The sequence below is a fragment of the Dactylosporangium thailandense genome, from assembly GCF_059739745.1.
The window spans coordinates 3,801,391-3,856,366 of sequence record NZ_AP029195.1 but is presented as its reverse complement, the minus strand read 5'-3'; the positions used below and the strand labels follow the sequence as shown (position 1 = coordinate 3,856,366).

Here is a 54,976-nt window from a genome sequence, read left to right as displayed (position 1 = left end):
CGGCGAGACCGAGACGACGCCCGGGGACGCGTGGACGTACCGCAAGGAGTCGCACCGCCGCCACGGCGAGCTGTACATGTCCGTGAACGTCTGCATCGTGGCCTGCGTCTCGCTGACCATCACCAGCGAGGGCGGGGTGTTCGCCGGCGGCAGCGCGACGATGGTGCCCTCCTACGGCTCCTCGGTCGGGATCGGCTGGAACCCGCAGCCGATGGAGTCGATGCGGGATCAGGGCCTGGCGTACTGCGTCGGCGCCGCGTGGAGCGGCTGCGTCACGGTCGGCTTCGACAGCCAGACCGGCAAGCCGGTGTTCGGCGGCTCGACGTCGCTCGGCCTGGGCGTGAGCGGCGGCGTGACGAGCACCTACGGCCATCAGATCGGCCAGAACTGAGCGGAGACGACCGGCATCCCAGACACCGCGGCCGCCCATGACCCCCCTGGGCGGCCGCGGCCCGTGTTGCGCCGCTCATGCGTAGCCGGCCGCGCATCGGGGCATGCCGGGGAGATGGTCGATGATCAGCGTCCCGCCCCGCTCCTGCGCCCGCCCGAGCTGCGCGTCGAGGGGGAGCGCTCCGCGTCGCGGCTCGAGCTGTTCTTCGACCTCGCCTACCTGCTCGTGGTCGCCGAGCTCGCGAGCGGGCTGGCCGAGGACCTCAGCTGGCGGGGCGCGGCGGCGTTCGCCGGGCTGTTCGCGGTCACCTGGTGGTCGTGGGTGACCGTCACGCTGTACGCCAACCGCTTCGACACCAACGACGTCGTCTACCGGCTCGCCAAGCTCGGCAGCGCGGCCGTCGTCGTCGGCATGGCGGCGAGCGTCGGGGACGCGGTCACGTTCGTGGCCTGCTACCTCGGCACGCGGTTGCTGCTGTTCGCGCTGTACGCCCGCGCCTACCGGCACGTCGCCGAGGCCCGGGCCACCATCCGCCTCTACCTGGCCGGCGTCGGCGCGGGCGCGGTGCTCTGGGCGGTCTCCCTGCCCGTCGACGGCCCCGGCCGCGAGGTGCTCTGGACGCTCGGGCTCCTGGCCGAGGCGGCCGCGCCGGTGCTCGCCACCCGCTTCGGCGGCGGGGTGCCCGTGCACGTCGACCATCTGCCCGAGCGCTTCGGGCTCTTCGTCATGCTGGTGCTCGGCGAGTCCATCATGTCGGTGGCCACGGGCGTGCACGACACCCACTGGGAGACCGGCCCGCTCGCCGTGGCCGCGATCGCGTTCGTGGCCGTCGCCGCCGCCTGGTGGAACTACTTCGACCTCGGCGGCGCCGCGGGGAAGCGCCGGCTCGAGGCCGAGGGCGACGAGCCGGAGAGCTGGGTGCCCGACGCGTACATCTACGGCCACCTGCCGCTCACGCTCGGCCTGGCGCTGTTCGCGGTCGGCGTCGAGCAGCACATCGTGCACCCCGCGGACGACCTGCCCGGCGGCGCGGGCTGGGCGCTGCACGGCGGGATGGCGCTGTTCCTCGCCGGGACGGCGGGCGTGGTCGCCGGCACCTCGGGCCGCTGGCGCGCGGCCTGGCCGTGGCCGGGCGCGGCGATCCTGGCCGTCGCCGCGATCGGGCTCGCCGACGGGCTGGTCGAGGGGGTGACGCCGGCGGTGGCGATCGCGCTCACCGGGGGCGTCGTGGTGGTGACGGTGCTCGCCGGCATCCGCCGCCAGCGCCGCGGCCGCCTGCGGACCGCCGAGACGTAGCCGTGAACGTCCTGGTCGGAGCCGCGGGAGGGGGCAGGGACGCTAGCTGCGGCGGCCCCTGCGACGCCTACGCACCGTCACCACGGGCGGCGGCGAGGGACTCGACGCGGTCGAGCAGGGCCTGCACGATGCCGTCCAGGACCATGTCGTCGTCGATCTCGGCCAGGTACTCGGCCGCGGCCGCGATGTTCGGGTATCTCGCCGGGGGCAGGGCGCGGTACTCGTGCGACCACGCGGCCTCGTCGCCCTGGCGGCTCGACTCGTCCAGCGCGGCGTAGGCGCTGGACATCGCGGCGTACGAGAAGATGGTCTCCGAGTAGACCAGGTGCTGGAAGGCCGCCTGCTCGTCCGTCAGGCCCGCCTCGCGCAGGGCGCCCAGCACCGCCTCGACCGTGCGGAACTCGCCCGGGCGGCGGGTCGTGCGCAGGGCCACGATCGGGGCGATCGCCGGATAGTCGACGAACGTGCGCACCGTCTGCCGGGCCAGCCACTCGAGGCGCGGCCGCCATGCGAGATCGCTCGGCAGGGCCTCCACCGTCGCCGCGACGAGCCGGTCCGCGACCTCGAGGACGATCTCGTCCTTGTCGCGGAAGTGGCGATAGATCGCCGTCGGGTCGCAGCCGAGCTCTTTGCCGAGGCGGCGGACGGTGAGCGCATCGGCACCGGCCGTGGCGGCCAGGCGGCTGGCCGCGTCGATGATCAGCTCCGGCGTCAGCGCGGCGCGAGTTCGCAAATGGTGCTCCCGAACAGATTGAAAAGGCCGACAGCCAATCTTAGGGCCGAGTCGGAAAGTTCACTGCCAACTGTGTTGTCAACGCTGTTGACTACGACGCTGACAACGGTGATGATTGAGCACATGTCAATACCCGTCCATACCGCGCTCGCCGATGTCCAGCTCACCCCGTACTGGCTCGACGACCCCGGTCGGCCGAGCGCGCGGGCCCCGCTGACCGGCGAGCTCTCATGCGACCTGGCCGTGGTCGGCGGCGGCTACAGCGGGCTGTGGACCGCGCTCATCGCGAAGGAGCGCGACCCGGGCCTCGACGTCGTGCTGGTGGAGGGTGACCGGATCGGGCACGCCGCGTCCGGCCGCAACGGCGGGTTCTGCCAGGCGAGCCTCACCCACGGCCTCGGCAACGGGCTGCGGCGCTGGCCGGACGAGCTGGGTGAGCTGGAGCGGCTCGGGGCCGAGAACCTCGCGGCCATCGAGGCGGCGCTCACGCGGTACGACATCCGCTGTGACTTCGAACGGACCGGCGGGCTCGACGTGGCCACCGCGCCCCACCACGTGGCGCAGCTGCGCGGGCACGCCGAGGCGGCCCGCGCGCTCGGTGCCGACGTGGACTTCCTCGACGCCGGGGCCCTGCGCGCGGAGATCGACTCGCCGACCTTCCTCGCGGGCCTCTGGGATCGCGACGGTACCGCCCTGCTGCACCCGGCCCGCCTCGCGTGGGGCCTGGCCGAGGCGTGCGAGCGGCTCGGCGTGCGCGTGTTCGAGGGCACCCGGGTCACCCGCCTCACCCGCGACCGCGCCGGGATCGTGCTGCACACCGACGCGCTCGGCGGCCCCGCCCGGCTGCGGGCCGCGAAGGTGGCGCTGGGCACGAACGTGTTCCCGTCGCTGCTGCGCCGCACGCGCCCCTACGTGGTGCCGGTCTACGACTACGCGCTGGTCACCGAGCCGCTCACGGCCGAGCAGCGCGACGCGATCGGCTGGCACCGCCGGCAGGGCATGTCTGGTGCCGGTCACCAGTTCCACTACTTCCGCCAGACCCGCGACCACCGGATCCTCTGGGGCGGGTACGACGCCGTGTACCACTTCGGCGGCAAGGTCCGGGCCTCCTACGAGCACCGCCCGGCCACCTACAACAAGCTCGCCGCGCAGTTCTTCGAGGCGTTCCCGCAGCTGGACGGGCTGAAGTTCACGCACGCCTGGGGCGGCGCGATCGACACGTGCACGCGGTTCTCGGCGTTCTTCGGCACCGCGCACCGCGGGCGGGTCGCGTACGCGGCCGGGTTCACCGGGCTCGGGGTCGGCGCCACCCGCTTCGGGGCCGAGGTGATGCTCGACCTGCTGGCCGGGGACTCGACCGCGCGCACCCGCACCCGGATGGTGCGCGAGCGGCCGCTGCCGTTCCCGCCCGAGCCGGTGCGCTGGGCCGGGGTGCAGCTGACCCGGCAGGCGATGATCAACGCCGACGCCAACGGCGGTCGGCGCAACCTGTGGCTGCGCGCGATGGACCGCATCGGCTTCGGCTTCGACAGCTAAGCGGCCGCGAGCCGGGGCTGTTCGACGACTGAGAGCCAGTCGTCGAACGGGACGGGGATGCCGGTGCCGAAGCCCTGCGCGTAGTCGACCCCGATGGCGCGCAGGGCGTCGAGCACCGCCGTGTCCTCGACGAACTCGGCGATCGTGCGCAGGCCCATCTCGTGGCTGATCCGGTGCACGGCCTCGACCATCGCCCGGTCCACGCGGTCTTCGACGATGCCCCGCACGAAGTTGCCGTCGATCTTCACGAAGTCGGCCGGGAACTGCTTGAGGTACGTGAAGCCCGACAGGCCGCTGCCGAAGTCGTCGAGGGCGAAGCGGCAGCCGAGCGCCCGCAGCTCGGCGATGAACGCGACGGCCTGGCCGACGTCGCCGACCGCGACGGTCTCGGTGACCTCGAAGCAGATCGTGCGGGGCGGGACGCGGTGGTGCTCGAGCTGCTGGCGGATGTACGCCAGCAGCGTCGGGTCGCCGAGGGAGCTGCCGGAGAGGTTGATCGAGAACATCTCGCCGGCCGGGGCGCCGTTGCGGTACCGCTGCGCCAGGCGCTTGAGGGTGGCCCCGATGACCCAGCGGTCGATCGCGGTCATGAGGTTGTAGCGCTCGGCCGCGGGCAGGAACACGCCCGGCCCGATCAGCCCGCCGTCGTCGCCGCGCATGCGCACCAGCAGCTCGCCGAAGCTTCCCGCCTCCGGGCCGGGGCCGCCGACAGAGCCGCCGACAGGGACGATCGGCTGGTAGTGCAGGACCAGCGTGTCGTGGGTGATCGCGTTCATGAGCCGCTCGGCCCAGTGCGCCTGGCCGCGCCGGCGGTCGAGGTCGCCGTCGCCGGAGGCCACGACCTGGACCCGGTTGCGGCCGCGGTGCTTGGCCGCGTAGCAGGCGGCGTCGGCCGAGCGCACGGCGTCCTGCGGGTCGTCGCCCTCGAGCAGCGCCGCGACGCCGGCACTGACACCGACGGAGAAGACGCGGCCCTCGTACGGGAAGCGGTACCCGGCGACCGCCATGCGGATGCGCTCGGCCAGCGCCGCGGCGTGCCCGACGGCGCAGTTGCGCAGCAGCATCACGAACTCGTCGCCGCCGACCCGCGCCAGCTCGTCGTTCGGGTGCAGCTCGGCCCGCATCAGGTCGGTGACCTGGCACAGCAGCGTGTCACCCGCGGCGTGGCCGCAGCTGTCGTTGACGATCTTGAAGCGGTCGAGGTCGAGGAAGATCAGCGCATGGGTACCGGTGCCGGCGGCCGCCAGCTGCCGGTCGAACTCGCGCCGGTTCAGCGCCCCGGTCAGCGGGTCGTGCCCGGCCTCGTAGGCCAGCCGGGCCGCGATGCGCCGCTCGGCGTCCTGAGCCCGGTCGGCGAAGCTCCAGTTGACCACGGCCGCGGCCCCCGCGCCGGCGATGAACACGGCGTGGATGATCGCCCAGCGCACCGGGTGGTGCCAGGCGTCGGCGTGGCTGTACACCAGCTGCGGCGCGAGCACGCCCACCACCGCGTGCTCGGCGAGCACGAACCCGGCCGCGATCAGGAACGCCCGCCACTCCTGGTAGAACGTGATGACCACGAGCATGACGAAGAAGTGGAAGTGCATCTCGATCATGCCGTCGCCGAGCTGGACGAGCACCGCCGAGCTGCCCATCACCCCCAGCGTGGCCGCGGCGGCGCGCGCGCCGCGGGAGAACACCCGCTGGGCGGCCGCGGCCAGCGCGACGGCCAGCGGGATGACGGCGAGCGCGGCGTCGGCGACCGGGTGGTGCCGCAGCAGGGCGAAGCCGAAGAGCCCGGCGATGTGCACGCCGAGGATCCACAGGATGGCCGTGTGGCGCCGGTTCCAGTCGCGCTCGGGCAGCGGGCGGCCGCTCGGCAGCAGCCGCGCGAGCCGGCGCGCCCATCCCATCATGTCCGGCTCATCGTCGCGTCAGGCGCGCGGCTGAGCCCCCGACCGCGACGGCCACGCAATCCGCACCTGGATTGCAACCGCCAGGCCCACCGGCACCAGCTGCAGCAGCGGCACCAGCATCGGGGCGTGCCCGGCCAGCAGCGTCGCGGCGGCGGCCCCGGCGATGAGGGCCACCAGGATGCGGGCGCTCGCGGCGACCTGGCGGGGGTGGCGGCCCTGCGCGAGCGCGGCGACCACGCCGGTCAGCGTTCCCGTCATGTACGTGGTCGACAGGCCCGGCACGCCGAAGCGGAGGATCGCGCTGCTCTGGATGCCCAGGGCGATCGCGTCCGCGCCCAGGAGCAGCAGCTGGACGTTGCCGTGCGGGTGGCCGCCGCCGGCCCACCAGCCGGCCGCCACGGCGGCCAGGATCGCAAGCTCCGTCAGCAGGGCCCAGGTCACCGGCCGCGGCCAGGGCGCGTCGCCGTCGCGGGGCGGCCCGGCGATCCTCGCGCCGAGGTACGCGCCGGCCATGAACAGGACGATGGCCAGGCCGGACCGGGCGGCCAGGGCGGCGTCGGCCTGGGTCGCGGCGATGCCGAGCAGGATCATGTTGCCGGTCATGACGCTGGTGAACGCCCCGCCCAGGGCCACGAAGCCGATCGCGTCGATCGCGCCGCTGTTGAACGCGAGCAGGAGCAGCGCGACGTGCCGCCTCACGATGGCCCCCGATTTTCCCGGCCGGAGCGTGAACCGATCCGGGCACTCGATCCGATGATGCGCCGTCGCCGCGCTCGCCGCTGCCTACCGCCGGGCGCGGCGCAGCCCCCGGCCACGCGGCGGTGGCCGGCACCGGGCGGGCCGGCCCGCTGCGGGGTGAGTCTGCCCGGCGGGAGACGAGGTAGTCGCGGGTCTTCGGCGCGATTGTCCGTGGTTTCGGCGGCATTCCGCGGCAGCGGGCGCCGGGACAGGGCCGCGCCGCGAACCGAGAGGTCTGCTTGACGATGAACCCCACGTACGATTTCACCGGCCAGGTCGCGTTCGTCACCGGTGCCGCCTCCGGCCTGGGTCAGGCGACCGCCCGGGCGTTCGCCGAGGCCGGCGCCGCGGTCGCGCTCGCCGACATCGACGAAGCCGCGCTGCGGGCCGCTACCGGGACGCTCCGCGACGCCGGCCACCAGGTGCTGGGAGTGCCGTGCGACGTTGCCGACGAGGCGAGCGTGGCGGCGGCGATCCGGGCGACGGTCGATCAGTTCGGCCGGCTCGACATGGCGTTCAACAATGCCGGTGTCCAGGTGCCGCCCAGCGACGCCGCCGACGAGCCCGCCGAGGTCTTCGACCGGGTCAATGCCATCAACCTGCGCGGCGTGTGGGCCTGCATGAAGCACGAGCTCGCCCTGCCCGTCGACGGCGGCTACACCGCCCGCTGAAGCCCGGGCGGGCAACGTCTCGTCGTCACCGACGAGGAGTCCAACGCGGTCTGAACCCGCTCTCGGCCGGTGATGGTCAGCGCAGGCCGTTGACGATGAGGGTGCAGACGTCGGCGAAGGCGTCCTCGCGCCGGCTCCACTCGGCGGCCAGGGCCGGGTGGTGGAAGGCGGCGGAGGCCCAGAAGACCGTCCGGGCCGCGGCCGCCGCGTCGGTGCCGGTGAAGTCGCCCGACGCGAACCCGGCCGCGACCATCGACTCGAGCTGCTCGAGCAGCGCCGCGACGTGTTCGGACGCGACCGCGTTGTGCTCCTCGGCCAGCACCCGGTAGGTCGCGAACAGCTCCGGGTCCGAGGTCGCCAGGGCGCGCTTGGAGGCGAACATCTCCGACAGCCACGCCCGCAGGCGCTCCGGCGGGGCGAGGGCCTCGTCGCCGGCGATCGCGGCCAGGGCGGGCAGTGACCGTCCCACGAAGCGCCGGGTCACCGCCTCGCGCAGGGCGGCCTTCGACGGGAAGTGGCGGTACACCGCGGCGTGGCTGACGCCGAGCGCCCGGGCCACGTCGACGACGGTCGCCTTCGACGGGCCGTGGCGGCGCAGGACGTTCTCGGTGGCCCGCATGATCGTCTCGGCGTCCAGCACGCGAGGACCTTAGCGCTCGCTGTCCAGCATCGCCATGAGCGGCGCCGCGTAGCGGGTGCCGGAGACGGACCCGGGCGGCACCGCGGCCTCGATGGCGTCGAGCTGCGCACCGCCGAGCTCCAGGGCGGCCGCGGCCACGGCGGAGCCGACGCGGGACGGGCGGCTGGCGCCGACGAGGGCCACGATGGCGTCGCCGCGGGACAGCACCCATGCGACGGCCAGCTGCGCGATCGACACGCCGAGGTCGCCGGCGATCGGGCGCAGCCGCTCCACGAGGGCCAGGTTCGCGGGCAGGTTCTCGGCGCTGAACCACGGCAGGTGGCCGGTCTCGCCCGAGTCGCCGGAGTACGAGCCGGTCAGCAGCCCGTGGGCGAGCACGCCGTAGGCGGTGACGCCGATGCCGAGCTCGCGGCACGTGTCGAGGATGGCGCGCTCGGGGCCGCGGGCGAAGAGGGAGTACTCGATCTGGACGTCGGCGATCGGGTGCACCGCGTGGGCGCGGCGGATGGTCTCGGCGCCGACCTCGGACAGGCCGATGTGGCGGACCCAGCCGGCCTCGACCATCTCGGCGATCGCGCCCACCGTGTCCTCGATCGGCACCGAGGGGTCGAGCCGGGCCGGGCGGTAGATGTCGATGTGGTCGGTCCCGAGGCGCTGCAGCGAGTAGCCGAGCGCGCTCTTGACGTGCACCGGGCGCGCGTCCAGGCCGATGAACCGCCCGGCCGGGTCGCGCAGGCCGCCGAACTTGTCGCTGAGCACCACCCGCTCGCGGTCGCCGGCGCGCAGGGCCCGGCGCAGCAGGTCCTCGTTGTGGCCGTTGCCGTAGAAGTCGGCGGTGTCAATGAGCGCGATCCCCGCATCGATCGCCGCGCGGATGGTGGCCACGCTCGCGTCGTCGTCCGGCGTGCCCTGGGACATCGGGCCGCAGCCGAGGCCGATCGCCGGCACGAGGGGGCCGTGGGCACCGAGTCGTCGCATCCGCATGAGGCCCGACGGTACGCTCGCCGGTTACAGATTTCAAATTTTGTAATCGGAAAGGCGGGCGAGCGATCGGTACAAGACCCGGCGCCGCCCGCCGCGTGAGACTGCGGGGCATGACCGACACCTTCACGCCCGCGCTCGGGCGGCTCGGCCCGATCCGGTACTACGACCGCGTCGTGGCCCTGACCCGCGAACGCCTGTGGCGCGCGCTCGCCGCGGCCCATGCCGCACCCCGGGCCGGCGACGTGATCGTCGACGTCGGCTGCGGCACCGGCACGCTCGCGCTGCTCCTGGCGCGGGTCGAGCCGCGGGCCCGCATCATCGGCGTCGACCCCGATCCCGGCGTGCTCGCGGTGGCGCGGCGCAAGGCCGACGACGCGCGAGTGGACATCGAGTGGCGGCTCGGGCGGGGCGAGTCGGTCGGCGAGGGCTCGGCCGACACCGTCGTGTCGAGCCTCGTGCTGCACCAGTGCCCGATGCCGGTGAAGCGGGCCGTCCTCGCGTCCATGGCCGCGGCGCTGCGCCCCGGCGGGCGGGTGGTGATCGCGGACTACGGGCGGCAGCGGACCCGGCTCATGCGGCTCGCGTTCCGCACCGTGCAGCTCGCCGACGGGCGGGCCGACACCCAGCCCAACGCCGACGGGGTCCTGCCCGGGCTGATGACCGGGGCCGGGTTCGCGGACGTGCGCGAGGCCGAGGTGGTGCCCACCGCGACCGGCTCGATCTCCGTCTACGTGGGCCGGCGGGGCTGATCGCGCGGGGCCGGCAGCTCCGCCGCGGGCGGGAGGGGCCGGCGGGGCTGATCGCGCGGGGCCGGCAGCTCCGCCGGCGGTGTGACGGGCCGGTGGGGCTGAGAGCGCAGGGCCGGGAGCACCGCCGCGGGCGTGAGGCCGATCATCTCGCGCATGCGACGGGTGAGGTGGGCCTGGTCGGTGAAGCCGGCGGTCGCGGCGGCCTCGGCGAGCGCCTGACCCGCCCGCAGCGCCTCGGCGGCGCGGGCGAGCCCGGCCCAGACCCGCCAGCGCGGCAGGGGCAGGCCGAGCTGGTCGCGGGCCAGGGCGCGCAGGCGCTGCGGGGACAGCCCGACCGCCGCGGCCACCTCCGGCATCGTCCGGGTGCCGTGCCGCAGGAACTCCAGCGCGGCGAGCAGGCGCGGATCGAGCACGGCCGAGGGGCCGAGGTCGGGCCGGCGCGGCGCGGGGAGGTCCTCGGCGGGGGCGATGCCTTGGCCGTACCGCCGCCGCAAGTCGCAGGCGAAGGTGCTCTGCGGCTCGATGAACCAGGTGTGCAGCCGCGGCGCGGCGAGCATGCGGTGGCGCACCATCGGCGGGACGACCAGGGCGGCGGCCCGGTGCTCGACCCCGTCCGCGTCCACGAGCGCCACGTCACCCCGCACCGCGATCGCGATCTGGAAGGCGGCGTGGGCGTGCATCGCGCTGTCGGTTGCCGGGCCGCGGTACCGGGCGTACCCGGCGCCGACCGTGAACCCGCCCACGCCCCGATCCTGCCAGACCGGCTTTCGCGGCGTCAGGGCCCGGTCGTGAGGCCGAACGTGCGGATCTCGCCCATCACGTCCAGGACGACCTCGCCGGCGTCGACGCCGTACGACCACGGCGGCTCCACGGCCGTGGACCACAGCTTCTCGCCGTCGGTCGTCCACGCGGCCAGCTCCAGCTCGGCCGACATCAGGGCCACGCGCCCGTGCCGCCGCCACTGCCAGAAGCCGAGCGCGGCCTCGTCCTGCCACTGCCGCCGCCAGGCGCCGGAGCGCGCCTCGTACGCGAGCAGCCGCGTCCCGGCGCCGAGGAAGACCTGCCGCCGCTTCGGCACCAGCAGCACGCCGGGCGGGAAGCCGGGCCCGGCGGGGGAGTACCGCTGCGTGACCACGAGCCCGGGCCAGTCGTGCGTGCCGTCCCCGACCGCGGCGAAGGCGAACCCGTCCGCGTCGTCGCCGGGGAAGTCCTCGACGAGCTCGGCGTGGCGGCGGTACAGCCCCAGCATCGCCGGCGGTGCGGCCGCCACGGCCACGCGCAGGTCCCCGGACACGATCTCGACCAGTCCCTCGGATGCGGCGCTCACCGCCAGATCATGCCTGGTCGCGGCGCCCGGCGACGGCTGGTGAGAGCTGATCCACACCGCGGCTCCGGCGGTCAGGACGTCCGCGTGCCCGTGAGCGTTCCGGAGGCCAGGACGTGTCCCGCGACCGCCTGTGGCAGCTGCTTGACGCCGGCGACCTTCGCGAGGTCGATGCCGGTGTCGAGGGCGTAGAGGTGGAAGCGGTAGCGGTGCGGGCCGTGGCCGGGCAGCGGCCGGGGCCCGACGTACGTGGCGCGGCCGAGGTGCCTGAGGAACCGCACGGCCGGGCTGTCCGGTGTCAGGGCCCCCTCGGCCAGGCCGTCTCCGGCCGGTGCGAACGCGGCGACGGTGTGGATGCCGGGGGCGGCGGTCGGGGTGTCGAGGTCCTCGAACACGAGGAGCAGCTCCGCCGTGCCCGCGGGCAGGGCGTCCCAGGCGAGGGCGGGCGAGATGTTGGGCCCGATGAACGGCCCGCAGTGCTTGGCCGGAATGGTCTCGCCGTCGCGGAAGCTGGGCGAGGTGAGCGCGATGCGGTTGCCGGTCGCGAGCTCGGGGGCGTTGGCGATGCTCCGGGCCTCGTCCGGCCGCCGGTTGCGCAGCGCCCGGCCGAGGGGAAGGAGAAGGACTTCGACGGGGTGCATGGTGCTCCTGTTCACGAGTCGGCGATGCGCAGCAGGAGCGCGGCGACCCGGGCGATGTCGTCGCGTTCGGCGTCGGTGAGCTCGGCGAGCCGGCTGTTCAGCCAGTCCCGGCGGTGCTGCCGCGAGGCCGTGACCGCGGCCCGGCCCTGGTCGGTCAGGGTGAACAGGACCTTGCGCCGGTCCTGCGTGCCGCGGGACTTCGTCACGTAGGCGAGCTGCTCGAGCCGCCGGACCGTCTGGCTCATCGAGCCGAGCGTGACCTTCGCGGCCTCGGCGAGGTCGCTCAGGCTCATCCGGTCCTGCTTGTCGAGCACGATGAGCACGAGCAGCGCCGCGTCCGGGACCTCGCCCTCCATCCGTTCGGAACGGAACCGGCTGTAAAGGCGCACGACCGCGCGCCGCAGCTGTGCCCCGACGTCACCGGCCTCGCCACTGTCCCCGCCCACGCCGCACCTCCTGATGCTTAGTACACCATAGCAAATGCTGAGGAGTACTTAGCTTTCCAGGCGCGCGACCGTCTGCTCGCTCCACGCCCCGAGGACCGCGGCCTGCTCGGGCGTGAGGGCGTCGAAGAACTGGCGGCGGATGTTGCCGGCGTGCCCGTCGACGGCGGCCCGCGCGACCCGGCGGCCCTCCGCGGTCAGCCCGACGCCGGTCCGCCGCCCGGGCGCGCCGTCCTGCTCCCGGTCCACCAGGCCTCGGCCCTCCATCCGGGTCAGCATGTGCGCGACCCGGCTCTTCTCCCAGTCCAGGGTCTCGGCGAGCGCGCCGACGCGCATCCGGCGGGCCGCACCTGACCAGCCTGGACACCACCGCGGCCGACGTGGCGCTGGCCCGGGATCTCGGGCTGCGGGTGAGCGTGCACATCCACGGCGGCCGCGCGGTGGCCGAGATGCACGACCGGGGACTGCTCGACGAGCGCACCACGCTCGTGCACGGCAACCGCGTCTCCGACGACCAGCTCGCGATGCTGGCCGACGCCGGCTGCTCGGTCTCGATCAGCCCCGACGTCGAGCTGAAGATGGGCATCGGCGCGCCCGCCACGGGCCGCATGCTGGCCGCCGGCATCCGCCCCTCGCTGTCCATCGACGACTGCCCCTCGGTCGGCGGCGACATGTTCGCCGCCCTGCGCACCGCCTTCGCCGTGCAGCGCGGCCTCGACGGCGGTCTCACGGCGCACGACGTGGTCGAGTTCGCCACGGACCTGCCGGCCCTGCGCGGCCGGCTGCTGGAGTCCCGCGACCGGATCGCCGCCGCGGCCGGCGTCCCGCTCGACGGTTCGTGGGTGCCGGAGGTCCAGGACGGGGTCTAGGAGGCCGCGCACCAGTCGACGAGGACCAGGCCATCCGGGGGCGTGACAGCGGCCGGCCCGGTCAGGCCGAGCACCGTGACGCGGTCGTGCTCGACGGTGCCGTAGCACACGGCGTCGCCGAAGCCGAGCGCGAACGAGCCCGCGACCAGGCCGGGGGAGTCGCGGAAGCGGACGCCGGCGTACTCGTGGTCCGGCCGCCCCAGTTGCGCGCGCATCCGGGGCCAGGGCGGCGGATCGGCGATCGGGCCGATCTCGCGCACGTGGATGCGGTCGAAGCCCACGCCGCGGCGGTGGTCGGCGAGGATCTGGCGGATCGCGGCCCGCCCGGCGTCGATCGCCGGCCGCTGGCGGCATCGACGAACGTCGCGAGCACCGTGGCCATGGCCGTGACTGTACCGTCCGCTCAGGCCAGGTCGAGCCGCAGCCACTCCGCGAGGTCCGCGATCTCGGCCCGCACGGCGGCGGCGAGGCGCTTGGGGAACGGCTCGTCCTCGTGCACCGCGTCCACCCGCAGCACTCCGGCGCGGTGGTCGGCGGCCGCGTCGAGCTTGCCGACCAGCCGGTCGCCGTGCAGGATCGGCAGCGCCCAGTAGCCGAAGCGGCGCTTCGCGGCCGGCTTGAACATCTCCAGCTGGTAGTCGAACTCGAACAGCTCGGTCATGCGCTTGCGGTCGTAGACCAGGCGGTCCAGGGGCGAGAGCAGGGCGGTACGGCCGGAGAAGCGGGAATCCAGGAACGCCGGGTCCACGCGCCACTCGCCCCTGACCCCGTCGACGACGGCCGGCTCGCCCGCCGATCCGCCGCGGGCGATGCCCAGCGAGCGCAGCCGGCGCATGTCGCGCTCGTGCCGCGCCTGCTCCAGCGGCGGCGCCTCCGCGTCCGGGTACACCCGTTCCGCGAGGTCGTAGAGGCGCGGCCCGGCCACGGCCACCTCGCCGCGCTGGATGAGCGCGTCCAGCATCCGGTTCACGTTGCGGTTGTTGTTCCAGCCGGACGAGCGCCACCGCACGACGCAGGTGTCCGGCAGCTCACGCGCCTGCAGCGGGCCGTCGGCGCGCAGCCGGGCCAGGATGTCGAGCCGGCAGCCGGTGTTCGCCTCCACCCAGACGCTCAGCCCCTCCTGCCAGTCGTGCACCGGCCAGGCGTCCATCTCGGCGCGGAACAGGGCGACGTCCTCGGGCGCCAGGATCATGCCCTGCAGCTCGATGAGCGCCTGCTCCTCGAGCGCGTCGCGGAGCCGCTGCGGGTCGTAGGACGAGCCGAGGCGGCTCCACAGCACGAGGTCGGCGCTGCGGGCGACGTACGATGCCGGGTCGTTCTGCAGCTCCCACAGGGCGCGCACGGTATCGAAGAGTCCGGTGGGACGCTCGGCCCCGAGCAGCTGGGCGCGCACCGCGAGGCGGCGGGCGTCGGCGCGGGAGAGCGTGAGCACGGGCCTACGTTACGGTAGCCACGTGGAGATCCGCCTGCTCGGCCCGATCGCGCTCACGGCCGAGGGGCGGGCGATCGACCCCGGTCAGCCCCGGCAGCGGGCGCTGCTCGCGGCCCTGCTCGTCGACGCCGGCCGGGTGGTGCCCGCCGACACGCTGGTCGAGCGGGTCTGGGGCGACCGGCCGCCGGCGCGGGCCCGGCACGCGATCCAGGTGTACGTCTCCCAGCTGCGCCGCCTGCCCGTGCCGATCGGGCACCGGGCCGGCGGGTACGTCGCCGAGGTCGCCCCCGACGCCGTGGACCTGCACCGCTTCGCCGAGCTGACCCGCGCCGGCCGGCCCGGCGAGGCGCTCGCGCTGTGGCGCGGCCAGCCGCTCGAGGACGTGGCGGGGGAGTGGGCCGACTCGGTGCGCGCGGCCTGGCACCGCCGCCGCGTCGACGCCGCGGTCGCCTGGGCGCGCACCGGTGCCGACCTGGACGCCCTGGGCGCGCTCGCGGCCGAGTACCCGCTGGTCGAGCCGCTCGCCGCGGCGCTGCTGCGGACCCTGCACGCCGCGGGGCGGGGCGCGGAGGCGCTGGCCCACTACGGGGTCGTGCGGGACCGCCTCGCCGACGAGCTCGGGGTGGACCCGGGGCCGGAGCTGCAGGAGGTGTACCGCCGGCTGCTCCTGCCCACGCAGCAGCCCGCCCAGCTGCCCGCCGACGCGCGCCGGTTCGCCGGACGGGCCGACGTCCTCGCGCGGCTGGACGCGCTCGCGGCGGAGGACGGCGCCGTCGTGGCGCTCTCCGGCACCGCGGGCGTGGGCAAGACGACCCTCGCCGTGCACTGGGCGCACCGCGTCCGCGCCCGGTTCCCCGACGGGCAGCTGTACGTCAACCTCCGCGGCTTCCACCCCAGCGGCGCCCCACTGCCGGCCGAGGCCGCGCTCGACGGCTTCCTGACCGCGCTGGGCGTGCCGGCCGGTCGCGTGCCCGCCGGCCTCGACGCGCAGTCGGCGCTCTACCGCACCCTGCTCGCCGACCGCAGCATGCTCGTCCTGCTCGACAACGCCCGCGACGCCGAGCACGTGCGCCCGCTGCTGCCCAGCTCGCCGGGGTGCCTCGCGATCGTCACCAGCCGCCACGGCCTCGCCGGGCTCGTCGCCGTGGAGGGCGCGGACCTCGTGCACCTCGACCCGCTCGACGCCACCGAGGGCCGGGCGCTGCTGGCCCGCCGGCTCGGCGCCGACCGGGTCGAACGCGAGCGCGCCGCGGCCGACGTGATCGTGCGCCGCTGCGCCGGGCTGCCGCTCGCGCTGGCGGTCGTCGCGGCGCGGGCGGCCCGGTCCTCGCTGGCGGATCTCGCGGTGTCGCTCGGCGCCGAGGGGCTGGACGCGCTCACCGTCGGCGAGCCGACCGCGGACGTGCGCAACGTGTTCCGGTGGTCGTACGACCGGCTCGGCCCGGCCGCCGCCCGCCTGTTCCGGCTGCTCGGGCTCAACCCCGGGGCCGACATCGGCGCGGGCGCCGCCACGGCGCTGGCCGGACACCCGGCCGCGGCCGCGCTGCGGGAGCTCGTCGCGGCGAACCTGCTCGCGGAGGCGGTGCCGGGCCGGTACACCTTCCACGACCTCCTGCAGGCCTTCGCCGCCGAGCTCGTGCCCGCCGACGAGCGCGACCCGGCCCTGGACCGCCTGTTCGGCCACTACGTCGAGGCGGCCCGCACCGCGACCGCGGACCTGTTCGGCGCCGGCCGCGCCTGGCTCGACCTCGAACGCGCGAACCTCGTGGCGGTGGCCGCCGCGGGGCGCCCCGGGCCGGCGACCGCCCTGGCCGGGCTGCTGCAGCGGTACCTCGACCGGGACCACGCCGCCGACGCGCTCATCGTGCACACGGCGGCCCGGGACGCGGCCCGGGCCGCGGGCGACATCGCCGCCGAGGCCGCGGCGCTGGACAACGTCGGCGTGGCGCGCCGCCGGGCCGGGGAGTTCGAGGAGGCGGAGCGGCATCATCGGGAGGCGCTGCGGCTGTACCGCGCCGCCGGCGACCGCCGCGGCGAGGGCTGGGCGCAGAGCCGCCTCGGCGTCGTGGTGTGGCGGCTCGGCGACTACGTGGCCGCGCGGGAGCACCACCAGACCGCGCTGGACCTGTTCCGCGAGACGGGCGACCGCTACGGCGAGGCGGTCCAGCTCACCTACTTCGGCGTCGGGCACCGCATGGCCGGCGAGCTCGACGCCTCGGTCGCGGCCCACCTGGCCGCCCTGGAGCTCATGCGCGCCGAGGGCGACCCGAGCGGCGAGGCCGACGTGCTGAACAACCTCGGCATCAGCCACCAGCGGCTCGGCCGGCCCGACGAGTCCCTCGACTGCCACGAGCAGGCGCTGCGGCTGTACCGTTCGGTCGGCGAACGAGCCGGCGAGGCCGACGCGCTCAACAACCTGGGCCTGGCCCTGCGCGAGCTCGGACGGTTCGCCGAGGCCGTCGAGCACCACCGCCGCGCCCTCGCCGTGTGCCGCGCCATCGGCGAGCAGCCCCTGAGCATCGAGGTGCTCAACGGCCTGGGCGCCGCGGCCCGGGCCGCCGGCGACCCCGACACGGCCCGGGCGAGCCACGCCGAGGCCCTGGACCTTGCCCGCGGCCTCGGTGACCGGCACGAGCAAGCCGTCGCGCACGACGGCCTGGCCGCGCTGTCCTCGGCCGCGGGCGACCGCGACCAGGCCGTGCGCCATTGGCGGCACGCCCTGGCCATCTATAAGGACCTCGCACTGCCCGACGCCGAGCGAGTCGCCGCCGCCGTGCAGAACCTGACTTCCTGAACCGGCGTATGCGTGACGCCGGTTCCCCCGTTGCCGACGATCATCGCCGCCCGCCCCTAAGGCCCGCTCAAGAAACGCTCAATGCCGGGCTTGGCAACCGGAACCCGGTTCCGTATGGTTAACGGAACCGGGTTCCGTATGTTGTCGAGGGAGGCCGCCCGTGGTGAGCTTCGGGATCATGACCGCGCCCATGCAGGTCGAGTACGCCGACATCGTGCGCGTCTGGCGGGAGGCCGACGCGGTGGAGCAGATCGAGCACGCCTGGCTGTTCGACCACCTCATGCCGATCGGGGGCGATCCCGCCGGGCCGATCTTCGAGGGCTGGACGCTGCTCTCGGCGCTCGCCGCCCAGACCGGCCGGCTGCGCCTCGGGCTGCTCGTCACCAGCAACCGGTTCCGGCCGCCCGCGATGCTCGCGAAGATCGCCGCCACCGTCGACGTCGTGGCCGGCGGCCGGCTCGACTTCGGCATCGGGGTCGGGTCGCGGCCCGGGCATCCGCTCGCGCGGCGCGAGTACGACGGCAACGGGCTGCCGTACCTCGACGCCGCCGACGCCACCGAGCGGCTCGACGAGGCCTGCACGGTCATCCGGCGCCTGTGGACCGAGGACGAGCCGTTCGACTTCGCCGGGCGGCACGTCACGCTCACGGGCGCGTTCGGCAACCCCAAGCCCGTGCAGCGGCCGCATCCGCCGATCCTCGTCGGCGGCCGGGCGAGGGCGACGCTGCGGCAGGTCGCCCGGCACGCCGACATCTGGAACATCCCCGGCGGCGACCTCGGCGACTGCGTGCGGCGCAGCGCGATGCTCGACGGGTACTGCGCCGAGATCGGCCGCGACCCGGCCGAGATCACGCGCTCGATGCACCTGTCCGTCGAGTCCTACGAGCGGCCCGAGCCCACCCGCGAGGCGATCGCGGCGGCCGTCGCGGCCGGGTTCGGGCACATCATCCTCGGCCTGCCCGCGCCCTACCCGCCCGGCGTGGCCCGGTGGGTCGCCGACGAGCTCGTCACCGGCTCGACCGCGCGTCCCGCCGCGACTTGATCAGCGAGGCGACCGTGGTGACGGTCAGGGTGCCGATGATGACGCCGAGGGAGAGCGGGATGCCGATGTGCGGCGCCCACCGCACCGGGTGGCCGCCGTTGACGAACGGCAGGGAGTTGTCCGCGAGCGCCTCGAGGAAGAGTTTCACGCCGATGAAGCCCAGGACCACGGCCAGGCCCAGCGACAGGTAGACGAGGCGGTCGAGGAGGCCGCCGATCAGGAAGTACAGCTGCCGCAGCCCCATCAGCGCGAACACGTTGGCCGTGAAGACCAGGTAGGGCTCGGCGGTGAGCCCGAACACGGCCGGGATGGAGTCGAGCGCGAAGATCAGGTCGGTCGTGCCGATCGCGATGAGCACCACGAAGGACGGCCCGATGAGCCGGCGCGACCAGCGCACCAGCGGGTTCTCCTGGAACTCCTCGTCGTCGGGCTCACCCTGGGTGGCCATCTTCACCGCGGTGTAGACCAGGAACAGGCTGAAGATGTAGAACACCCACGAGAAGCGGCTGATCGCGGCCGCCCCGGCGGCGATGAACGCGCCGCGCAGCACGAGGGCGAGCACGATGCCGACCATGAGCACCCGCTGCTGCTGCGCCCGCGGCACCCGGAACCGGCCGAGGATGATCACGAAGACGATGAGGTTGTCGGCCGACAGGCTGTACTCCGTCAACCAGCCCGCGTAGAACGCCCCGCCCGCGTCGCGGCCCCACATCGACAGCACGAACAGGCCGAAGAGCAGGGCGAGCAGGACGTAGACGCTGACCCAGGCGGCGGACTCGCGCATCGACGGCTCATGGGGCCGCCGGCCGACGATGGCGAGATCGATCAGCAGCATCACGCCCACGCCGGCCAGCGTCGCGGCCCAGACCCAGGCGGAGACGGTCACGACCGACCACCTTACCGCGCGGGGTCTATCGAGGACGGTAAGCCTTCAGGAACACCTCGACGCCGCCGGTTGCGAGGCGCTCGATCTCGGCGTCGTCGGGCGCGACGGTCCCGTACCACGAGTGGTTGTGCACCCGCCCGGTCACCAGCACGCCGAGGAACTCCGCGGCCTCGGCGATCATGAGCCGGAGCAGGGCCGAGCGCTGCGGCGAACGGGCGACCTCGGTCGCGAACGCGCGCCCGAACGCGACGAGCGCCTCCTCGGGATCCTCCGCGGCGCCCTGATGCTGATCCCCCTCTACCCACCAGTCCGCGGTCTCCCGCACGCCCTTGGTGTAGCCGATGAAGGGCTCACGCCTCCCGGTACCGCATCCCGCACTAATGCAGATTGCCGTAGCAGGTGCGGAATCTCTGCTTGACGCCACTGGAACGGCGTTCCAGAATGGCCTTGGAACGACGTTCCAGCAGGAAGGAGCCTGCGATGGTGACGATCATCGGCGCGGGTCTGGGTGGACTCACGCTCGCCCGCGTGCTGCACGTCCACGGCATCCCGGCGACCGTCTACGAGGCCGAGGCCTCGCCGACCGCCCGCACCCAGGGCGGCATGCTCGACATCCACGAGCACAACGGGCAGGTCGCGCTGCGGGCGGCCGGGCTGACGGAGGAGTTCCGCGGCCTCGTGCTGGAGGGGCGCGAGGCCACGCGCATCCTGAGCCGGGACGGGACCGTCCTGCTCGACCAGCCCGACGACGGCACCGGCGGCCGGCCCGAGGTGCAGCGCGGCGAGCTGCGCCGGACGCTGCTCGACGCGCTCCCGGCCGGCACCGTGCGCTGGGGGCACAAGGTCACCGGCGTGCGGGCCCTCGGCGACGGGCGCCACGAGATCGCGTTCGCCGACGGCTCCACCGACGTCGCGACCCTGCTCGTCGGCGCGGACGGCGCCTGGTCGCGGGTGCGCCCGGTGCTGTCCGGCAGCACACCCGCCTACACCGGCCTGTCCTTCGTCGAGACGTACCTGTTCGACGCCGACGTCCGCCACCCGGCCACCGCGAAGACCGTCGGCGGCGGGTCGATGCTCGCCGTCGAGCCGGGCAAGGGCATCCAGGCGCACCGCGAGACCGGCGCGACCCTGCACACCTACGTGGCGCTGTCCAAGCCGCAGGAGTGGTTCGCCGCCATCGACTTCACCGACTCGGCCGCGGCCTCGGCGCGCGTCGCGCGGGAGTTCGAGGGCTGGGCCCCGGAGCTCACCGCGCTGATCACCGACGGCGAGACCCCGCCGGTCCTGCGCCCGATCAACGCGCTGCCGATCGGGCACCGGTGGGACCGGGTGCCCGGCGTGACCCTGCTCGGCGACGCCGCGCACCTGTCGCCGCCGAACGGCGAGGGCGCCAACCTGGCCATGCTCGACGGTGCGGAGCTCGGCGAGGCGATCGCCGCGCATCCGGGCGAACCCGAGGCCGCGCTCGCCGCCTACGAGCGGGACCTGTTCCCGCGCGGCCACGACGAGGGCGCCGAGGCCTGGCGCGACTTCGAGCTCATCTTCGGCGACAGCGCGCCCGGCGGCGTGCTCTCCCTCTTTCGCGGGGAATAGGGCATGATTCCACGCCGTGACTCCGGATCGCCTGTGGCGTTGGATCGGCCGCTCGTCGCACCGCCTGGCCCTGCGGCACAGCCGTAGCGCGTTCGAGGCACAGCTCGGCGGCCGCCCGGGCGGCACCGCGGCGTCGGCGCTGCTCACCGTCATGAGCCTGGTGCTGTACGCGCTGATCGCCGCGATTTTGGCCCTCGGCCTGTGGCTGAGCAGCCTGTCGTTCCCCGGCTTCGGCCTCGTGCCGGGCGTGGTCCTGATCGCCATGGCGGTGGAGCTGCGGCCGCGGTTCGGGCGGGTGCCGAAGTACGCGACCGAGGTCACCCCGGCCGCCGCCCCCGAGCTGCACCGGCTGGTCGGTCAGGTGGCGGCGGCGCTGGGCGCCCCGGTGCCCGCCGTCCACGTCGAGGAGGACGTGTTCAACGCGAGCGCCACCGCGGTCGGGCTGCGCCGCCGGCCCGTGCTGGTGCTCGGCCTGCCGCTGTGGAACGCGCTCTCGGCCCAGCAGCGGGTCGCCCTCCTCGGCCACGAGCTCGGGCACTTCGTCAACGGCGACCCGCGCCGCGGCCTGCTGGTGCAGCCGGCGGTCATCGCGCTGCAGCGGGTCGACGAGTGGCTCGTGCCGGTGCGCATGGGCACGGCCTCGATCGCCACGCGGATCGTGATGGCGCTCGTGACCGGCGTGCTGCGGGCCGCGATCCTGCCGTTCCGCCTCGGCATGGCGCTGCTCGCGGTGCGCGACGGGCAGCGGGCCGAGTACCGGGCCGACCGGCTCGCCGCGACCGTGGCCGGGCGGGTCGCGGCGGCCGAGCTGTTCGACGTGCTGCTGCTGAGCGACAGCGTCCTGATGCTCATCAAGCGCAACGCCCGCGCCGGGCGGCCCCTCGCGGAGTGGCCGGAGTCGATCGCCAAGCTCCTCGTCGAGGTCGGGCCCAACCTGCCGGCCCGTCGGGAGGCGTCGCTGGAGCGGGTCTCGCTGTTCGACTCGCACCCGCCGAACGGCCTGCGGTCGCGGGCCATGGAGGCGCTGGGCGGCGAGTCGGCCGCGGTCGTCGTGTCGTCGGCGCAGAACGAGCGCATCGACGCGGAGCTGGCCGAGTCCAGCGCACGCTCGGCCCGCACCCTCAAGCTGCTCTGACTCAGCCCCCGGGCCGCACCAGGCCGCATTCGTAGGCGAACACGACGGCCTGCACGCGGTCGCGGAGCCCGAGCTTGGCCAGCATCCGCGTGACGTGCGTCTTCACCGTGGGCTCGCTGAGGTACAGCTGCGCCCCGATCTCGGCGTTGGAGCGCCCCCGCGCGATCAGCCCGAGCACCTCCAGCTCGCGCGGGGTGAGCGTCTCGAGCCCGGCGGGCCGTGCGGCGCCCGGCCGCGGCCGACGGACGTACTCCTCGATCATCCGCCGCGTGATCTCGGGCGCCAGCAGCGCCTCGCCCGCCGCGACGGTCCGCACCGCCCCGGCCAACTCCCGCGGCGGTGCGCTCTTGAGCAGGAAACCGCTCGCCCCGGCCCGCAGCGCCTGGTACACGTACTCGTCCTCGTCGAACGTGGTGAGCATGAGCACCCGGGCCCGGCTGCGCCCGCCCGCGAGCAGGCGCCGGGTCGCCTCGATGCCGTCCAGCCGGGGCATGCGGATGTCCATCAGGATCACGTCGGGCGCCAGCGTGAGGGCCAGCGACACCGCCTCGGCCCCGTCGGCCGCCTCGCCGGCCACGTCGATGTCGTCCTGCCCGTCGAGGATCGAGCGGAAGCCGCCCCGCACGAGGGCCTGGTCGTCGGCGAGCAGCACGCGGATCACCGGGGTACCGCCGGCAGCGGCAGCCGCGCGCGGACCGTGAAACCGGCCCCGGGCTCGGCCGCCGTCTCCAGTGAGCCGCCGTAGAGCCCGACGCGCTCGCGCATGCCGATCAGCCCGTGCCCGACCCGGTTCTCGGGCGCCGAGCCGGTGCCGCCCGCGCGCCCGGCGTCGTGGACGCGCACCTGCACGCCCTGCTCGTCGTAGCGCAGCAGCACCCGGGCGGTGGTCGGCGCGGCGTGCTTGAGGGCGTTGGTGAGCGCCTCCTGCACGATGCGGTACACGGTCAGCTCCACCCCCGGCGGCAGCGCCCGCGGCTCGCCCTCCACCACGAGCTCGACCGGCAGCCCGATGCCCGCCATGTGCTCGACGAGCGCGGCCAGGTCGCCGGTGCCGGGCTGCGGCGCGAGCGCGAGGCGGGCCCGTTCGCCGCGCAGCAGCCCGAGCATCCGCCCGAGCTCGGCGACCGCCTCCTGCCCGGTCTCCTGCACCGACCGCAGCGGCGCCCGCGCGCGCTGCGGGTCGCGGTCGAGCAGGTCCTCCGCCGCGCCCGCCTGCACCACCATGACGCTCACGCAGTGGGCCACGATGTCGTGCAGCTCGCGGGCGATGCGGGCGCGCTCGTCGGCCACCGCGGCCGCGATCGCCGTGTCCCGCTCGGCCTCGAGCCGCAGCGCGCGGGCGCGGTCGTCGGAGTGGCTGCGCGCCCGGGCCCGCAGGACCCGCCCGGCGACCAGGCAGGCGGCCAGCGGGACCGCCACGAACGGAACGTTCCCCGCCGTCCCCGACTCCGGGTTGCGCACGAACACGACCACCAGCCCGGCGGCGATCGCGCCGCCGCCGGCGAGCGCCCGGACCCGGTCGGCGTGCCGGGCGACCGAGTAGGCCGCGATCAGGATCGGCAGGAAGTCGCCCCAGATCGTGACGGTCAGCGGCGCCGCGAGCATCGGGCCGCCGACCGCGACCGCGACGGTGACCGCGGTGCCCAGGGGCGCGATCCGCCGCAGCGCGAGCACCGCGGTGGCCACCAGGGTCACGGCGACGACGACCGGCCGCGGGCCGTACGGCGTCGAGTTGTCGAGCCCGAGCGCGAGGTCGATCTGGGCGAACGCCGTGACCACGAGCGCGAACAGCGCATCGAACAGCACACGGGCACCGTAACGGCGGCGGCGGCCCGCACACGTCATCCGGAGGTCGCAATTCCCGGCCGGGCTTCGCGACCCGGGGACGACGACGCCGGCGGCCGCCGGGCCCGACGCTGTGGGCCGGCCCGAAACCGCTGGAGGACACCATGACCCTGAACACGACCGTAGCCACGACCGCGAACACGACCCTGAACCTGAGGCGCCCGGCCGGCTGGGCGCTCATCGCCGGCCCGATCGTCGCCATGCTCGGCTACCTGGCCGCCAACCTGCTCGCGCCGGGCACTGGCGAGGAGGTGTACCGCTACCACCTCTGGCCCCTGTTCGAGGGGATCGCGCTCGTCGGCGACGTCGTGGTCGCGCTCGGGCTGCCGGTGCTGCTCACCTTCGCCGGCCGGGCGCCGCGGCTGCACCTCGCCGGCTACGTCGGCATCTTCGCGGCCCTGGTCATGCTCAACCTGGGGGAGGGCACGACGGAGGCGTTCGTGAAGCCGTACCTCGTCGCGCACGGCGGCCTGCCCGCGCAGGAGCCGGCCGGGTTCGCCGCGTTCGAGGGCATCGCCCTGCTGGCCCTCGTGGCCGGCTCGCTCTGCCTCGGCATCGCGATCCTGCGCGCCCGCGTCCTGCCCTGGTGGATCGGGGTGGCGGTGATCGTCTCGTGCGTGCTCGGCGCGCTGGGCCTGCCCGGCGCCTGGTTCCTGCTGCCCGACGGGCTCTTCTTCGCCGCCCTGTTCGCGATCGGCCTCTTCGCCGTGCGCGGCGGGCCTCGGGGCGATGGCGCGGCTGACGCCGTCGCGTAGGAGGGTGCGCTCATCGCCGTGCGCGGCGGCTCACGGGGCGATGGCGCGGCTGACGCTGTCGTGCAGGAGGCGCGCTCATCGTCGTGCGGGGCGGCTCAGGGGGCGATGGCGCGGCTGACGCTGTCGTGCAGGAGGGCGCGGCGGCGGTCGTGGTCCTCGGCCGGGTCCGAGGCGGCCGCGGTGAACACGCCGCTGGCCGGGGACCAGGCGCACGACAGCGCGATGACCATGACCAGCAGGTCGAACGGGTCGCCGGGGCGGATCCTCCCGGCGGCCTGGGCGGCGGCCACGGCGTCGACCTTGCGGCGGTGGTCGGCGTCGCTCAGCAGCGGGCCGGTGGGGCGGCGCTCGAGGCGGATCCAGGTGACGAGCCGCACGAGACCGGGGTGCTCGAGGTACTCGTCGTACATCCGCACGGCCCAGCCCGGCAGGTCCTCGGCGTCGAACGGCACCGCGTCGGTGATCCGGTCGACCGAGTCCGCGACGACCGCGTCGAAGAGGCCGTCCTTGCCGCCGAAGTAGGCGTAGAGCTGCGCCTTGTTCGTGCGCGCGGCCTGGATGATCCGGTCGACGCGCGCGCCCGCGATGCCGCGCTCGGCGAACTCCTCGGCCGCCGCGTCCAGGATGCGGCGGCTCGTCGCGGTCCCGCGCGCGGTCGAGGGCAGCTCCGGCATGCGGCCCAGCCTAGCAAACAGACTGGTTGGTCTGTTACGGTCGCGACAGACCGAACAGTCTGTTTGTTTAGGGAGCATCCATGCGTACGACCACGGCCTGGCAGAGCACCAACGGCTCCACGGCGCTGGAGCGGGTGCCGATCGAGCGCCGCGACCTGCGGCCCGACGACATCGCCGTGCGCGTCGACTTCTGCGGCGTCTGCCACAGCGACCTGCACGCCATCCACCGCGGCGGCGCGCCCCTGGTGCCGGGGCACGAGTTCACCGGTACCGTCGCCGAAACCGGCTCCGCGGTGACCCGCTTCGCGGCCGGGGACCGGGTCGCGGTCGGCACGATCGTCGACTCCTGCGGGCGGTGCCCGATGTGCCGGGCCGGCCAGGAGAACTACTGCCACGAGTTCCCGGCGCTCACCTACGGCGGGAAGGCGGGGGCGTTCGGCGGCTACAGCCGCGAGTACGTCCTGCGCGAGACCTTCGCCTACCCGCTGCCCGCCGGCCTCGACCCGGCCGCCGCCGCGCCGCTCATGTGCGCCGGGATCACGGTGTGGGAGCCGCTGCGCGCGGCCGGCGTCGGGCCCGGCAGCCGTGTCGCCGTCGCCGGGCTCGGCGGGCTCGGGCACCTCGCGGTCAAGCTCGCCGCCGCCCTCGGCGCCGAGGTCACCGTGCTCAGCCGCACCCCGGGCAAGGCCGCCGACGCCCGCGCCCTCGGGGCCGGGGACCTGCTGCTCACCACCGACGAGGAGGGGATGCGTGGCGCCCGCGACCGGTTCGACCTGGTGCTGGACACCATCTCCGCGCCGCACGAGCTGTCCCCGCTGCTGCGGCTCGTGGCGCTGGACGGGACGCTGAGCCTGCTGGGGTACCTCGCGCAGATCCCCGTCAACGCGATGGACCTGCTGATGGGGCGTAAGAAGCTGTCCTCGTCCGGCACCGGCGGCACCCGGGGCACGGCCGAGCTGCTCGAGTTCTGCGCCGCCCGCGGGATCACGGCCGACATCGAGCTGCTCCCGTCCGGCCGCGTCGCGGAGGCGCTCACGCGGCTGGAGCGGGGCGACGTGCGGTACCGCTTCGTCCTCGACCTGTCCGACTTGGACTGAGGGCGTGGACTGAAGACTTTGGACTGAGGGGCTACAGCCAGACCGTTGCGAGCCAGACGGCCACGCCCGCGGCGACCAGCAGCCCGATGTTGAGCCCGATCAGGCGGGCCTCGCCCTGGGACACGTGCGTCACGATGCCGCCGACCTGGATCAGCACCAGCCCGGCCGCCGCGGCGATCGCGAGCCCCGGTGCGATCCCGGTCAGCGGCGGCAGGATCAGCCCGAGCACGCCGGCGATCTCCAGCGCGCCGATGGTGCGCACGAGCGGCATCGGCATGGTGTCGACCCAGCCCATCATCGGCTGGAGCCGCTCCTTGCTCTGGACGGCCTTCTTGCCGCCGGCGTAGAGGTAGAACAGTGCGAGCAGTCCGGCGACGATCCAGTACGCGAGCTCCATGACGGCCTCCACCAGGATGGTTCCTGTTCGTAAGGAGCCCCATGATGCGTCACTATCGGAGGGCGTACAAAAGGCACACGCGTGTGCGTGAGGCACAAGGAGCTGTCGTGGACGAGTACTTCCACCCGTGCATGATCCGCGGCGACGGCGGCCGCGCGATCCGCGCCATCCTGGACCACATCTGCAACAAGTGGACGCTGCTCGTGGTGGCGACCCTCGACCGGAGCACGCTGCGCTTCACCGACCTGCACCAGCAGATCCCGGGCATCTCCCAGCGCATGCTGACCCTGACCCTGCGCCACCTGGAGCGCGACGGGCTGGTCACGCGCGTGGTGCACGCGGAGGTGCCGCCGCGGGTGGAGTACACCCTGACCGCCATGGGCCGAAGCCTGCTGCCGCCGGCCCTCGCGCTCGCGGGCTGGGCGATGGAGCACGTCCCGCACATCGAGGCCAGCCGAGCCGCCTACGAGAACCGGACCGGCTGATCGACCGGCTGACTGGGCCCGCTTCTACCCCAGCGCGGCGGTGAGGTCGACCTCGACCAGCTGCCCGCGGTAGCCGAGGGCGGCCACGCCCAGCAGCGTGCTCGCGGACGTGAAGGCCGGGCCCAGCGGCGATCCGGTCAGCCGCCGCCACACCGCCGCCAGGACCTCGCTGTCGTCGCTGACCACGTAGATGACGGAGCGCACCACGTCGGCGGGCGCGGCCCCGGCCGCGGCGAGCACCGTGAGGCAGTTCGCGATCACCTGGTCGGTCTGGGCGTCGACGTCGCCGGGCGCGCCGACCACCTCGCCGGCGAGGTCGAGCGGGCACTGCCCGGCGAGGTGCGCGAGCCGGCCCGCCTCGGAGATCGTGATGTGGCTGTAGCCGGCCGTGGCGTGCACGCCGGGTGGGTTCGAGCGCCGCATGCGCCGAGTATGCGTCACACCCCGTCGCGCGGTGTCCGTGTTTTCAGGGTCTTCAGGACGTCGTCACCGGTGCTGCGCACGTGCGCGCGGGCGATCCGCGCGGCCTCGGCCGCGTCCCGGCGGCGGATCGCGTCGACCAGGGCGGTGTGCTCGCGCAGCGACGAGACCGCCCGGTGCGGGGCGACCGTCGAGAAGTAGAAGCGGGCGCGCAGGCTCAGCACCCGCACGAAGCCGCTCATCAACTCGTTCTGCGAGCACTCGGCGACGAGCACGTGGAAGCGCGCGTTGATGCGGGCGAGCTCGACGGGATCGCCGGTCGCGGCCTGCTCGGCCAGCATCGCGTCGAGCGCGGCGAGCTGGGCCGGGCCGCGGCGCTCGGCGGCCAGCGCGGCGGACTGCGACTCCAGCAGCTGCCGCGTCTCGAACAGGTCGGCCAGCTCGTGCTCGCTGCGCTCGCGCACGAACGCGCCCGCGTGCGGGCGCTGCTCGATCCAGCCGTCGGCGGCCAGGGAGCGCAGGGCCTCGCGGACCGGGATGTGGCTCACGCCGAGCTGCTTGGCGAGGCTGTCGGCGTTGAGGTGCGCGCCGGGCGGCAGCACCGACTCCAGGATCGCCTCCTGCAGCACCTGCCGGACCCGGTCGCCGGTGTGGCCGGTGCGCCGGCCGTCGGGCAGCGGCGGCAGACCTTCGATCGTCACGGCGCAATCCTATACGAGCCCGATCAACGAAACCCGTTACGGCCGATTCACGTGCGTGAAACAACCGGGCGATCCTATAGGAACCGTGTACGGGACAACCCAAGTGGACGCCGCACCGGCGCTGCTCTCGGTGCGGGGCCTGACCTGCCGCTTCGGCGAGGTGCTGGCCAACGACGCGGTCGACTTCGACGTCGCCGCCGGTGAGGTGCACGCGGTGCTCGGGGAGAACGGCGCCGGCAAGAGCACCCTCATGAAGCTCATCTACGGTGTGTACCGGCCGCACGCGGGCGAGCTGTTCATCGACGGCGCCCCGGCCCGCATCGACTCCCCGGCCGCGGCGCGCACCGCCGGCATCGGCATGGTGTTCCAGGACCTGCGGCTCGTCCCGGCGTTCACGGTCGCCGAGAACATCGCCCTCGCCCTGCCCCTGCGCGGGATCCGGCTCGACCGGCGCCGCCTGGCCCGCCGCATCGAGGAGGCGGCCGAGCGGTACGGCCTGCCGGTCCGCCCCGATCGTCTCGTGCGCGACCTGTCGATCGGGGAGCGCCAGCGCGTCGAGATCCTCAAGGCGCTCATGACCGGCGCCCGCCTGCTCATCCTGGACGAGCCGACGAGCGTCCTGGCCCCGCAGGAGGTCGACGCGCTCTTCGCGGCCGTCGGCGCGCTGCGGGCGGGCGGGCTGTCGATCGTCATCATCACCCACAAGCTCGGCGAGGCCCGGGCCGTCGCCGACCGGGTCACCGTGCTGCGCGGCGGGAAGGTGGTGCTGCGCAACGCCGACCCGGCCGCGCACACCGACGCCGACCTGGTCGAGGCGATGGTCGGGCGATCGGTACCGCCCCTGCGCGAGCACCGCCCGCCCCCGCCCGGCGACGCCGAACCCGTCGTGGTGCTCGAGGGCGTGAGCGCGGGCGCGCTGCGTGAGGTCGTCCTCGCCGTCGCCGCGGGCGAGCTCGTCGGCGTGGCCGGGGTCGCCGGCAGCGGCCAGCGCGAGCTGTGTGAGGTGATCCTCGGCCAGCGCCCGGCAGCGGCCGGCACCGTCCGGCTCGGCGGGCGCGAGCTGCGCCGCGGCGACCCGCGCGAGGCCATCGCCGCGGGCGCGGCCGGGGTGCCGGAGGACCCGATCGCCGACGCGGTCGTGCCCGGCCTCAGCATCGACGAGCACCTGGCCCTGGCCGACCTGCGGGCCGTGCGGCGGCGGCTGGGCATCGACTGGAAGCGGGTCCGGGCCGAGTCCGCGCAACGGGACCGCGACGCCGGGCTGCGCATGGCCCCGGGCCATCGCGTGATGGCCGAGCTCTCCGGCGGCAACATCCAGCGGGTCGTGCTCACCCGCGCCCTGGCCCGGCCCGCGGCCGTGGTCGTGGCCGCCTACCCCAGCCGGGGCCTCGACGTCGCCACCACCCGCCGCACCCAGGAGCTGCTGCTCGAACAGCGGGACCGGGGGGCCGCGGTGCTGGTCGTGTCCGAGGACCTCGACGAGCTGATGGCCATCGCCGACCGCATCGCCGTGCTCCACGACGGGCGGCTGGCGGGCGTCGTGCGGCCGGCCGAGACCGACCGGCAGGCGATCGGCGCGCTCATGGTGGGCGGCCCGGCATGAACCGGGCCGTCACGAAGTGGCTCGTCGCCGTCGTGGCCGCGCCCGTCATCTTCGGCGCGTTCGTCGCGGCTCGCGGCGTCGAGCCCTTCTCGATGTACCGCGACATGCTCACCTCCCTCGTGGACCCCGCGCAGGCCGAGACCGTGCTGGTGCGCTTCGCCGTGCTGCTGCTCGCGGGCCTCGCGGTCGCGGTGCCGGCCCGGGCCGGGCTGCTCAACGTCGGCGGCGAGGGCCAGATCGTGGCCGGGGCCGTCGGCGCCGCCGGGATCGGGCTGCTCACCGACCGGCACCTGCCCGGCGGGGCCGTCCTCGCGCTCATGGTCCCCGCGGCGATGCTGGCCGGCGCCGCCTGGGCGGGGCTGGCCGCCCTGCTGCGCATCGGCGTGCAGGTCAACGAGGCGATCAGCACGCTGCTTCAACTTCGTCGCCGTCGACCTCATGCTCGGCCTGATCTACGCGCCGTGGAAGGACGCCTCCGGCTTCGGCCAGCCGTCGTCGCGCCCGCTGCCCGGCACCGCCCGGCTCCCGCTGCTGGCGAACACCACCGTCAACGCCGGCATCGTGCTCGCGCTCGCCGCGCTGGCCGCGGTCTGGTGGGCGCTCAACCGCACGGCGTGGGGCTTCCGGCTGCGGGTCGTCGGCGGCAACCCGGAGGCGGCGCGGCGGGCCGGGCTGCGCGTCGGGCCGCTGCTGCTCGGCGCGATGCTCGCCGGCGGGGCCCTCGCCGGCCTGGCCGGCCTGCTGCACTTCGCCGGCACCGAGTTCAAGCTGCGGCCCGGCATGACGACGGGCTTCGGCTACGTCGGCTTCCTCGCCTCCTGGCTGGCCCTGCACCGGCCGCTGCGGGTGGCCGCCGCGGCGCTGCTGCTGGCCGCGATCGCGATGGCGGGCGACAGCCTGCAGATCGACGCGGGCCTCCCGGCCGCCTCGGTGAACGTGTTGATGGCCGTGGTGCTCCTGGTCGCCCTCGGCACCAGGTGGAAGGCGAAGGAGACCGCAGCATGAGCCTCGTCATCGACGTCGCCACCGGGGCCGTCCGGGGCGGCACCTCCATCCTCTTCGTCGCGCTCGGCGAGACCATCGCCGAGCGGGCCGGGGTCGTCAACCTCGGCGCCGAGGGCAGCATGCTCACCGGCGCCCTCGCCGCCTACGCGGTCACCGCCGAGACCGGCGACCCGCTGCTCGGCGCCGCGGCCGGGGCGGCCGCCGGGGCCCTGCTCGCCCTCGTGCACGCCGTGCTCGTGCTGTCCCGCGGCGCCAACCAGCTCGCCAACGGCCTCGTGGTGCTCTTCCTCGGGCTCGGGCTCACGTCGCTGTTCGGCGCGGCGTACGTCGGCCGCTCCATCACCACCTTCGAGCCCTACGCCGTGCCGCTGCTGTCGGACATCCCGGTGCTCGGCCCGGTGCTCTTCGACCACGACCCGCTCACCTACGCCTCCTACCTCATCGCGCCGGCGATGTGGTGGCTGCTGTACCGCAGCCGCTGGGGCCTGGCCCTGCGCGCCGCCGGGGAGCGGCCCGAGGTGCTGCGGACCTACGGCCGCTCGCCCCTGCTCGTGCGCTACCTCGCGGTCGTGGCGGGCGGCCTGCTCGCCGGGGTCGGCGGCGCCCAGCTGTCCACCGCCTACGCCAACGCCTGGTTCGAGAACATGACGGCCGGGCGCGGGTTCATCGCGGTCTCGCTGGTCATCTTCGCCGCCTGGCACCCGCTGCGGGCGGTCGCCGGCGCGTACCTCTTCGGCGCCGCCCTCGCCCTCTCCCCGGCGCTGCAGGCCCGCGGCATCGGCCTCAACCAGTTCGTCCTCGACGCACTGCCCTACCTGGTCACCCTGATCGCGCTGGTCGTGCTCGGCCGGCGCCGCGGCAACACCGCACCCGAGTCCCTCGCGAAGGTCTTCGACATGACGGGAAGGTCCACATGAGACGGTTACTGATCCCGGCGGCCGCGCTGGCGCTGCTGGCCGCGTGCTCCACGAACACCGGCGCCACCCCGGCCGCGGCGGAGGGCTCCGCGCCCGGCGCCGGCAGCACCAAGATCGGCTTCATCTTCGTCGGGCCGAAGGACGACTACGGCTACAACCAGGCCGCCTACCAGGGCAGCCAGGCCGTGGCCAAGGCCTACCCGGGCCTCGAGGTGCTCACCGCCGAGAACGTGCCCGAGGACGACAACGCCACCCGCATCATGGAGGGCATGATCCGCAAGGGCGCGAAGATCATTTTCGCGACGTCGTACGGCCACAAGGACCCGGCCCTGAAGGTCGCCGCGGCCCACCCGGACGTCGTGGTGGTGCAGCAGGGCAACATCGTCGACGGCACCATGCCCGCGAACTTCGGCACCTACTTCGGCACCGTCTACGAGCCGGTGTACCTCGCCGGGATCGTGGCCGGGAAGACCACCAAGACCGGCAAGCTCGGCTACGTGTACGCCTTCCCGATCTCGCAGACCCTCGACAACATCAACGCCTTCGAGCTCGGCGCGAAGTCGGTGAACCCGCAGGCCAAGACCTACGTCGTGAACACCTCGAACTGGTGCGACCCGGCCAAGCAGGCCGAGGCGGCCAAGAGCCTGCTGGCCCAGGGCGTCGACGTGATCAGCCAGCACCAGGACTGCACCGCGACCGTCATCCGCGCGACCGAGGCCGCGGGCGCGTACTCGGTCGGCTACCACGCCGACGCCAGCGCCCTGGCCCCGAAGGGCTGGCTCACCGGCTCGCAGTGGAACTGGGACCCGCTGTACGTGAAGATCGTCAAGACCGCGCTCGACGGCCGGTTCAGCGGCAGCGAGTTCAACGCGAACTACCGCGTCGGCTACAAGACCGGCGACAACCCGTTCGTGCAGTCGCCCTACGGTCCCGCCGTCGGCGCCGAGACCAAGGCGCTCGTCGACGCGGCCAAGGCGAGGATCGGCAAGGACGGCTCGCCCTTCCTCGGCCCCGTCGCCGACCAGTCCGGCCAGGTGCGCATCGCCGCCGGCACCGTCCCCGACTACAAGACGATCGAGGCCATCGACTACTTCGTCGACGGCGTCGTCGGCAAGATCCCGGCGTCATGATCTGGATCAGCCGCCTGGACCCCGCCGAGGTCCGCGACCGGCAGCGGCTCGCCCCGAGCGGGCCGCTGCACGGGCTGACCTTCGCCGTCAAGGACAACATCGACGTCGAGGGCCTGCCCACGACCGCGGCCTGCCCGGCCCTGGCCGAGCACCCCGCGAAGCAGTCGGCCCCGGCGGTGCGCCGGCTCGAGCAGGCGGGCGCGGTACCGCTGGGCAAGACCAACATGGACCAGTTCGCCACCGGGCTCGTGGGGACCCGCAGCCCGTACGGCGCCTGCCACAGTGTGTTCAGCGCCGAGCACGTCAGCGGCGGCAGCAGCTCCGGCAGCGCGGTCGCGGTCGCGAGCGGCCTGGTGCCCCTCGCGCTCGGCACCGACACCGCCGGCTCGGGCCGCGTCCCGGCCGCGTTCAACGGCATCGTCGGGCTCAAGCCGACCCGCGGCCTGATCTCCACCGCCGGCGTGCTGCCCGCCTGCCGCTCCCTCGACTGCGTCACCACCTTCACCCGCACGGTCGCCGAGGCCCGGGCCGCGCTCGCCGTGCTCGCCGCGCCCGACCCCGCCGACCCCTGGTCGCGCCCGGCCCCGTCCCGGCTCCCGGCCCACGTCGCGGCCCGCCCGCGCCTCATCGGCGTGCCCGCCGGACCGCTCGACCTCGACCCCGAGCACGAGATCGCCTGGCGCGCGGCCCTCGGGCACGCGGCCACGCTCGGACGGCTCGTGCCCGTCGCGATCGAGGACTTCCTCGCCGCGGCGACGCTGCTGTACGGCGGGCCGTGGCTGGCCGAGCGCTGGAACGGCTTCGGCGCGCTGCTGGAGGCGGCCGGGGAGCACGCCGACCCGACCGTCCGCGCCGTGGTGACCCCGGGGCGGGACGTCACCGGCGCCGAGGTCTTCGCGGGCCTGGACCGGCTTGCCGCGTTCCGGCAGGCGACCGAGCCCACCTGGTTCGACGTCGACGCGCTCCTGCTGCCCACGACCCCGGGCCACCCGCGGCGGGCCGACGTGGCCGCCGAGCCGGTCGCGGTGAACGCGCGCCTCGGGACGTACACCAACTTCGTCAACCTGCTCGACCTGTGCGCCGTCGCCGTGCCGGGCCCGCCCCGCGCGGACGGGCTGCCGTTCGGCGTGCAGCTCATCGGCCCCGCCTTCGCCGACCGCCCGCTGCTGGACCTGGCGGCGCGCTGGACCGGCGAAGCGGAGCCGTCGCCCGCCCCGCCGCCGGGCACCACCCTGGTCGCGGTCGCCGGCGCGCACATGTCCGGCCTGCCGCTCAACGGGCAGCTCGCGGGGCTCGGCGCGACCCTCGAGCACCGCGCCCGCACCGGCCCCGGCTACCGCCTGTTCAAGCTGCCCGGCCCCGGCGTCGCGCGCCCCGGCCTCGTGCACACCGGCGACGGCCCGGCCGCCGGGATCGCGGTCGAGGTGTGGCGGCTGCCGCACCAGGCCGTCGGCGCGCTCCTCGACACCGTCCCGGCCCCGCTCGGCCTGGGCCGGGTCCGCCTCGACGACGGCGCCGAGGTGCTCGGCTTCCTGGCCGAGTCCCACGGGGTGCGCGACGCGACGGACGTGAGCGCCTCCGGCGGCTGGCGCCGGGCGTCCCTGGGGGAGCCGGCCGACGAGACCCGGTGGTGAACCGGGCTCGGGAGACGCCCCGCGGTCCCGCGCCCCGCAAGGGTGTATCAAACGCGCTCCTCGGCGATCCGTGAGTCCGGAGACGTCATCGAGGAGGTTCGCCCATGCAGACCGCACGGCTCGGGATCGACTTCGGCACCTCGCACACGGTCGCGGTGCTGTCGCGGCCCGGCGGGCGCGTCGACGCGCTGCTGTTCGAGGCGACGCCGCTGCTGCCGTCCGCGGTGTACCTCGGCGCGGACGGCGGGCTGCTCGTCGGCCGCGACGCCGAGCGCAGCGCGCGGATCGAGCCCAGCGCGTTCGAGCCGCACCCGAAGCGGCGCATCGACGAGGGCAGCGTGCTGCTCGGCGGGCGGGAGGTGCCCGTGCCGCGGCTGATCGAGGCGATCCTGCGCCGGGTCGCCGAGGAGGCCGCCCGGGTGCTGGGCGGGCCGCCGGGCGCCACCGTGCTCACCCACCCCGCCGGCTGGGGCGCGACCCGCCGGGCACTGCTCACCGACGCCGCCGCGGCCGCCGGGCTGCCCGCGGTGAGCCTCGTCGCCGAGCCGGTCGCGGCGGCCATGTACTTCACCCGCGTCCTCGGCCACCGCGTCCCCGACGGGCACGCCGTGGTGGTGTACGACTTCGGCGGTGGCACCTTCGACATCAGCGTCGTGCGCCGCGCCGGCGAGGACTGGCACGTCGCCGCCGCGGCCGGGCTCGACGACGTCGGCGGGATCGACCTCGACGCCGCGATCGTGGACCGGCTCCGGCTGACGATCGCCGCGCGCGGGCCGGAGCTGTGGCAGCGGCTCGACGCGCCGGCGACCGTCGCCGACCGGCGCCACCGCCGGGCGCTGTGGGAGGACGCCCGGTCGACGAAGGAGCTGCTGAGCCGGGCGCCGACGGCGGCGATGGCGGTGCCGCTGCTGGACGTGGACATGTACCTGACGCGGCCCGAGTTCGAGGCGCTGGCCCGGCCCTGGCTCGACCGCACGGTCACGCTGACCACGGCGACCCTGTTCGCCAGCGACGTCACCGCGGCGCGGCTGGCGGGCGTGTTCCTGGTCGGCGGGGGCAGCCGGGTGCCGCTCGTGTCGACGCTGCTGCACCAGGCCCTCGGCATCGCCCCGGTGATCCTGGAGCAGCCGGAGCTGGTCGTGGCCCACGGCAGCCTGCTGCCCGGGCCGCCGGTGCCTCCCGCCGCGGCCCCGGCGCCCCCGGAACCGGAACCCGAACCGGAACCGGAACCCGAACCCGAACCGGAACCCGAACCGGCGGCCCGTCGCGCGTCCTGGTGGGGGCCGGCCGCCTTCGCGGGCGTCGCCGCGATCGGCGCGGTCTCGCTGCTCGTCCGCGACGGTTACGACTCCGGCGCCCCGCCCTTCCTCGCCGGGCTGCTCACCCCGTTGCTGCCCGGGGCCGTGCTGGTCCTGCTGGCCATGGTGATCATCGCGGCCGCCGGCGGCCGGGACGAGGAGCCGTTCGGCCCGGCCGTGCTCGCCGCGGCCGGGGGCGCCGCCGGCGTGCTCGCGCTGGCGCCGGCCCGCGACGCCGCCGACGTGCCGGCGTGGACCTTCATCGGCGTCGCGGTCGTGGTCCTGCTCGACGGACTCCTCGGGATCGCCCGGCCGCCGGGCGCCGGTTCCCGCGCCCGGCTCGCGCGCTGGGCCGTGGCCGGGCTGCTGCTCGTGTTCGCGAGCGACGGCCCGGCCCGGCTGGCCTACCAGGCGTTCGACGGCGACTCCGCGGACACGGTGCAGCCGCTCGCCGGGTTCGTGCGCGCCGACGGCCGGGCCGGCTGGCTGGCCGCCTTCGGCTTCGGCCTGGCCCTGATGCTGGCCGCGGCCCTGTCGGCAGGCGTGGCCCTGCGCCCGGCGGTCGCCCGCCACCCGGCCGCGGGGCGCGTCGGGTCCGCCCTCGTCGCCGGGTGCGGCGCGGTGCTGCTGCTCGACGCGGCCTGGCGGCAGGGCGACGGGCGGATCGCGGCGATCCTGCACGACTGGTACTGGTCGACGTTCGTCCAGCTCGACCGGCACTCGAACGGTCACCCGTGGGTCTGGCTCGCCGTCGCCGTGGCCGCGCTCGCGGGCCTGGCGGTGCCGTCGCTGCTCCGCCGGGCCCGCGCCGAGCCCGGCCGGACGACGGGCTAGACCTGATCGTCGGCCATCATGCCGGCGGGGAGGCCGGCGACCTCGAGCCCGCGCCAGATCGAGCGCGCGCCCGGCCGCTCGTGGTGGCGCCGCAGCCCGGCGATGCCGGTGAGCCAACCGGCCCAGCCCGGGTAGGGCGGGTTGGTGGTGTCGAAGCCGCTGTGCGTCACGGTGAGCCGGGTCTTGCCCTCGGAGCCCTCCAGCTCCCAGGTCTCGGTCATCCCGTCGGCCCACCGCAGGACCGCCCCGCGGCCCGGCTCGAACTCGAGGAACCGGGCCCCGGCCTGGTCCAGCTCGAACCCGCCCATCGCGAACCGGCCGCCGACGTAGGGCTCGACGTCGACGTGGGCGCCGACCCACTGGCGGATCTGCTCCGGCTGGGTCATCGAGGCGAACACCGCGTCCGGCGCCGCGTCGATCACGACCGAGGCGCGCAGCTCGGCGGAGGTGAAGTCGCACCTGGGGGTCAGGTCGCGGCCGTCGAGGTAGTCGGCCAGGTTGGCGATGGCGAGGGTCCAGAAGGTCTGGATCGCGCCGCGGGCGCCGGCGGTGTCGGAGATGACCTCCTGGAAGCTCGGCAGGTCGGTCTGGCTCAGCGTGATCAGGGTGCCGCCGCCGTCTTCGTCCTCGGCGAGGTCGAACTGGGCGGTGGTCTCGACGCCGTCGACGGTCCACGCGAAGCGGATGGTGCTCTCGTCGGCGTGTAGCAGCCGCTGGTGCGGCTCGGCGCCGTCGGGGGTGGTGGGGCCCCAGAACTGGTAGGTGCCGCCGGGCAGGTCGACATTGGCGTGTTCGGTCAGCCAGATGCGTAGAGCGGCGGGATCGGTCAGGGCCTCGTGGGTGGATTTGGGCGGCGCTGCGAGAGCGGCGCGGATGCGCAAGTCAGGTTCGATCATCGGGAGCTTCCTTCGGGTAGCAGGCGACGGCGAGGCGGAAGGCGTCGCCGGTGGCGCCGCCGTGGCGGGTGAAGAGGTCCTGCAGGGTGCGCTGGAGGTCGTCGAGGAAGGCCTGGCGCCGGTCGGGAGCGACGCGGATGTCGCCGGAGATGGCGATGGAGGGCAGGTCGGGCCGGGTCAGGTCGAGCGCGGCGACGTCGGCCTGGACGTCTTCCATCAGGTCGACGAGGTAGCCGAGGCTGAGCTGGTCGCGGGTCTGGCGCAGCCCGATCCGGCCGACCAGGGCCGGGGATAGCCAGTAGGACCGGCCGGCGGCCTGGTAGATGCCCTCGTGGATGCCGCGGACCCGCCGTTCGGCGACCTGCCCGACGAGGCCGGCCTCCAGCAGGCGTTTGACGTGGTAGTAGACCCGCTGCGGGGTCTGGTCGAGCTCGGCCGCCACCTCGGTGCACGACCGGGGCTCGGCGAGCTGCCGCAGCACGTCGATCCGCTGCGGCTTGAGCAGGGCCTCGGCCTGCTCGATGTGCTCGAGGTACACGACGTTTCTCATGGCGAAAACGAGTCTTTACGTAAAAGAAAGTTTTGTCAATCACTCGCCAGCGGCTCGAGCAGCGCGATGGTCGCGTCCTGCGCGAAGTGCCGAGCCCAGTCGAGCGGGGTGGCGCCGAAGCGGCGGTCCCGCAGGTCCGGGTCGGCGCCGAGGTCGAGCAGCCGCCGGACGAGGCCGGCGTCGCCGTTGCCCGCGGCGTGGTGCAGCGCGGTCTCCCAGGCGCCCTCGGCCGGGGCGTCGCCGCGGCCGAACGCGTTGACGTCGAAGCCGAGCCCGGCCAGCAGCGCGACCGTCTCGCCCGGGGCCGATGCGGCGGACGAGCGGCCGGCGGCCCACACGAGCAGCCCGGGGCGGCGGCGCCGGGCCTCGGCCGGGGCGCCGGGGTGCTCGGCGGCGATGCGGTCCACGGCGGCGGCGTCGGCCCGGAACGCGGCGGCGATGAGGTCGTGCGCCGGATCGGGCGCGGGCCGGGGCACGCCCCGCTCGAGGAGGTACGCGGCGATCGCGGCGTCGCCGTAGAGCTCGGCCAGCTCGAGCGGGGTGCGGCCGTCGCCCGGGGCCCAGGGCGGCCCGTCGCCGGTGAACGGCGCCGTGAGGTCCACGCCGTGCTCCGCCAGGAGTCGTACGCGTCCCGCCTGGCGATGCTCGACGGCCCACCGCAGCTGCACGCGCAGCATCTCGGCCGGGGTCGGCAGGGTGTCGATCCGCGCCTTCCAGGGCCCGCCGTCGCCGGTGCCGAGGCCGTGCTCGAAGAGCAGCTCCAGGTGCGAGTCGTCGGGCTCGAACATGCGGTTGTAGAGCGTCTGGGCGTCGTTGGGGTCGGCGCCGGCGCGCAGCAGCAGCGTGCCCAGGGCCTTCCAGTGCGGGTGGGGCGGCTGCCGGACGCGGCCCAGCTCCCCGGCCCCGAAGACCCCGGTCAGGAGGGTGAACGGGGAGGGGAGGCCGTCGAAGAGGTACCCGTCGTCCGGGTCGGCCCCGGCGTCGAGCAGCAACCGGGCGACCGTCAGCACCCGCTCCGCCTCGACGCCGGGGTCGGCCCGGGAGTACACGAGGCAGAACAGCGGCCGCCAGCGCAGCGGCCCGCCGGGCGCCGACGCGAGGCCGGGCCGCTCGGCGAGCAGCCGGGCGACGTCGTCCGGGCGGGCGGCGGCGGCCGCGGCCCAGATGCTGCCGGCGGTGAGATCGGGGTGCCGGCGCAGCAACCCGCGCGCCTGTGCCCAGCGCTCGGGACCGTCCTCGCGCGAGTACGTCAGGCAGGCCAGCCGGCAGAACTCGTCGGCGGGGTCGGGCGCCGGCGCCGCGCCGAGCGCGGTGTCCCAGCCGTGCTCGGCGACGGTCCGGAGGTACCGGGTGAGGCGGGGCCAGCTCGCGAACCCGTATTCGCGGGCGATCACGAGCTGGGCCGCGCTCAGCGGCAGGGCCGGGCCGGCGGGCGGCGCGGGGTGGCCGCGGGCGATCCGCGCGACGGCGTCGGCCTTGCCCGCGCGCGCGGCCCGCTGCAGGGTGCGGGCCTGGCGGCGGAAGTGCTCCAGGTTGGGGCGTTCGGGCATGCCTCGGGTCGGCACGGCGGCCTCCTCTCGTGTGCCTGTGTCCGCTCGTCAGGCCGAAAGGAGAACGATGGTGACGCATGCCGCGCATCGCCAGGTGGGCTGAGCCCATTCCCGCGGACCGGCGGCGCCCTGGAAGCCGTCCGCCATGCTACCGGGCTTGACCCTATGTAGAGCGGCGATATAGTGACGTCCATGCGCATCACCGTGCCGACGGCGCGAGTGCTGGCGGCCCTGCTCGCCGCGCCCGAGGACGATCACTACGGCCTCGAGCTCATGCGGGCCGCGGGGCTGGCCAGCGGGACCCTCTACCCGATCCTCACCCGGCTCACCGAGGCCGGCTGGCTGGAGCGGCGCTGGGAGGGCATCGAGCCGGCCGCGGCCGGCCGTCCCGCGCGGCGGCTCTACCGGCTCACCGCGGAGGGCGTGGCGCAGGCCCGCCAGGCGCTCGCGGAGCTGCGCGCCCAGCTCGGCAACGCCGCCGGACCGGCGGCGTCGCCGAGGCCGGCGTGGTGACCCGCCGCCTCGCCGCGCTGCTGCTCGCGATCGCGGCCCCGCGCTGGCCGGACGAGCTGCGCGCGGAGATGCTCGCCGAGTGGTCCGCGGAGGTCCACGCGCTCGCGGCCGCCGGCCGGCGCGGGCGGGCGCTGACGTTCGCGGCGAGCCTGGCCGCGTCCCGGCCCCGCGTCCGCGCGTTCTCGGTCGTCCCGGCGGCCCGCGGCGTCTGGTCGGGCGTGCGCCTGCTCGTCGTGCTGCCGGCCCTCGCCGTGACCGGGGGCTACCTCGCGTACTGCCTCATGGTCGGGTTCATGCCCCTGGCGATCGCCGTCGCGGTCGCGATGGCGGTGCTGGGCGGGACGTACGTGCCGCGGCGGGTGCCGGTGGTGCTGCTGATCCCGGCCGTGACCCTGCCGGGCGGCGCGCTGTTCGCCGTCGTTGCCCCGCTGGTCGACCCGCGCTTCTCGGCCGACCGGCACACCCTCGAGGTCGCGGTGTTCTGCTGGCTGCTGATGGCGGCGCTGGCGGTGGCGGCCCTGCTCGTGCGGGGTGCGCGGCAGCGAGCGGGGTGGATCGCCGGCATCCTGGGCGCGTTCGTCGCCACGGACGCGGCCATCATGGTGCGCTACTGGGGCCAGTACGACCCCGCGGGCGCTGCGATGTGGATGGTGGCGGCCATGACCCACCACGCGTTCGGCCTGCCGCACCCGGACTCGGCCGAGCTCTGGGACATCGCGGACGACCTGAACTCCGATCCCGGGATGTTCCTGGTGCTGGCCGGCTTCGCGCTCGGCTGCGTCATGGCCGCGCGGATCCACGCCCCCAGTCGAACAGCACGCTGACGGCCGCCGCGATGTCCTCGGCGCCCTCGGACCCGTCGACCGTGACGACCGGGTAGCCGAGGTCGCGCGCCTGGTCGGCGAGGAGCCGCGCGAACGTCGCGTCGCGCTCCATCCACCGGTCGAACGCGCCTTCGGGGTCCGCGGTCCCGGCGACGAGCTCGAGGGCCCACGCCCGGCGACGGTACTGCCGCCGCTGGAACTCCTCGGCCGGCACGACGAACACGGCCCGGTCGCGGGGCACGTCGTGCGCGTCGAGCAGCTCCGGCAGCAGGGCCGCGCCCTCGGCGATCCCGGTCTCGGGCAGCTCGGCGAGGATGAGCGGGAACTCCTCCCGGCCGAGCCGGAAGACGTCCTCGACCTGCGCCTCGACGGGCTGGGCGAGCCGTTCCCCGGCGCTCATCGCCCGGACCTTGTCGAAGGTGGGGCCGCCGTGGCGCTCGAACGCGTCGTCGCACGAGTAGAGCGGCAGGCCCCGCGCGCCGGCGAGCAGCCCCGCGACGGTCGACTTGCCGGAGCACGGCGCCCCGCCGATCCACCAGATCACCCGACCATTCTGCATCGCGGCGGGCGGGACCGGTCAGGGGAGCTCGAGGTCGCCGACGCGCCGGCCGGGGTCGGTGAGCAGGGCGCCCAGCACCGCCGTGTAGCCCTCCAGCGTCTCCAGCATCGTCGCGCGCGGGTAGATCGTCGGGTTGTACCGCATCGACGCGCCGCGGCGGTCGTGGCGCACCACGAGCCCGGGTTCGCCGCGCTTGGCCCACAGCCGCGCCGCGTGCTCGTCGAGGACCGTCCCGGCCGGCTTGCGCGCGCGGGAGCGGACCTCGCGGCGGTCCGGCGGCGGGTCGTTCGCCGGGGCGGCGGACTGGAACCACGAGTGGTACAGCAGCAGGAACGGCCACGGGCGCATCGCGTCGAAGTCCGGGTTCACGGCGCGGGCGATCTCGGTGAAGGACGCGGTGTGCCGGACTGCCTCGTACATCGACGAGCGCACCAGGGCGATCGCGTCCAGCAGGGACGTGCCCGGGTCGATGGTGGTGGCGACGTACACGTTGTTGGTGAACTGCCCGACGAGGTCCTCGGCGCCCGGCTCGTCGCGGCCCGCGGTGGCGGTGCCGAGGACCAGCCGCGGCCGGCCCGTCCGCGCGCCCAGCAGGATCCGGTACGCGGCCAGGTACAGCAGGAACGGCGTGATCCGCTGCGCCCGGGCGAACGCGTGCAGCCGACCGGCGAGCCCGGCCTCCATGGGCAGGCCGAGCGTCGCCTCCGCGGTGACGTCCGGCGGGGCCGCGGACCGCTCGAACGGCCACGTGTCGGGCAGCGGGGTGAGCGTGCGCCGCCAGAACTCGTCCCGGCGGCGCCGATCCGCCGGGCCGAGGTCCGGGTCCGCCATGGCCGCCGCGTAGGACAGCTTCAGCGGGCGCAGCGCCGGGCCGGCGCCGGTGCGCGCCCGGTACGCGGCCCGCAGGTCGCGCAGGAGCACGCCGGTCGACCAGCCGTCGGCGATGAGGTGGAACAGGGTCACGGCGACGGTGTGCCGGTCCGGCGCCTCGCGCAGCAGCACGACGCTCCACAGTGGACCGGCGCTCAGGTCGAAGGCGCGGCCGCGCTCGACGCCGAGGATGCTGCCCCGCAGCAGCTCGCGCCGCGAGGCCGGCTCGGCGGTCAGGTCGGTGAACGCGACCGGCGGTTCGACGTCGTCGAGGACGCGTATTACGGGATCGATGGAAACCGACTCGAATACGATTCTCAGGGCATCGTGACGGGCCGCGACATCGGCGACGGCGTGCCGAAATACATTGACGTCAACCGATTCGAGCCATGTCGTTGTCTCGAACACGTTGTAGCCCAGCACGCCCGGATCGGACGGTGCGAAGCAGGACACGAACTCCCACAGCGCCTGCTGGCTACGCGCCAGGCGAGACGCCCCCCGACTCATGGTGCATGAGCTTCGCCGCGCCCGGAGCGAATTGTCAAGTCCCGGGGACACGCATTGATGTTTCGAAAAATATCGACTCGTAGGAAACCCTCGACGTCCCCCGGAAGGGTGAATTACCGTCGGCGGCGTGGCGATCGGGGGATGGCGCCTGCTGAGCAGTGCGTCCAGTGCGCGGACCGTGGTGGCGGTCGACTTCACCCTGGCCAAAGTGCGGGCCCAGGCCAACTTCGGCGACCTGGCCCGGCACCTGCCGCAGGACTGGGCCGTCTGGGGCAGCGACGAGACCGGCTGGCCGGCGGCGCCCGGCGACGCCCACGAGCACCTCGACGCGTGGCGCGAGCGGACCGCCGCGCTGGGAAACTTTCACGCCGCCCTCGGATTCTGCGCCGGGGCCGCCCTCGCCGGATTCCTCGCCCGGGACGCGCGCCTGGTGCTGTTCGACCCCGTGCTCGTGAGCGCCCGGACGATCGCCGAGCACTACGCCGGGGCCGTGCGCCGCCTGGGCGCCGAGCCCGGGTCCGAGCCGGACGACGACGCGGAGACGCTGGCCGGGCGCTACGCCGTCGTGGCCCGCAAGGCCCTCGGCGAGCAGGGCGTGCCCGACTCGATCGCCGCCGAGCTGTGCGGCCGGGTCGCGGCCAACCTGCGCTACCTGGACATGGCGCGCACGGCCGGCCTCGACGTGCTCGAACCGGACCTCGTGGTGCTCTCCCGCGACCACGAGCCGCCCGCCGCCCTCGCCCGCTTCCCCCGGCTGCGCCTGGACGTGCCGCAGGAGCGGCTGCTCGCCGACCCCGCCGCCGGGCGCGCGACGGCCGCCGGGTGCGCGGCGGGGGCCCGGCCGTGAGCGGGCTGAGCCGCAAGGAGGAGGCGTTATGGCTGTTCCAGCGCCTCGCCCCGGACGTCTCCGTCGACAACCAGCCGCTCGCGATCCGCACGACCGCGCCGCTCGACCCGGCCGCGCTGGCGTCCGCGGCCGCTGAGATCCTGCGGCGGTACCCCTCCCTGCGCACCCGATTCCCGCAGCGCGACGGGGTGCCGGTGCGGCACGTCGCCGACCCGGACGCCGAGACGGTCCCCGTCGCCGTGCTCACCGCGCCGGAGGCGAAGCTCGGCGCCGTGCTCACCGAGCTGGCCCTGCGCCCGTTCGACCTCGCCGCCGAGCTGCCCCTGCGCGTCTACGGCATCGCCCTGGACGAGGGCGGCAGCGTGCTCTGCCTGGTGTCGCACCACATCGTCTTCGACGGCGCGTCGGGCGGCATCGTGATGCCGGACCTGGCCACCACCTACCACCGCCGGGCCGGCGGCCGGACGGCCGAGCCACCCGCGACCGCCGCCGCCTTCGCGGAGCCGGCCCCGGGCAGCTCCCGCTACTGGCTGGACCGGCTTCGGGGCGTGGACCCCGCGCGGCTGCCGCTGGCCTCGGCCCGCCCCGAACCCGCGCGGCCCACGTTCGCCGGCGCCCAGCTCGAGCGCGACCTGCCCGTGGCCCCGCTGACGCGGCTACGCACCCGGCTGCGGGTCACGGACAACATGGCGCTGCTGGCCGTCTTCGCCACCCTGCTCGCCCGGCACGGCGCCGGGCCCGACCTCGTGGTCGGCATCCCGGTCAACCTGCGCCGCCCGGACAGCCGCGACGCCGTCGGCTACCACGTCAACACGCTGCCCCTGCGCCTCACCGTCGACCTGCGCGGCGGCTTCGCCGACCTCGCCGCGCAGGTCCGCGCCCGCGTGGCCGAGGCCCTCGAGCACGCCGACGTGTCGTTCGAACATTTGCTCGGCGAGCTGCCGAACGCGTCCGGCAGCTGGCGGTCGCCGCTGTTCCGGCACATGTTCAACTACCTGCCGCCGGCCCAGAACGCGGCGCCCGGCGAGCTGCCCGGCGCCGAGTGGGTCTCCGTCGACCCCGGCACGAGCCGCCACGACCTGCAGTTCGTCGTGGTGCCGCAGCCCGGCCGGGTGCGGCTGCAGGCGGTCTACAGCACCGAGGTGCACGACGAGGCGACCGTGTGCGCCCTCGCCGACCGGTTCGCGCTGCTGCTCGCGGCCGCGGCGGCCGACCCGCGGCGCCCGCTCGCCGAGCTGGCGATGTGGACCGACGCCGAACGCGCGCTCGTGGCACGGGCGAACGCGGGCGCCGACCGGGTGCGGCCGGCGCCGACCGTCGCGGCCCGCATCGCGCACCGGCACGCGCGGCAGCCGGACGGGCCCGCGCTCGTCGACCCCGACGGCACCGTGCACACCCGGCGGTCGCTGGCCCGCCGGGCCGCCGCCGTCCGCGCCCGGCTCGCCGCGCAGGGGATCGGCCGCGGGGACGTCGTCGCCGTGACGCTGCCCCGCGGCGCCGATCTCGCCGCCGCCGTGCTCGCCGTGTGGTCGCTCGGCGCCGCGTACCTGCCGGCCGACCCGGGCCAGCCCGCCGCCCGCCTGCGCGACCAGCTGGCGCGGGTCGGCGCGCGGTCCACGGTGGACACCCCGGAACCCGGCGAGGCCGACAGCGCCGCCCTCGACGCCGGGCTCGCCGCCGCGGCGCCGGACGACCTCGCGTACGTCATCTTCACCTCCGGCTCGACCGGGCGGCCCAAGGGCGTCGAGATCCCGCACCGGGCCCTGGCCAACCTCGTGCGTCACTTCGCCGCCGAGCTCGCCCTCGGCGAGCACGAGCGGGTGCTGTGGCTGACCACGTTCGGCTTCGACATCTCCGCGCTGGAGCTGTTCCTGCCGCTGGCCGACGGCGGCGGCGCGATCGTCGCGCCCGACGAGGCCCGGACGCGCCCGCCGCTCATGCTGGAGCTCGTCACCCGCCACGACGCCGCGGTGGTGCAGGCGACCCCGACCATCTGGCGCCTGGCCGCCGGCTCGGTCCGCGACGAGCTGCGCGGCCGCCGGGTGCTGTGCGGCGGGGAGCCGCTCAGCGCCGCCCTCGCCGAGCGGCTGCTGCGGACCGGGTGCCGGCTGTTCAACGTCTACGGCCCGACCGAGACCACGATCTGGTCGTCCAGCGCGCCGGTCGCGGCCGGGGTCGCCGACCCGGTGAGCATCGGCGCGCCGATCGCCGAGACCTCCTTCCACATCGTCGACGAGCACGGCCAGGACGCCCCGCCCGGGCTCGTCGGCGAGCTGTGCATCGGCGGCACCGGCCTCGCCCGCGGCTACGCCGGCGCTCCCGAGCTGACCGCGCGGCGGTTCCCCGACGATCCGGTCCGGGGCCGGCTGTACCGCACCGGCGACCTCGCCACCTGGCGCGGCGACGGCACCGTCACGCTGCTCGGCCGCGCCGACCGGCAGGTGAAGCTGCGCGGCCGCCGGATCGAGCCCGGCGAGGTGGAGGCCGCCCTCGAGCGCCACCCCGCGGTGCGCGCCGCCGCCGTCGTCCTGGCCGGCGACCCGCAGGGCGACGGGCGGCTCGTCGGCTACGTGCAGCCCGCGGCCGTCGACCTCGCGGACGTGCGCCGGCACGCGCGGGAGCTGCTGCCGTACTACCTCGTCCCCGCCGACCTGATCCCGCTGGACGCCCTGCCCCGCAACGCCAACGGCAAGGTCGACCACCGCGCCCTGCCCGCGCCACCGGCCCCGGCCGCCGAGGCCACGCCCGCGCCGGGCGACGCCGACCCGATCGTCGGGCTCTTCCGCGAGGTCCTGGGCCGCGACGACATCGGCCCGGACAGCAACTTCTTCGCCGGCGGCGGCCACTCGCTGCTCGCCGCGATCCTGGCCGCCCGCCTCGGCGACGCGCTCGGCCGTGAGGTCTCGCTCCTCGACGTGTTCGACGCGCCGACCCCGGCCGAGCTGGCGCGACGCCTGAAGGAGACCGCATGAGGACCGTGCCCGACCTGCTGCGGCGCAGCGCCCGGCTCGTTCCGGACCGGCCCGCCATCGTGCTCGACGGCGGCGGGACGCTCACCTTCGCCGAGCTCGAGGCCCGCTCGAACGCGTTCGCCCGCGGGCTGCGCGAGCGCGGCGTCGGCCACGGCGACCGGGTCGCGCTCGCGTTCGGCGGGGCCGCCTGGCCGCAGTACGCCATCGCCTACTTCGCCACCCTCAAGCTCGGCGCGGTCGCGCTGCTCGCCGGGGCCCGCTTCGGCGAGGACGAGCTCGCCCGGATCGCCGGGGGCTACCGGGTCGCCCGGATCGTGCGGCCCGGGGACGACCTCGGCGCCGGGCAGCCCGCCGAGCCGCTCGTGGCCGCCGTGGCGCCCGGCGACGCGGCCGAGGTCGTGTTCACCTCCGGCACCACGGACCGGCCCCGCGGGGTCGTGGCCACCCACGCCAACCTGCTGCGCGCCCAGGTCGCGTGGCCGAGCGCCCCGCGGGCCAACCAGCCCTGCGCGCATGCCCTGCCCGTCGGCTCCGTCGCCGCCCAGGCCGTGCTGCTCACCTGCGTCGGCGGCCAGCACACCCTGCTCGCCGCCGCCGCGTTCGCCGTGCCCGAGTTCACCGCGATGGTGGCCCGGGAGCGGGCCGTGACCGTCTGCCTGGTCCCCGCCATGGGCCACTGGCTGGTCCGGGCCGCACCGGGGGAGGCGACCCCGATGCCGTCGGTGAAGGGCGTCAGCTTCTCCGGGGCGCCGCTGCCGGTCCCGATCATGGCCGACCTCGCCCCCGTGTTCCCCAACGCGGCGTTCCACAACTTCTACACGTCGACGGAGACGTACCCGGCCCGCGTCGCCACCCGCTTCGATCCCGAGCGCCCCGAGGCCGTGGGCCGGCCCGTCGGCTCCAGCGCCGTGCGCGTCACCGGCCCCGGCGGCGAGACGCTGCCGCCCGGCGAGTCGGGGGAGGTGTGGCTGCGGGCCGGGGGAGCCCCGCCGCGGGCGCTGCTCGACTCCGAGCACCGCATCGACGTGGCCGACGGCTGGACCCGCACCGGCGACATCGGCCACCTCGACGCCGACGGCACCCTGTACCTCACCGGCCGCGCCTCCGACGTCGTCATCGTCGGCGGCTTCAACGTCTCCGCCGGCCGCGTCGAGCAGATCCTCACCCGGCACCCGGCCGTGGCCGAGGCCGCGGTGTGCGGCACCGAGCACCCGGTCCTCGGCGAGATCGTGGTCGCGTTCGTCGTGCTCAGGCCCGGCTCGCCGCACGCGGCCGGCACCACCGCCACCGACCTGCGCCGGTTCGCGGCCGAGCACCTGACCCGGCCCGAGGTGCCCGCCGTCGTCCGGCTGGTGGACGACCTGCCCCGCAACGAGGCCGGGAAGGTCGTCAAACGGGAGCTGCCGGCCGAGTTCCGCGAGCCGGGCACGGCACTGGAGCGCGACCTGGCCGCCGTGTGGGCCGAGGTGCTGCGGATCGACGCCGTCGGCGCGACCGACAACTTCTTCGAGATCGGCGGCGACTCGCTCGCCGCGACCCGCATCGCCGCGACCGCCCGCGAACGCCTCGGTGTCGACGTGGACACCATCGCCGTGCTGGAGGCGCCGAGCGTGGCCGAGCTGGCGCAGTACATCCTGGAAAGGAACGAGCCATGAGCGCACCGCTGTCCGGCCTGGACACCGCGGCGAAGACCCTGCGGGAGCACCCGGGCGTGACCGAGGCCGCCGCGCTGCTGGCGCCGGACGGCCGGCGGATCCTGGCCGTCGTGCCGGGCCTCGCCACCGCCCCGGTCGACCTGCGCGACCACCTGTGGGCGACCCTCGGCGCGGACGACCTGCCCGACGTGCTCGTCGCCGTCGACGCTCTGCCCGCCGACGCGGCCGGGCTGGACACCGAGGGCCCCGGCAGCCACACGTTCCGGGCGCCGTCCACGCCGACGGAGGAGGACCTGGCCGAGATCTGGGCCGAGACCCTGGGCCGGGAGCGGGTCGCCGCCGACGACAACTTCCTCGACCTCGGCGGCGACTCGATGACCGCCGCGCTCCTGCTCGACCTCACCAACGAGCGCCTGGAGACCGGCCTGACCCTCGGCGACCTGCTGTCCGCCCCGTCCCTCGCCGCGATCGCCGAGACCGTCGACCGGTCGCGCCCGGCGTCATGACCACGACCCAGGCCGTCTACGCCATCGTCGACGAGGTCCTCGCCCGGCCCGTGCGCCCCGAGGACGACCTCTACGACCTGGGGTTCGACTCGCTGCTCATCGCCCGCACCGCCGCCCGGGTCCGGGAGCGGCTCGGCGTCGAGCTGCCCCTGGCCGAGTACTTCAACGCGGGCACGGTCGCCGACCTCGCCGCCGCGGTGGAGTCCCGCGCATGAGCGGTACGGAGCGAAGCGGAGTGGCCGCTCATCAGCAGCACAGTTCCGGCTCATGCCGGCGCCGTAGCGAAGCGGAGGCGTCGGCATGAGGGCGCCGGTCACGCCGGGCCAGCAGCGCCTGTGGTTCCTCGCGCAGGTCGACCCGGACGCGCTGGACTGGCACATCCCGCTGGCCTACCGGCTGCGCGGCCCGCTCGACGCCGCCGCCCTGGCCGCGGCGCTCGGCGACGTCGTGGCCCGCCACGGCGCGCTGCGCACCCGGTTCCCGCTCGACGGCGCGGCCCCGGTGCAGGAGGTGCTGGACGACTGGCGCCCCGAGGTGCCGATCGTGGACGCGACCCCTGAGACGGCCGCGAGCGCCGTCGCCGCGCTGGCGAACACCCCGTTCGACCTGACCGCCGCGCCGCCCCTGCGGGCCGCGATCCTGCGCATCGCCCCGGACGAGCACGTCTTCGCGCTGGTCCTGCACCACATCCTCGCCGACGCGTGGTCGATCGGCGTGCTCCGCGACGAGCTGGCCAAGGCCTACGCCGGGCGGCCGGGCGAGCTGCCCGTCCTCGCGACGCAGTACGCCGACCTCGCCCGGCAGCCGCGCCCGGACGGCGCCGAGGCCCTTGCGTACTGGACCGGGCAGCTCGCGGGCGCGCCGGTGCTGGAGCTGCCCACGGACCGGCCACGCCCGGCCCGCCGCGGCACCGACGGCACCTTCGACGGCTTCGAGCTCGGCCCCGGCCGGGCCGCCGACCTGCGCACCCTCGGGCGGGCCGGCCGCACGACGCCGTTCATGACGCTGCTGGCCGCCTACCTCGCGCTGCTCGGCCTCGCCACCGGCCAGGACGACATCAGCGTCGGCACCCCGGTCAGCGGCCGCGACCGCACCGACGCCGAGCCGCTCATCGGCTACTTCCTCGACACCGTCGTCATCCGCGGCGACCTGTCCGGCGACCCGACCTTCCGCGAGCTGCTCGGCCGGGTGCGGGCGACGGCCCTGGAGGCGTACCAGCACCGCGACGTGCCCTTCGAGGAGCTGATCGCGCGCCTCGACGTGCGCCGCGACCCGGGCCGCACCCCGCTCTTCGACACCATGCTCATCGTCCACGGCGGGGCCGAGGAGCACGGGCTCGCACTGCCCGGGATCACGGCCGAGCACGTCGACCCGGGCCACCGCGCGGTGAAGTTCGACCTCACCCTGGAGTGCTTCGCGGGCGGCGGCGGCCTCAAGGTGGTGGCCCAGGCCCGGCGCGACCTGTTCGACCCGGCAAGCGTCGCCGCGCTGGTCGGACGGCTCGGCGAGCTGCTCCGGCTGGCCGCCCAGGACCCGGACGCGCGCCTGAGCACCCTCTTCGCCCGGCTGGCCGAGCCCTGGGCGTGCGCGCCGGCCGTCCCGCGCCAGCATCCGCTCGACCTCATCGACCTCACCTCGCACGCCCCGGCGATCGTGCACGGCGACGCCACGGTGTCCTACGCCGAGCTGGGCGCCCTCGCCGCGCGAGCGCAGGCCGGCGAGGGACTGGTGCCCGTGCGGCTCCCGCCCGGCGTCGACCTCGTCGCGGCCCTCCTCGGCGCCTGGCGGGCCGGCGCGGGCTACCTGCCGCTCGACCCCGAGGCCCCGCCGCGCCGCACGGCCGAGCTGATCCGCGACAGCGAGACCTGGACCGTGCCCGCCGGGGCGCTGGCCTACGCCATGTTCACGTCGGGCTCCACCGGGCGGCCCAAGGCCGTCGCCGTGCCGCCGACCGCGCTCGCCGTCCGGGTGCGCTGGATGCGCGAGCGCTACGGGCTCACCCCGCACGACCGGGTGCTGCAGTTCGCGTCGCCGTCCTTCGACACGTTCGGCGAGGAGGTGTACCCGTGCCTGGCCGCCGGCGCCACCCTCGTCATCCCCACCGGCGACCGGGCCGCGCTCCCGGACTTCCTCGCCACCCCGGCCGGCCGGAGCATCACCGTGCTCGACCTGCCCACGTCCTACTGGCACGAGCTGTGCGCCGACCCGGCCGCCGTCGCCTGGCCGCCCGGCCTGCGCCTGCTCGTCCTCGGCGGCGAGCAGGTCCGCCCGGACGCGCTCGCCCGCTGGTTCGCCCACGTCGGGGAGGGCGTCGAGGTGCTCAACACCTACGGCCCGACCGAGGCGACGATCATCGCCACCGCCGCCCGCCTCACACCGGCGGACACCCGCGGCCGCCCGCCGATCGGGCACCCCATCGGCGACACCTGCGTCCACGTCGTCGGCCTCGGCGGCGGACCCGTGCCCGACGGCGTGGCGGGCGAGCTGGTGATCGGCGGCCCCGGCGTCGCCGACGGGTACCTCGGCCGCCCCGACCTCACCGCGGAGCGGTTCGTGGCCGGGCACTACCGCACCGGGGACCGGGCCCGCCGCCGCGCCGACGGCGCCCTGGAGTTCCTGGGCCGGCTCGACGAGCAGCTCAAGGTCCGCGGCTACCGCATCGAGCCCGGCGAGGTGGAGGCCGCGCTGCTGACCCACCCGGCGATTGGCCACGCGGTCGTCACCGCCGACGGCGACGGGCGGCTCGTCGCCCACCTGGTGCCCGCCCCCGGCTCGGCGGTCCCCGGCCCCGGCGCGCTGCGGGCGCACCTGGGCGAGCTGCTGCCGCCGCACCTGCACCCGCGCGCCTACGCGACCCTCGACCGGCTGCCGATGACCCGCAACGGCAAGGTCGACCGCTCGGCGCTGCCGCCCGTGGCCGTCGCCGCGGGGGAGGGGCGTGCGCCGGACAGCGACGGCGAGCGGCTGGTCGCGGACGTCTGGCAGGAGGTGCTCGGGGTCACCGGCATCCGGGCCGACGACGACTTCTTCGACCTCGGCGGCCACTCGCTGCTGGCGGTGCGGGTCGCCGGGCGGCTGCGGGCGGGCGTCGGCGTGGAGGTACCGCTGCGGACGATCTTCCGCGAGACCACCGTCGCCGCGCTGGCCGCGGCCGTCGAGGACCTGCTCCTGGCCGAGATCGACGCGCTCGACGACGCCGAGGTCCAGCGCCTGCTGCGGGACCCGGCATGACCGCCGTCATCGACGCGGTCACCGGCGTGGAGCTGTCCGGCGACCGGCTGGCCGCCGCGATCGCGGCCGCGGCCGGGCGGCTGCCGGACACGGGCGTCGTGGTGTGCCCGCTGCGCCCCGAGATGGACGCGGTGCTGCGCTACCTCGGGGCGCTGAGCACGGGCCGGCCCGCGCTCGTGTGCGACCCGGACGCGGCCGGGGCGCTGACGGCCCGGTTCGGCTCCGCGGTGGACGTGCATCCGGACCTGGCGCTGATGCTGGCGACGTCCGGCTCGACCGGGCAGCCGCGGCTCGTGCGCCACCGCGCCGCCGCGGTCGCCGCGGCCGCCACCGCGATCGTCAAGGCGCTGCGCATCGGGGCCGAGGACGTCGCGGTGACCAGCCTGCCGCTGTTCCACACGCTCGGGCTCAGCGTCCTGCACAGCCACCTACTCGCGGGCGCCACCGTGGTCCTCGAGCCCCGCGGGGTCCTCGACGCCGGCTTCTGGGCGAGCGTCGAGCGGCACCGGGTCACCGCGATCACCGGGGTGCCGCACACGTTCGAGCTGCTCGCCCGGCTGCCGTGGGAGCCGGCCCGGACCCCGCACGTGCGCAGCCTCGCGGTGTCGGGCGGGCGGCTGCGCGACGCGCTCGTGCGGCGCTTCGCGGCCGTGCCCGGCGTCGCCTTCTACTCGATGTACGGCCAGACCGAGGCCGGCTCCCGGATCTGCGTCCTGCCGCCGGAGCACCTGCCCGCGAAAACCGGCTGCGTCGGGCCGCCCGTCGACGGGATGGAGCTGGCGATCGCGGCCGGCGGCGAGGTGGTGTGCCGCTCGGAGACGGTGATGCTCGGCTACGCGGACACCGCGGCCGACCTGGCCCGCGGGGACGACTGCGGCGGGGTGCTGCCCACCGGGGACCGCGGCCGCCTCGACGCCGACGGGCACCTGTGGCTGACGGGGCGGCTCGGGCGCGTCGGGAAGGCGTACGGCATCCGGGTCGACCTCGACGCCGTCGAGCACGTCGCCGGCGCGCTCGCCCCGGCCGCGGCCCTGGCCGGCGACGACCGGGTCCTCGTGTGGTGCGAGGGCCTGCCCGCCGCGCGGGCGCGCGAGGTGGCCGCGCTCGTCGGGCGCCAGCTCGGCATCCACCGCACCGCGGTGCTGGTGACCGCGATCGACCGGCTGCCGCGCCGGGCCAACGGGAAGGTGAACTACGATGCGCTCCCCGTATGAGGAGCTGGGGCTCGCGTTCGGCGACGCGACCGTGCCGTACCTCTACGGCACCGGCTGTACCCCCGCGCTCGCCGAGGCGATCGCCGACCGGCTCGGCGACGCCGACGCGATCCTGTTCGTCGCCGACGACGGGGTGCGCGGGCACGCGGACGCGGTCGTCGCCGGGCTCCGCCGCCGGGTGCGGGTCGAGCCGGTGACCGTCGAGGCGGCCGAGCGGCACAAGACCCTGCCGACCGTGCACCACCTGCTCGAGACGGCGGTGGCCCGCGGCCTGACCCGCCGCTCCGCCGTCGTCGCGATGGGCGGCGGCACCGTCGGCAACATCGCCGGGCTCGCGGCGGCGCTGCTGTTCCGCGGTACCCGCCTGGTGCACCTGCCGACCACGCCGGTCGCGGCCTTCGACGCCACCGTCTCGCTCAAGCAGGGCGTGAACCTCAGCGCCGGCAAGAACCTCGCCGGCACCTACTTCGTGCCCGCGCTCATCGCGTGCGACCTCGCGTGGCTGTCCACGGTGCCGCGGCACGACCTGCTCACCGGGCTCGCCGAGATGGTCAAGAACGTGCTCGTGGCCGCGCCCGGGCTGGAGCCCAGGCTCGTGCCGGCCCTCGAGGACCCGGGCGTGGCCCTGCCTTCGCTGCTGGAGATCGGCGTGGTGGCCAAGGCGCCGTTCGTCGCCGCCGATCCGCGGGAGCGGGGCGGGGCGCTCATCTTCGAGTACGGCCACACCGCCGGCCACGCCATCGAGTTCGTCAGCGGCGGCGAGATCCGCCACGGCGAGGCGGTCGCCTGGGGCATGCTCGTCGCGGCCGAGGTCGCCCGGCGCCGCCACGGCCTCGCCGCCGACGACGTCGCCGCCCACCACCGCCTCGTCGCCCGCCTCGACCTGCCCGACGCGGCCGCGCGCCTCGGCGGGCTCGACCGGGCCGCGATGCGCGCCGCGCTCGCCTCCGACAACAAGCGCGGCTACGGCCCGTGCGCCCCCGGCGAGGTGCTCATGGTGCTGCTCGACACCGTCGGCCGCGCGCTGCCGGGCCCGCCCGGCGGGCCGCCGCTCGTCCCCGTCCCGGTCGAGGCCGTCATGGAGGCCTTCGAGACCGTGGCCCTGAACGCCCTGGAGGCCGTGTGAGCGACCAAGGACTGTCCGTCGTCATCCCGGTCAAGGGCCGGGTGCCGCAGATGCGCCGGCTCCTGGAGAGCCTCCGCGCGTCGATCGAGGCGTGCGAGGAGCCGGTCGAGGTCCTCGTCGTCGACGACTCCGAGCCCGCCGACGCCCGGGCCCACCAGGAGCACTGCGCCGCCTTCGCCGCCCGCTACCTGCGCGGCCCCCGGCACGTGGGCGCCAAGCGCAACGACGGCGTGCGGGCCGCGGCCTACGACCTGATCCTGTTCATCGACTCCGACTGCCTCGCCACTCCGCAGCTGCTGCGGCGGCACGCGCAGACCCTGCGCGGCGCGGACGAGAGCGTCGGCGCGGTCGCCGGCCCGACGTTCGTGCAGGGCGTCGACAACGCGATGTTCCGGATCATGTCCCGCTCCCGGCTGCTGAACTCCGCGTTCGAGTGGCCGGCCCAGGCCCGCCAGGTCGGCTGGGCGACGACCTGCAACCTGGCCGTGCGCCGCGACGCGTTCGAGGCCGTCGGGGGCTTCGCCGAGCGGCCGCTGACCGTCGTCGGCGGCGAGGACGTCGACCTCGGC

55 protein-coding genes and 1 pseudogene (2 of these 56 running past the window's edge) are annotated in these 54,976 nt (G+C 75.4%); 31 read left to right on the top strand and 25 right to left on the bottom strand.

Annotated elements, in window-relative coordinates; genetic code table 11:
- Together AC6JBM_RS17370 and AC6JBM_RS17365 are read left to right on the top strand one after the other, a co-directional pair.
- Positions 1 to 391, top strand: the 3' portion of a protein-coding gene (locus tag AC6JBM_RS17370; RefSeq protein ID WP_497984623.1) for a hypothetical protein. 296 nt of this gene lie to the left of the window's left edge; only the last 391 of its 687 coding nucleotides appear in the window; its start codon lies off the left edge, out of view; the stop codon is at positions 389 to 391.
- Positions 392 to 505: 114 nt separating this feature from the next.
- A complete protein-coding gene (locus tag AC6JBM_RS17365) occupies positions 506 to 1,687 on the top strand; it encodes a low temperature requirement protein A (protein ID WP_497984622.1) in 1,182 nt (393 codons plus the stop codon).
- A gap of 67 nt (positions 1,688 to 1,754) precedes the next feature.
- Here the strand turns inward: AC6JBM_RS17365 and AC6JBM_RS17360 are convergent, their stop codons facing one another.
- On the bottom strand, positions 1,755 to 2,420 hold the full coding sequence (locus AC6JBM_RS17360; RefSeq protein ID WP_497984621.1) for a TetR/AcrR family transcriptional regulator: 666 nt from the start codon (positions 2,418 to 2,420) through the stop codon (positions 1,755 to 1,757).
- 123 nt (positions 2,421 to 2,543) lie between these two features.
- Between AC6JBM_RS17360 and AC6JBM_RS17355 the strand changes: the two genes are divergently transcribed.
- Positions 2,544 to 3,956 (top strand): NAD(P)/FAD-dependent oxidoreductase, encoded by a 1,413-nt coding sequence (locus tag AC6JBM_RS17355; protein WP_350617802.1) that lies wholly within the window; start codon positions 2,544 to 2,546, stop codon positions 3,954 to 3,956.
- On the opposite strand, the gene AC6JBM_RS17350 is transcribed toward AC6JBM_RS17355, so the two are convergent.
- Entirely contained in the window at positions 3,953 to 5,851 is a 1,899-nt protein-coding gene (locus AC6JBM_RS17350) for a putative bifunctional diguanylate cyclase/phosphodiesterase (RefSeq protein ID WP_497984620.1), read from the bottom strand. The genes AC6JBM_RS17355 and AC6JBM_RS17350 overlap by 4 nt on opposite strands.
- An 18-nt stretch (positions 5,852 to 5,869) precedes the next feature.
- The gene (locus tag AC6JBM_RS17345; protein WP_497984619.1) at positions 5,870 to 6,550 is read right to left on the bottom strand and encodes a YoaK family protein; all 681 of its coding nucleotides are present in this window, start codon (positions 6,548 to 6,550) and stop codon (positions 5,870 to 5,872) included.
- Between the two features lie 284 nt (positions 6,551 to 6,834).
- Here AC6JBM_RS17345 and AC6JBM_RS17340 point away from each other — a divergent pair, with 284 nt between their 5' ends.
- The gene (locus AC6JBM_RS17340) at positions 6,835 to 7,260 is read left to right on the top strand and encodes an SDR family oxidoreductase (protein WP_497984618.1); all 426 of its coding nucleotides are present in this window, start codon (positions 6,835 to 6,837) and stop codon (positions 7,258 to 7,260) included.
- 76 nt (positions 7,261 to 7,336) lie between these two features.
- Here AC6JBM_RS17340 and AC6JBM_RS17335 read toward each other — a convergent pair whose 3' ends face one another.
- Together AC6JBM_RS17335 and AC6JBM_RS17330 are read right to left on the bottom strand one after the other, a co-directional pair.
- The gene (locus AC6JBM_RS17335) at positions 7,337 to 7,900 is read right to left on the bottom strand and encodes a TetR/AcrR family transcriptional regulator (protein ID WP_497984617.1); all 564 of its coding nucleotides are present in this window, start codon (positions 7,898 to 7,900) and stop codon (positions 7,337 to 7,339) included.
- A 9-nt stretch (positions 7,901 to 7,909) separates the two neighbouring features.
- Entirely contained in the window at positions 7,910 to 8,884 is a 975-nt protein-coding gene (locus AC6JBM_RS17330; RefSeq protein ID WP_497984616.1) for an aldo/keto reductase, read from the bottom strand.
- A 110-nt stretch (positions 8,885 to 8,994) separates the two neighbouring features.
- Between AC6JBM_RS17330 and AC6JBM_RS17325 the strand changes: the two genes are divergently transcribed.
- The gene (locus AC6JBM_RS17325) at positions 8,995 to 9,633 is read left to right on the top strand and encodes a class I SAM-dependent methyltransferase (protein ID WP_497984615.1); all 639 of its coding nucleotides are present in this window, start codon (positions 8,995 to 8,997) and stop codon (positions 9,631 to 9,633) included.
- On the opposite strand, the gene AC6JBM_RS17320 is transcribed toward AC6JBM_RS17325, so the two are convergent.
- The 5 genes from AC6JBM_RS17320 to AC6JBM_RS17300 form a co-directional block, all read right to left on the bottom strand.
- The gene (locus tag AC6JBM_RS17320; protein WP_497984614.1) at positions 9,612 to 10,376 is read right to left on the bottom strand and encodes a helix-turn-helix domain-containing protein; all 765 of its coding nucleotides are present in this window, start codon (positions 10,374 to 10,376) and stop codon (positions 9,612 to 9,614) included. The genes AC6JBM_RS17325 and AC6JBM_RS17320 overlap by 22 nt on opposite strands.
- 32 nt (positions 10,377 to 10,408) lie before the next feature.
- The gene (locus AC6JBM_RS17315; protein ID WP_350617810.1) at positions 10,409 to 10,960 is read right to left on the bottom strand and encodes a hypothetical protein; all 552 of its coding nucleotides are present in this window, start codon (positions 10,958 to 10,960) and stop codon (positions 10,409 to 10,411) included.
- Between the two features lie 71 nt (positions 10,961 to 11,031).
- Positions 11,032 to 11,598 (bottom strand): YbhB/YbcL family Raf kinase inhibitor-like protein, encoded by a 567-nt coding sequence (locus tag AC6JBM_RS17310; protein ID WP_497984613.1) that lies wholly within the window; start codon positions 11,596 to 11,598, stop codon positions 11,032 to 11,034.
- 11 nt (positions 11,599 to 11,609) lie between these two features.
- On the bottom strand, positions 11,610 to 12,044 hold the full coding sequence (locus tag AC6JBM_RS17305) for a MarR family winged helix-turn-helix transcriptional regulator (RefSeq protein WP_497984612.1): 435 nt from the start codon (positions 12,042 to 12,044) through the stop codon (positions 11,610 to 11,612).
- Positions 12,045 to 12,092: 48 nt separating this feature from the next.
- A complete protein-coding gene (locus AC6JBM_RS17300; RefSeq protein ID WP_497984611.1) occupies positions 12,093 to 12,377 on the bottom strand; it encodes a MarR family winged helix-turn-helix transcriptional regulator in 285 nt (94 codons plus the stop codon).
- A 44-nt stretch (positions 12,378 to 12,421) separates the two neighbouring features.
- On the opposite strand from AC6JBM_RS17300, the gene AC6JBM_RS17295 reads away from it, so the two are divergent.
- On the top strand, positions 12,422 to 12,910 hold the full coding sequence (locus tag AC6JBM_RS17295) for a hypothetical protein (protein ID WP_497984610.1): 489 nt from the start codon (positions 12,422 to 12,424) through the stop codon (positions 12,908 to 12,910).
- Here AC6JBM_RS17295 and AC6JBM_RS17290 read toward each other — a convergent pair.
- Together AC6JBM_RS17290 and AC6JBM_RS17285 are read right to left on the bottom strand one after the other, a co-directional pair.
- The gene (locus AC6JBM_RS17290) at positions 12,907 to 13,191 is read right to left on the bottom strand and encodes a hypothetical protein (RefSeq protein ID WP_497984609.1); all 285 of its coding nucleotides are present in this window, start codon (positions 13,189 to 13,191) and stop codon (positions 12,907 to 12,909) included. The genes AC6JBM_RS17295 and AC6JBM_RS17290 overlap by 4 nt on opposite strands.
- A 122-nt stretch (positions 13,192 to 13,313) precedes the next feature.
- The gene (locus AC6JBM_RS17285) at positions 13,314 to 14,342 is read right to left on the bottom strand and encodes a DNA glycosylase AlkZ-like family protein (protein ID WP_497984608.1); all 1,029 of its coding nucleotides are present in this window, start codon (positions 14,340 to 14,342) and stop codon (positions 13,314 to 13,316) included.
- A 22-nt stretch (positions 14,343 to 14,364) separates the two neighbouring features.
- Here AC6JBM_RS17285 and AC6JBM_RS17280 point away from each other — a divergent pair, with 22 nt between their 5' ends.
- Together AC6JBM_RS17280 and AC6JBM_RS17275 are read left to right on the top strand one after the other, a co-directional pair.
- Positions 14,365 to 17,136 (top strand): AfsR/SARP family transcriptional regulator, encoded by a 2,772-nt coding sequence (locus AC6JBM_RS17280; protein ID WP_497984607.1) that lies wholly within the window; start codon positions 14,365 to 14,367, stop codon positions 17,134 to 17,136.
- A 160-nt stretch (positions 17,137 to 17,296) separates the two neighbouring features.
- Positions 17,297 to 18,178, top strand: coding sequence for an LLM class flavin-dependent oxidoreductase (locus AC6JBM_RS17275; protein WP_497984606.1), 882 nt, complete (start codon positions 17,297 to 17,299; stop codon positions 18,176 to 18,178).
- Here the strand turns inward: AC6JBM_RS17275 and AC6JBM_RS17270 are convergent.
- Positions 18,144 to 19,064, bottom strand: coding sequence for a TerC family protein (locus tag AC6JBM_RS17270; RefSeq protein WP_497984605.1), 921 nt, complete (start codon positions 19,062 to 19,064; stop codon positions 18,144 to 18,146). The genes AC6JBM_RS17275 and AC6JBM_RS17270 overlap by 35 nt on opposite strands.
- 25 nt (positions 19,065 to 19,089) lie before the next feature.
- On the bottom strand, positions 19,090 to 19,389 hold the full coding sequence (locus AC6JBM_RS17265; RefSeq protein WP_497984604.1) for a hypothetical protein: 300 nt from the start codon (positions 19,387 to 19,389) through the stop codon (positions 19,090 to 19,092).
- 155 nt (positions 19,390 to 19,544) lie between these two features.
- Here AC6JBM_RS17265 and AC6JBM_RS17260 point away from each other — a divergent pair, with 155 nt between their 5' ends.
- Positions 19,545 to 20,657 (top strand): FAD-dependent oxidoreductase, encoded by a 1,113-nt coding sequence (locus AC6JBM_RS17260; RefSeq protein WP_497984603.1) that lies wholly within the window; start codon positions 19,545 to 19,547, stop codon positions 20,655 to 20,657.
- Positions 20,658 to 20,673: 16 nt separating this feature from the next.
- The gene (locus AC6JBM_RS17255) at positions 20,674 to 21,792 is read left to right on the top strand and encodes a M48 family metalloprotease (protein WP_497984602.1); all 1,119 of its coding nucleotides are present in this window, start codon (positions 20,674 to 20,676) and stop codon (positions 21,790 to 21,792) included.
- A gap of 1 nt (position 21,793) precedes the next feature.
- On the opposite strand, the gene AC6JBM_RS17250 is transcribed toward AC6JBM_RS17255, so the two are convergent.
- Positions 21,794 to 22,453, bottom strand: coding sequence for a response regulator (locus tag AC6JBM_RS17250; RefSeq protein WP_497984601.1), 660 nt, complete (start codon positions 22,451 to 22,453; stop codon positions 21,794 to 21,796).
- Positions 22,450 to 23,598, bottom strand: coding sequence for a sensor histidine kinase (locus tag AC6JBM_RS17245; protein ID WP_497984600.1), 1,149 nt, complete (start codon positions 23,596 to 23,598; stop codon positions 22,450 to 22,452). Before AC6JBM_RS17245 ends, AC6JBM_RS17250 begins: the two co-directional genes overlap by 4 nt.
- A gap of 143 nt (positions 23,599 to 23,741) precedes the next feature.
- On the opposite strand from AC6JBM_RS17245, the gene AC6JBM_RS17240 reads away from it, so the two are divergent.
- Entirely contained in the window at positions 23,742 to 24,392 is a 651-nt protein-coding gene (locus AC6JBM_RS17240; protein WP_497984599.1) for a hypothetical protein, read from the top strand.
- 95 nt (positions 24,393 to 24,487) lie between these two features.
- Here AC6JBM_RS17240 and AC6JBM_RS17235 read toward each other — a convergent pair whose 3' ends face one another.
- The gene (locus AC6JBM_RS17235) at positions 24,488 to 25,066 is read right to left on the bottom strand and encodes a TetR/AcrR family transcriptional regulator (protein WP_497984598.1); all 579 of its coding nucleotides are present in this window, start codon (positions 25,064 to 25,066) and stop codon (positions 24,488 to 24,490) included.
- An 80-nt stretch (positions 25,067 to 25,146) separates the two neighbouring features.
- Here AC6JBM_RS17235 and AC6JBM_RS17230 point away from each other — a divergent pair, with 80 nt between their 5' ends.
- Complete coding sequence (locus AC6JBM_RS17230) at positions 25,147 to 26,163, top strand: NAD(P)-dependent alcohol dehydrogenase (protein ID WP_497984597.1); 1,017 nt, start codon at positions 25,147 to 25,149, stop codon at positions 26,161 to 26,163.
- A gap of 31 nt (positions 26,164 to 26,194) precedes the next feature.
- On the opposite strand, the gene AC6JBM_RS17225 is transcribed toward AC6JBM_RS17230, so the two are convergent.
- Positions 26,195 to 26,560, bottom strand: coding sequence for a DoxX family protein (locus tag AC6JBM_RS17225; protein ID WP_497984596.1), 366 nt, complete (start codon positions 26,558 to 26,560; stop codon positions 26,195 to 26,197).
- A 107-nt stretch (positions 26,561 to 26,667) separates the two neighbouring features.
- Between AC6JBM_RS17225 and AC6JBM_RS17220 the strand changes: the two genes are divergently transcribed.
- A complete protein-coding gene (locus tag AC6JBM_RS17220) occupies positions 26,668 to 27,045 on the top strand; it encodes a winged helix-turn-helix transcriptional regulator (protein ID WP_497984595.1) in 378 nt (125 codons plus the stop codon).
- A gap of 24 nt (positions 27,046 to 27,069) precedes the next feature.
- On the opposite strand, the gene AC6JBM_RS17215 is transcribed toward AC6JBM_RS17220, so the two are convergent.
- The gene (locus AC6JBM_RS17215; protein WP_497984594.1) at positions 27,070 to 27,468 is read right to left on the bottom strand and encodes a RidA family protein; all 399 of its coding nucleotides are present in this window, start codon (positions 27,466 to 27,468) and stop codon (positions 27,070 to 27,072) included.
- A 14-nt stretch (positions 27,469 to 27,482) separates the two neighbouring features.
- A complete protein-coding gene (locus tag AC6JBM_RS17210) occupies positions 27,483 to 28,166 on the bottom strand; it encodes a GntR family transcriptional regulator (RefSeq protein WP_497984593.1) in 684 nt (227 codons plus the stop codon).
- A gap of 103 nt (positions 28,167 to 28,269) precedes the next feature.
- Here AC6JBM_RS17210 and AC6JBM_RS17205 point away from each other — a divergent pair, with 103 nt between their 5' ends.
- The 7 genes and pseudogenes from AC6JBM_RS17205 (at position 28,270) to AC6JBM_RS17175 (ending at position 36,587) form a co-directional block, all read left to right on the top strand.
- Positions 28,270 to 29,769 carry an ABC transporter ATP-binding protein gene (locus AC6JBM_RS17205; RefSeq protein ID WP_497984592.1) on the top strand — a complete coding sequence of 500 codons (1,500 nt, stop codon included), beginning with the start codon at positions 28,270 to 28,272 and terminating at the stop codon, positions 29,767 to 29,769.
- Positions 29,766 to 30,125, top strand: a pseudogene (locus AC6JBM_RS17200) (ABC transporter permease); the annotation flags it as partial. The gene AC6JBM_RS17205 and the pseudogene AC6JBM_RS17200, both read left to right, overlap by 4 nt.
- 82 nt (positions 30,126 to 30,207) lie before the next feature.
- The gene (locus AC6JBM_RS17195; RefSeq protein ID WP_497986481.1) at positions 30,208 to 30,774 is read left to right on the top strand and encodes an ABC transporter permease subunit; all 567 of its coding nucleotides are present in this window, start codon (positions 30,208 to 30,210) and stop codon (positions 30,772 to 30,774) included.
- Entirely contained in the window at positions 30,771 to 31,691 is a 921-nt protein-coding gene (locus AC6JBM_RS17190; protein WP_497986480.1) for an ABC transporter permease, read from the top strand. Before AC6JBM_RS17195 ends, AC6JBM_RS17190 begins: the two co-directional genes overlap by 4 nt.
- The gene (locus tag AC6JBM_RS17185) at positions 31,688 to 32,821 is read left to right on the top strand and encodes a BMP family ABC transporter substrate-binding protein (protein WP_350617835.1); all 1,134 of its coding nucleotides are present in this window, start codon (positions 31,688 to 31,690) and stop codon (positions 32,819 to 32,821) included. Before AC6JBM_RS17190 ends, AC6JBM_RS17185 begins: the two co-directional genes overlap by 4 nt.
- Entirely contained in the window at positions 32,818 to 34,455 is a 1,638-nt protein-coding gene (gene atzF, locus AC6JBM_RS17180) for an allophanate hydrolase (protein WP_497984591.1), read from the top strand. Before AC6JBM_RS17185 ends, atzF begins: the two co-directional genes overlap by 4 nt.
- Positions 34,456 to 34,559: 104 nt before the next feature.
- Positions 34,560 to 36,587 carry an Hsp70 family protein gene (locus AC6JBM_RS17175; RefSeq protein ID WP_497984590.1) on the top strand — a complete coding sequence of 676 codons (2,028 nt, stop codon included), beginning with the start codon at positions 34,560 to 34,562 and terminating at the stop codon, positions 36,585 to 36,587.
- Here the strand turns inward: AC6JBM_RS17175 and AC6JBM_RS17170 are convergent.
- The 3 genes from AC6JBM_RS17170 to AC6JBM_RS17160 are packed head-to-tail and all read right to left on the bottom strand — an operon-like array spanning position 36,584 to position 39,598.
- On the bottom strand, positions 36,584 to 37,483 hold the full coding sequence (locus tag AC6JBM_RS17170; RefSeq protein WP_497984589.1) for an SRPBCC domain-containing protein: 900 nt from the start codon (positions 37,481 to 37,483) through the stop codon (positions 36,584 to 36,586). The two genes, AC6JBM_RS17175 and AC6JBM_RS17170, sit on opposite strands and share 4 nt — an antisense overlap.
- Positions 37,470 to 38,033 (bottom strand): ArsR/SmtB family transcription factor, encoded by a 564-nt coding sequence (locus AC6JBM_RS17165; protein WP_497984588.1) that lies wholly within the window; start codon positions 38,031 to 38,033, stop codon positions 37,470 to 37,472. Before AC6JBM_RS17165 ends, AC6JBM_RS17170 begins: the two co-directional genes overlap by 14 nt.
- Before the next feature lie 35 nt (positions 38,034 to 38,068).
- Complete coding sequence (locus tag AC6JBM_RS17160; protein ID WP_497984587.1) at positions 38,069 to 39,598, bottom strand: ankyrin repeat domain-containing protein; 1,530 nt, start codon at positions 39,596 to 39,598, stop codon at positions 38,069 to 38,071.
- 177 nt (positions 39,599 to 39,775) lie between these two features.
- On the opposite strand from AC6JBM_RS17160, the gene AC6JBM_RS17155 reads away from it, so the two are divergent.
- Entirely contained in the window at positions 39,776 to 40,096 is a 321-nt protein-coding gene (locus AC6JBM_RS17155; RefSeq protein ID WP_497984586.1) for a PadR family transcriptional regulator, read from the top strand.
- On the top strand, positions 40,090 to 40,920 hold the full coding sequence (locus tag AC6JBM_RS17150; RefSeq protein ID WP_497984585.1) for a hypothetical protein: 831 nt from the start codon (positions 40,090 to 40,092) through the stop codon (positions 40,918 to 40,920). The genes AC6JBM_RS17155 and AC6JBM_RS17150 overlap by 7 nt, the downstream gene beginning before the upstream one ends.
- Here the strand turns inward: AC6JBM_RS17150 and AC6JBM_RS17145 are convergent.
- Complete coding sequence (locus AC6JBM_RS17145; protein WP_497984584.1) at positions 40,877 to 41,464, bottom strand: hypothetical protein; 588 nt, start codon at positions 41,462 to 41,464, stop codon at positions 40,877 to 40,879. The genes AC6JBM_RS17150 and AC6JBM_RS17145 overlap by 44 nt on opposite strands.
- A gap of 33 nt (positions 41,465 to 41,497) precedes the next feature.
- A complete protein-coding gene (locus AC6JBM_RS17140) occupies positions 41,498 to 42,856 on the bottom strand; it encodes a condensation domain-containing protein (RefSeq protein WP_497984583.1) in 1,359 nt (452 codons plus the stop codon).
- A gap of 127 nt (positions 42,857 to 42,983) precedes the next feature.
- Between AC6JBM_RS17140 and AC6JBM_RS17135 the strand changes: the two genes are divergently transcribed.
- The 9 genes from AC6JBM_RS17135 to AC6JBM_RS17095 form a co-directional block, all read left to right on the top strand.
- Positions 42,984 to 43,703, top strand: a complete 720-nt coding sequence (locus tag AC6JBM_RS17135; RefSeq protein WP_497984582.1) for a hypothetical protein — start codon at positions 42,984 to 42,986, stop codon at positions 43,701 to 43,703.
- On the top strand, positions 43,700 to 46,675 hold the full coding sequence (locus AC6JBM_RS17130) for a non-ribosomal peptide synthetase (RefSeq protein ID WP_497984581.1): 2,976 nt from the start codon (positions 43,700 to 43,702) through the stop codon (positions 46,673 to 46,675). Before AC6JBM_RS17135 ends, AC6JBM_RS17130 begins: the two co-directional genes overlap by 4 nt.
- The gene (locus AC6JBM_RS17125; RefSeq protein WP_497984580.1) at positions 46,672 to 48,330 is read left to right on the top strand and encodes an AMP-binding protein; all 1,659 of its coding nucleotides are present in this window, start codon (positions 46,672 to 46,674) and stop codon (positions 48,328 to 48,330) included. The genes AC6JBM_RS17130 and AC6JBM_RS17125 overlap by 4 nt, the downstream gene beginning before the upstream one ends.
- A complete protein-coding gene (locus AC6JBM_RS17120; protein ID WP_350617848.1) occupies positions 48,327 to 48,836 on the top strand; it encodes a phosphopantetheine-binding protein in 510 nt (169 codons plus the stop codon). Before AC6JBM_RS17125 ends, AC6JBM_RS17120 begins: the two co-directional genes overlap by 4 nt.
- On the top strand, positions 48,833 to 49,051 hold the full coding sequence (locus AC6JBM_RS17115) for an acyl carrier protein (protein ID WP_497984579.1): 219 nt from the start codon (positions 48,833 to 48,835) through the stop codon (positions 49,049 to 49,051). The genes AC6JBM_RS17120 and AC6JBM_RS17115 overlap by 4 nt, the downstream gene beginning before the upstream one ends.
- Before the next feature lie 85 nt (positions 49,052 to 49,136).
- Complete coding sequence (locus tag AC6JBM_RS17110) at positions 49,137 to 52,067, top strand: condensation domain-containing protein (RefSeq protein ID WP_497984578.1); 2,931 nt, start codon at positions 49,137 to 49,139, stop codon at positions 52,065 to 52,067.
- Positions 52,064 to 53,281 (top strand): AMP-binding protein, encoded by a 1,218-nt coding sequence (locus tag AC6JBM_RS17105; protein WP_497984577.1) that lies wholly within the window; start codon positions 52,064 to 52,066, stop codon positions 53,279 to 53,281. The genes AC6JBM_RS17110 and AC6JBM_RS17105 overlap by 4 nt, the downstream gene beginning before the upstream one ends.
- Positions 53,265 to 54,407 carry a 3-dehydroquinate synthase family protein gene (locus AC6JBM_RS17100; RefSeq protein ID WP_497984576.1) on the top strand — a complete coding sequence of 381 codons (1,143 nt, stop codon included), beginning with the start codon at positions 53,265 to 53,267 and terminating at the stop codon, positions 54,405 to 54,407. Before AC6JBM_RS17105 ends, AC6JBM_RS17100 begins: the two co-directional genes overlap by 17 nt.
- On the top strand, positions 54,404 to 54,976 hold the 5' portion of the coding sequence (locus AC6JBM_RS17095) for a glycosyltransferase family 2 protein (RefSeq protein ID WP_497984575.1). The gene runs 465 nt beyond the window's last position; the window shows 573 of its 1,038 coding nt (coding positions 1-573); the start codon lies at positions 54,404 to 54,406; the stop codon falls past the right edge of the window. Before AC6JBM_RS17100 ends, AC6JBM_RS17095 begins: the two co-directional genes overlap by 4 nt.

What these genes read in the sequence shown, in the direction of transcription:
- AC6JBM_RS17365 (WP_497984622.1), top strand. Translation starts at nt 506, where the DNA reads ATGGTCGATGATCAGCGTCCCGCCCCGCTCCTGCGCCCGCCCGAGCTG.
- AC6JBM_RS17355 (WP_350617802.1), top strand. Translation starts at nt 2,544, where the DNA reads ATGTCAATACCCGTCCATACCGCGCTCGCCGATGTCCAGCTCACCCCG.
- AC6JBM_RS17350 (WP_497984620.1), bottom strand. Translation starts at nt 5,851, where the DNA reads ATGATGGGATGGGCGCGCCGGCTCGCGCGGCTGCTGCCGAGCGGCCGC.
- AC6JBM_RS17340 (WP_497984618.1), top strand. Translation starts at nt 6,835, where the DNA reads ATGAACCCCACGTACGATTTCACCGGCCAGGTCGCGTTCGTCACCGGT.
- AC6JBM_RS17330 (WP_497984616.1), bottom strand. Translation starts at nt 8,884, where the DNA reads ATGCGGATGCGACGACTCGGTGCCCACGGCCCCCTCGTGCCGGCGATC.
- AC6JBM_RS17325 (WP_497984615.1), top strand. Translation starts at nt 8,995, where the DNA reads ATGACCGACACCTTCACGCCCGCGCTCGGGCGGCTCGGCCCGATCCGG.
- AC6JBM_RS17310 (WP_497984613.1), bottom strand. Translation starts at nt 11,598, where the DNA reads ATGCACCCCGTCGAAGTCCTTCTCCTTCCCCTCGGCCGGGCGCTGCGC.
- AC6JBM_RS17300 (WP_497984611.1), bottom strand. Translation starts at nt 12,377, where the DNA reads ATGCGCGTCGGCGCGCTCGCCGAGACCCTGGACTGGGAGAAGAGCCGG.
- AC6JBM_RS17260 (WP_497984603.1), top strand. Translation starts at nt 19,545, where the DNA reads ATGGTGACGATCATCGGCGCGGGTCTGGGTGGACTCACGCTCGCCCGC.
- AC6JBM_RS17240 (WP_497984599.1), top strand. Translation starts at nt 23,742, where the DNA reads ATGACCCTGAACACGACCGTAGCCACGACCGCGAACACGACCCTGAAC.
- AC6JBM_RS17235 (WP_497984598.1), bottom strand. Translation starts at nt 25,066, where the DNA reads ATGCCGGAGCTGCCCTCGACCGCGCGCGGGACCGCGACGAGCCGCCGC.
- AC6JBM_RS17230 (WP_497984597.1), top strand. Translation starts at nt 25,147, where the DNA reads ATGCGTACGACCACGGCCTGGCAGAGCACCAACGGCTCCACGGCGCTG.
- AC6JBM_RS17225 (WP_497984596.1), bottom strand. Translation starts at nt 26,560, where the DNA reads ATGGAGCTCGCGTACTGGATCGTCGCCGGACTGCTCGCACTGTTCTAC.
- AC6JBM_RS17215 (WP_497984594.1), bottom strand. Translation starts at nt 27,468, where the DNA reads ATGCGGCGCTCGAACCCACCCGGCGTGCACGCCACGGCCGGCTACAGC.
- AC6JBM_RS17195 (WP_497986481.1), top strand. Translation starts at nt 30,208, where the DNA reads ATGCTCGGCCTGATCTACGCGCCGTGGAAGGACGCCTCCGGCTTCGGC.
- AC6JBM_RS17190 (WP_497986480.1), top strand. Translation starts at nt 30,771, where the DNA reads ATGAGCCTCGTCATCGACGTCGCCACCGGGGCCGTCCGGGGCGGCACC.
- AC6JBM_RS17185 (WP_350617835.1), top strand. Translation starts at nt 31,688, where the DNA reads ATGAGACGGTTACTGATCCCGGCGGCCGCGCTGGCGCTGCTGGCCGCG.
- atzF (WP_497984591.1), top strand. Translation starts at nt 32,818, where the DNA reads ATGATCTGGATCAGCCGCCTGGACCCCGCCGAGGTCCGCGACCGGCAG.
- AC6JBM_RS17175 (WP_497984590.1), top strand. Translation starts at nt 34,560, where the DNA reads ATGCAGACCGCACGGCTCGGGATCGACTTCGGCACCTCGCACACGGTC.
- AC6JBM_RS17170 (WP_497984589.1), bottom strand. Translation starts at nt 37,483, where the DNA reads ATGATCGAACCTGACTTGCGCATCCGCGCCGCTCTCGCAGCGCCGCCC.
- AC6JBM_RS17165 (WP_497984588.1), bottom strand. Translation starts at nt 38,033, where the DNA reads ATGAGAAACGTCGTGTACCTCGAGCACATCGAGCAGGCCGAGGCCCTG.
- AC6JBM_RS17155 (WP_497984586.1), top strand. Translation starts at nt 39,776, where the DNA reads ATGCGCATCACCGTGCCGACGGCGCGAGTGCTGGCGGCCCTGCTCGCC.
- AC6JBM_RS17140 (WP_497984583.1), bottom strand. Translation starts at nt 42,856, where the DNA reads ATGAGTCGGGGGGCGTCTCGCCTGGCGCGTAGCCAGCAGGCGCTGTGG.
- AC6JBM_RS17125 (WP_497984580.1), top strand. Translation starts at nt 46,672, where the DNA reads ATGAGGACCGTGCCCGACCTGCTGCGGCGCAGCGCCCGGCTCGTTCCG.
- AC6JBM_RS17120 (WP_350617848.1), top strand. Translation starts at nt 48,327, where the DNA reads ATGAGCGCACCGCTGTCCGGCCTGGACACCGCGGCGAAGACCCTGCGG.
- AC6JBM_RS17115 (WP_497984579.1), top strand. Translation starts at nt 48,833, where the DNA reads ATGACCACGACCCAGGCCGTCTACGCCATCGTCGACGAGGTCCTCGCC.
- AC6JBM_RS17110 (WP_497984578.1), top strand. Translation starts at nt 49,137, where the DNA reads ATGAGGGCGCCGGTCACGCCGGGCCAGCAGCGCCTGTGGTTCCTCGCG.
- AC6JBM_RS17105 (WP_497984577.1), top strand. Translation starts at nt 52,064, where the DNA reads ATGACCGCCGTCATCGACGCGGTCACCGGCGTGGAGCTGTCCGGCGAC.
- AC6JBM_RS17100 (WP_497984576.1), top strand. Translation starts at nt 53,265, where the DNA reads ATGCGCTCCCCGTATGAGGAGCTGGGGCTCGCGTTCGGCGACGCGACC.